51 protein-coding genes and 3 pseudogenes (2 of these 54 only partly in view) are annotated in these 56,830 nt (G+C 64.8%); 21 read left to right on the top strand and 33 right to left on the bottom strand.

Features of this window, described 5'->3' with window-relative positions; genetic code table 11:
• From O1A05_RS03925 to O1A05_RS03910, 4 genes and pseudogenes are all read left to right on the top strand, one after another.
• Positions 1-223, top strand: partial view of a VIT1/CCC1 transporter family protein gene (locus O1A05_RS03925; RefSeq protein WP_270106768.1) — the end only. Its footprint begins 506 nt before the window's first position; only the last 223 of its 729 coding nucleotides appear in the window; the start codon falls outside the window, past its left edge; it ends in the stop codon at positions 221-223.
• Positions 224-339: 116 nt separating this feature from the next.
• Positions 340-1,239, top strand: a pseudogene (locus O1A05_RS03920) (DUF6226 family protein).
• Positions 1,236-1,478 (top strand): DUF2568 domain-containing protein, encoded by a 243-nt coding sequence (locus tag O1A05_RS03915; RefSeq protein ID WP_270106767.1) that lies wholly within the window; start codon positions 1,236-1,238, stop codon positions 1,476-1,478. Before O1A05_RS03920 ends, O1A05_RS03915 begins: the two are co-directional and overlap by 4 nt.
• A 40-nt stretch (positions 1,479-1,518) precedes the next feature.
• The gene (locus O1A05_RS03910) at positions 1,519-1,989 is read left to right on the top strand and encodes an SRPBCC family protein (protein ID WP_270106766.1); all 471 of its coding nucleotides are present in this window, start codon (positions 1,519-1,521) and stop codon (positions 1,987-1,989) included.
• Positions 1,990-2,204: 215 nt separating this feature from the next.
• Here O1A05_RS03910 and O1A05_RS03905 read toward each other — a convergent pair whose 3' ends face one another.
• Together O1A05_RS03905 and O1A05_RS03900 are read right to left on the bottom strand one after the other, a co-directional pair.
• On the bottom strand, positions 2,205-3,491 hold the full coding sequence (locus O1A05_RS03905) for an MFS transporter (RefSeq protein WP_270106765.1): 1,287 nt from the start codon (positions 3,489-3,491) through the stop codon (positions 2,205-2,207).
• Positions 3,457-3,717 (bottom strand): hypothetical protein, encoded by a 261-nt coding sequence (locus tag O1A05_RS03900; RefSeq protein WP_270106764.1) that lies wholly within the window; start codon positions 3,715-3,717, stop codon positions 3,457-3,459. The genes O1A05_RS03905 and O1A05_RS03900 overlap by 35 nt, the downstream gene beginning before the upstream one ends.
• Before the next feature lie 158 nt (positions 3,718-3,875).
• On the opposite strand from O1A05_RS03900, the gene O1A05_RS03895 reads away from it, so the two are divergent.
• On the top strand, positions 3,876-4,808 hold the full coding sequence (locus O1A05_RS03895) for a LysR family transcriptional regulator (protein WP_270106763.1): 933 nt from the start codon (positions 3,876-3,878) through the stop codon (positions 4,806-4,808).
• Here O1A05_RS03895 and O1A05_RS03890 read toward each other — a convergent pair.
• Genes O1A05_RS03890 through O1A05_RS03875 form a run of 4 tightly spaced genes read right to left on the bottom strand, consistent with a single transcriptional unit; the run spans position 4,802 to position 7,650 of the window.
• A complete protein-coding gene (locus O1A05_RS03890; RefSeq protein WP_270106762.1) occupies positions 4,802-5,323 on the bottom strand; it encodes a MogA/MoaB family molybdenum cofactor biosynthesis protein in 522 nt (173 codons plus the stop codon). The two genes, O1A05_RS03895 and O1A05_RS03890, sit on opposite strands and share 7 nt — an antisense overlap.
• Positions 5,320-5,862, bottom strand: coding sequence for a cyclic pyranopterin monophosphate synthase MoaC (moaC, locus tag O1A05_RS03885; RefSeq protein WP_270106761.1), 543 nt, complete (start codon positions 5,860-5,862; stop codon positions 5,320-5,322). Before moaC ends, O1A05_RS03890 begins: the two co-directional genes overlap by 4 nt.
• The gene (locus O1A05_RS03880) at positions 5,855-7,309 is read right to left on the bottom strand and encodes a molybdopterin molybdotransferase MoeA (RefSeq protein WP_270106760.1); all 1,455 of its coding nucleotides are present in this window, start codon (positions 7,307-7,309) and stop codon (positions 5,855-5,857) included. The genes moaC and O1A05_RS03880 overlap by 8 nt, the downstream gene beginning before the upstream one ends.
• Positions 7,310-7,314: 5 nt before the next feature.
• Positions 7,315-7,650 (bottom strand): MoaD/ThiS family protein, encoded by a 336-nt coding sequence (locus O1A05_RS03875; protein ID WP_270106759.1) that lies wholly within the window; start codon positions 7,648-7,650, stop codon positions 7,315-7,317.
• Between the two features lie 33 nt (positions 7,651-7,683).
• On the opposite strand from O1A05_RS03875, the gene O1A05_RS03870 reads away from it, so the two are divergent.
• A complete protein-coding gene (locus O1A05_RS03870) occupies positions 7,684-8,988 on the top strand; it encodes a ThiF family adenylyltransferase (protein WP_270106758.1) in 1,305 nt (434 codons plus the stop codon).
• On the top strand, positions 8,981-9,403 hold the full coding sequence (locus O1A05_RS03865; protein ID WP_270106757.1) for a molybdenum cofactor biosynthesis protein MoaE: 423 nt from the start codon (positions 8,981-8,983) through the stop codon (positions 9,401-9,403). The genes O1A05_RS03870 and O1A05_RS03865 overlap by 8 nt, the downstream gene beginning before the upstream one ends.
• A gap of 40 nt (positions 9,404-9,443) precedes the next feature.
• Here O1A05_RS03865 and moaA read toward each other — a convergent pair whose 3' ends face one another.
• Genes moaA through O1A05_RS03840 form a run of 5 tightly spaced genes read right to left on the bottom strand, consistent with a single transcriptional unit; the run spans position 9,444 to position 13,596 of the window.
• Positions 9,444-10,523, bottom strand: a complete 1,080-nt coding sequence (moaA, locus tag O1A05_RS03860; protein ID WP_270106756.1) for a GTP 3',8-cyclase MoaA — start codon at positions 10,521-10,523, stop codon at positions 9,444-9,446.
• Between the two features lie 27 nt (positions 10,524-10,550).
• The gene (locus O1A05_RS03855) at positions 10,551-11,435 is read right to left on the bottom strand and encodes an ABC transporter ATP-binding protein (protein ID WP_270106755.1); all 885 of its coding nucleotides are present in this window, start codon (positions 11,433-11,435) and stop codon (positions 10,551-10,553) included.
• On the bottom strand, positions 11,428-12,309 hold the full coding sequence (locus tag O1A05_RS03850; protein ID WP_270106754.1) for an ABC transporter permease: 882 nt from the start codon (positions 12,307-12,309) through the stop codon (positions 11,428-11,430). The genes O1A05_RS03855 and O1A05_RS03850 overlap by 8 nt, the downstream gene beginning before the upstream one ends.
• Positions 12,310-12,328: 19 nt before the next feature.
• Positions 12,329-13,183, bottom strand: a complete 855-nt coding sequence (gene modA / locus O1A05_RS03845; RefSeq protein WP_270106753.1) for a molybdate ABC transporter substrate-binding protein — start codon at positions 13,181-13,183, stop codon at positions 12,329-12,331.
• Between the two features lie 20 nt (positions 13,184-13,203).
• Complete coding sequence (locus O1A05_RS03840) at positions 13,204-13,596, bottom strand: TOBE domain-containing protein (protein ID WP_270106752.1); 393 nt, start codon at positions 13,594-13,596, stop codon at positions 13,204-13,206.
• A gap of 238 nt (positions 13,597-13,834) precedes the next feature.
• Between O1A05_RS03840 and O1A05_RS03835 the strand changes: the two genes are divergently transcribed.
• On the top strand, positions 13,835-15,334 hold the full coding sequence (locus O1A05_RS03835; RefSeq protein ID WP_270106751.1) for an L-lactate MFS transporter: 1,500 nt from the start codon (positions 13,835-13,837) through the stop codon (positions 15,332-15,334).
• Between the two features lie 120 nt (positions 15,335-15,454).
• Positions 15,455-17,821 (top strand): FdhF/YdeP family oxidoreductase, encoded by a 2,367-nt coding sequence (locus O1A05_RS03830; RefSeq protein ID WP_270106750.1) that lies wholly within the window; start codon positions 15,455-15,457, stop codon positions 17,819-17,821.
• Between the two features lie 105 nt (positions 17,822-17,926).
• Here the strand turns inward: O1A05_RS03830 and O1A05_RS03825 are convergent, their stop codons facing one another.
• Together O1A05_RS03825 and fdhD are read right to left on the bottom strand one after the other, a co-directional pair.
• On the bottom strand, positions 17,927-19,654 hold the full coding sequence (locus O1A05_RS03825) for an HNH endonuclease signature motif containing protein (RefSeq protein WP_270106749.1): 1,728 nt from the start codon (positions 19,652-19,654) through the stop codon (positions 17,927-17,929).
• 825 nt (positions 19,655-20,479) lie between these two features.
• The gene (fdhD, locus tag O1A05_RS03820) at positions 20,480-21,325 is read right to left on the bottom strand and encodes a formate dehydrogenase accessory sulfurtransferase FdhD (RefSeq protein WP_270106748.1); all 846 of its coding nucleotides are present in this window, start codon (positions 21,323-21,325) and stop codon (positions 20,480-20,482) included.
• 127 nt (positions 21,326-21,452) lie between these two features.
• Here fdhD and O1A05_RS03815 point away from each other — a divergent pair, with 127 nt between their 5' ends.
• The 4 genes from O1A05_RS03815 (at position 21,453) to O1A05_RS03800 (ending at position 24,963) form a co-directional block, all read left to right on the top strand.
• Positions 21,453-22,730, top strand: coding sequence for a molybdopterin molybdotransferase MoeA (locus O1A05_RS03815; RefSeq protein WP_270106747.1), 1,278 nt, complete (start codon positions 21,453-21,455; stop codon positions 22,728-22,730).
• The gene (gene mobA, locus O1A05_RS03810) at positions 22,727-23,410 is read left to right on the top strand and encodes a molybdenum cofactor guanylyltransferase (RefSeq protein ID WP_270106746.1); all 684 of its coding nucleotides are present in this window, start codon (positions 22,727-22,729) and stop codon (positions 23,408-23,410) included. Before O1A05_RS03815 ends, mobA begins: the two co-directional genes overlap by 4 nt.
• Complete coding sequence (locus O1A05_RS03805) at positions 23,407-23,700, top strand: DUF6457 domain-containing protein (protein ID WP_270106745.1); 294 nt, start codon at positions 23,407-23,409, stop codon at positions 23,698-23,700. The genes mobA and O1A05_RS03805 overlap by 4 nt, the downstream gene beginning before the upstream one ends.
• A 168-nt stretch (positions 23,701-23,868) precedes the next feature.
• The gene (locus tag O1A05_RS03800) at positions 23,869-24,963 is read left to right on the top strand and encodes an intradiol ring-cleavage dioxygenase (RefSeq protein WP_270106744.1); all 1,095 of its coding nucleotides are present in this window, start codon (positions 23,869-23,871) and stop codon (positions 24,961-24,963) included.
• Between the two features lie 61 nt (positions 24,964-25,024).
• Here the strand turns inward: O1A05_RS03800 and O1A05_RS03795 are convergent, their stop codons facing one another.
• Genes O1A05_RS03795 through O1A05_RS03785 form a run of 3 tightly spaced genes read right to left on the bottom strand, consistent with a single transcriptional unit; the run spans position 25,025 to position 26,777 of the window.
• On the bottom strand, positions 25,025-25,639 hold the full coding sequence (locus O1A05_RS03795; protein WP_270106743.1) for a hypothetical protein: 615 nt from the start codon (positions 25,637-25,639) through the stop codon (positions 25,025-25,027).
• Positions 25,636-26,421: an ImmA/IrrE family metallo-endopeptidase gene (locus O1A05_RS03790; RefSeq protein ID WP_270106742.1), complete on the bottom strand. Its 786-nt coding sequence runs from the start codon at positions 26,419-26,421 to the stop codon at positions 25,636-25,638. Before O1A05_RS03790 ends, O1A05_RS03795 begins: the two co-directional genes overlap by 4 nt.
• Positions 26,422-26,450: 29 nt before the next feature.
• Positions 26,451-26,777 carry a helix-turn-helix domain-containing protein gene (locus O1A05_RS03785; protein WP_270106741.1) on the bottom strand — a complete coding sequence of 109 codons (327 nt, stop codon included), beginning with the start codon at positions 26,775-26,777 and terminating at the stop codon, positions 26,451-26,453.
• Positions 26,778-26,916: 139 nt separating this feature from the next.
• Here O1A05_RS03785 and O1A05_RS03780 point away from each other — a divergent pair, with 139 nt between their 5' ends.
• On the top strand, positions 26,917-28,209 hold the full coding sequence (locus tag O1A05_RS03780; RefSeq protein WP_270106740.1) for a DUF4434 domain-containing protein: 1,293 nt from the start codon (positions 26,917-26,919) through the stop codon (positions 28,207-28,209).
• A 140-nt stretch (positions 28,210-28,349) separates the two neighbouring features.
• Complete coding sequence (locus O1A05_RS03775; protein ID WP_270106739.1) at positions 28,350-28,898, top strand: YceI family protein; 549 nt, start codon at positions 28,350-28,352, stop codon at positions 28,896-28,898.
• An 87-nt stretch (positions 28,899-28,985) separates the two neighbouring features.
• Here O1A05_RS03775 and O1A05_RS03770 read toward each other — a convergent pair whose 3' ends face one another.
• On the bottom strand, positions 28,986-29,375 hold the full coding sequence (locus O1A05_RS03770; protein WP_270106738.1) for a hypothetical protein: 390 nt from the start codon (positions 29,373-29,375) through the stop codon (positions 28,986-28,988).
• 362 nt (positions 29,376-29,737) lie between these two features.
• Here O1A05_RS03770 and O1A05_RS03765 point away from each other — a divergent pair, with 362 nt between their 5' ends.
• Complete coding sequence (locus O1A05_RS03765; RefSeq protein ID WP_270106737.1) at positions 29,738-30,589, top strand: LysR substrate-binding domain-containing protein; 852 nt, start codon at positions 29,738-29,740, stop codon at positions 30,587-30,589.
• A gap of 2 nt (positions 30,590-30,591) precedes the next feature.
• On the opposite strand, the gene O1A05_RS03760 is transcribed toward O1A05_RS03765, so the two are convergent.
• The 3 genes from O1A05_RS03760 to O1A05_RS03750 form a co-directional block, all read right to left on the bottom strand.
• Entirely contained in the window at positions 30,592-31,482 is an 891-nt protein-coding gene (locus O1A05_RS03760) for a hypothetical protein (protein ID WP_270106736.1), read from the bottom strand.
• A gap of 24 nt (positions 31,483-31,506) precedes the next feature.
• Positions 31,507-32,772, bottom strand: coding sequence for a DUF3500 domain-containing protein (locus tag O1A05_RS03755; protein ID WP_270106735.1), 1,266 nt, complete (start codon positions 32,770-32,772; stop codon positions 31,507-31,509).
• 654 nt (positions 32,773-33,426) lie between these two features.
• The gene (locus O1A05_RS03750; RefSeq protein WP_270106734.1) at positions 33,427-34,065 is read right to left on the bottom strand and encodes a hypothetical protein; all 639 of its coding nucleotides are present in this window, start codon (positions 34,063-34,065) and stop codon (positions 33,427-33,429) included.
• Positions 34,066-34,336: 271 nt separating this feature from the next.
• Here O1A05_RS03750 and O1A05_RS15695 point away from each other — a divergent pair, with 271 nt between their 5' ends.
• Positions 34,337-34,606 (top strand): helix-turn-helix domain-containing protein, encoded by a 270-nt coding sequence (locus tag O1A05_RS15695; protein WP_442867662.1) that lies wholly within the window; start codon positions 34,337-34,339, stop codon positions 34,604-34,606.
• A 235-nt stretch (positions 34,607-34,841) separates the two neighbouring features.
• On the opposite strand, the pseudogene O1A05_RS15690 reads toward O1A05_RS15695, so the two are convergent.
• The 8 genes and pseudogenes from O1A05_RS15690 to O1A05_RS03710 all read right to left on the bottom strand — a co-directional run.
• Positions 34,842-36,077: pseudogene (locus tag O1A05_RS15690) on the bottom strand (IS1634 family transposase); the annotation flags it as partial.
• Entirely contained in the window at positions 36,074-37,063 is a 990-nt protein-coding gene (locus O1A05_RS03735; RefSeq protein ID WP_011113072.1) for an IS481-like element IS5564 family transposase, read from the bottom strand. The gene O1A05_RS03735 and the pseudogene O1A05_RS15690, both read right to left, overlap by 4 nt.
• On the bottom strand, positions 37,063-38,238 hold the full coding sequence (gene cmx, locus O1A05_RS03730; RefSeq protein ID WP_005297378.1) for a chloramphenicol efflux MFS transporter Cmx: 1,176 nt from the start codon (positions 38,236-38,238) through the stop codon (positions 37,063-37,065). The genes O1A05_RS03735 and cmx overlap by 1 nt, the downstream gene beginning before the upstream one ends.
• A gap of 21 nt (positions 38,239-38,259) precedes the next feature.
• Positions 38,260-38,313 (bottom strand): chloramphenicol resistance leader peptide, encoded by a 54-nt coding sequence (locus tag O1A05_RS15685; protein WP_011113070.1) that lies wholly within the window; start codon positions 38,311-38,313, stop codon positions 38,260-38,262.
• 115 nt (positions 38,314-38,428) lie between these two features.
• Positions 38,429-38,827 carry a hypothetical protein gene (locus O1A05_RS03725; RefSeq protein WP_270106731.1) on the bottom strand — a complete coding sequence of 133 codons (399 nt, stop codon included), beginning with the start codon at positions 38,825-38,827 and terminating at the stop codon, positions 38,429-38,431.
• 134 nt (positions 38,828-38,961) lie between these two features.
• A pseudogene (locus O1A05_RS03720) lies at positions 38,962-39,222 on the bottom strand (IS110 family transposase); the annotation flags it as partial.
• Between the two features lie 22 nt (positions 39,223-39,244).
• Entirely contained in the window at positions 39,245-40,615 is a 1,371-nt protein-coding gene (locus tag O1A05_RS03715; protein WP_442867661.1) for a uracil-xanthine permease family protein, read from the bottom strand.
• Positions 40,616-40,654: 39 nt separating this feature from the next.
• Positions 40,655-41,212, bottom strand: a complete 558-nt coding sequence (locus O1A05_RS03710) for a helix-turn-helix domain-containing protein (protein WP_270106730.1) — start codon at positions 41,210-41,212, stop codon at positions 40,655-40,657.
• Positions 41,213-41,307: 95 nt separating this feature from the next.
• Here O1A05_RS03710 and O1A05_RS03705 point away from each other — a divergent pair, with 95 nt between their 5' ends.
• Entirely contained in the window at positions 41,308-42,924 is a 1,617-nt protein-coding gene (locus O1A05_RS03705) for a bifunctional NAD(P)/FAD-dependent oxidoreductase/class I SAM-dependent methyltransferase (RefSeq protein ID WP_270106729.1), read from the top strand.
• Positions 42,925-42,984: 60 nt separating this feature from the next.
• On the opposite strand, the gene O1A05_RS03700 is transcribed toward O1A05_RS03705, so the two are convergent.
• Both O1A05_RS03700 and O1A05_RS03695 read right to left on the bottom strand, forming a co-directional pair.
• Positions 42,985-43,665, bottom strand: coding sequence for a hypothetical protein (locus O1A05_RS03700; protein WP_270106728.1), 681 nt, complete (start codon positions 43,663-43,665; stop codon positions 42,985-42,987).
• 83 nt (positions 43,666-43,748) lie between these two features.
• Complete coding sequence (locus O1A05_RS03695; RefSeq protein ID WP_270106727.1) at positions 43,749-44,132, bottom strand: hypothetical protein; 384 nt, start codon at positions 44,130-44,132, stop codon at positions 43,749-43,751.
• A gap of 252 nt (positions 44,133-44,384) precedes the next feature.
• Here O1A05_RS03695 and O1A05_RS03690 point away from each other — a divergent pair, with 252 nt between their 5' ends.
• From O1A05_RS03690 to O1A05_RS03680, 3 genes are all read left to right on the top strand, one after another.
• Entirely contained in the window at positions 44,385-46,130 is a 1,746-nt protein-coding gene (locus tag O1A05_RS03690; RefSeq protein WP_270106726.1) for a bifunctional 3'-5' exonuclease/DNA polymerase, read from the top strand.
• A gap of 611 nt (positions 46,131-46,741) precedes the next feature.
• A complete protein-coding gene (locus tag O1A05_RS03685) occupies positions 46,742-54,247 on the top strand; it encodes a DUF7507 domain-containing protein (RefSeq protein WP_270106725.1) in 7,506 nt (2,501 codons plus the stop codon).
• Positions 54,244-54,669 carry a hypothetical protein gene (locus O1A05_RS03680; RefSeq protein WP_270106724.1) on the top strand — a complete coding sequence of 142 codons (426 nt, stop codon included), beginning with the start codon at positions 54,244-54,246 and terminating at the stop codon, positions 54,667-54,669. Before O1A05_RS03685 ends, O1A05_RS03680 begins: the two co-directional genes overlap by 4 nt.
• A 119-nt stretch (positions 54,670-54,788) precedes the next feature.
• Here O1A05_RS03680 and O1A05_RS03675 read toward each other — a convergent pair whose 3' ends face one another.
• The 3 genes in view from O1A05_RS03675 to O1A05_RS03665 are tightly spaced (at most 55 nt apart) and all read right to left on the bottom strand, a layout consistent with a single transcriptional unit that may run on beyond the window.
• A complete protein-coding gene (locus tag O1A05_RS03675; RefSeq protein ID WP_270106723.1) occupies positions 54,789-55,271 on the bottom strand; it encodes a pyridoxamine 5'-phosphate oxidase family protein in 483 nt (160 codons plus the stop codon).
• A gap of 55 nt (positions 55,272-55,326) precedes the next feature.
• Positions 55,327-56,721: a cryptochrome/photolyase family protein gene (locus O1A05_RS03670; protein ID WP_270106722.1), complete on the bottom strand. Its 1,395-nt coding sequence runs from the start codon at positions 56,719-56,721 to the stop codon at positions 55,327-55,329.
• On the bottom strand, positions 56,718-56,830 hold the 3' end of the coding sequence (locus O1A05_RS03665) for an SDR family oxidoreductase (protein ID WP_270106721.1). It continues 1,462 nt past the right edge of the window; the window shows 113 of its 1,575 coding nt (coding positions 1,463-1,575); its start codon lies off the right edge, out of view — the gene reads right to left on this strand; it ends in the stop codon at positions 56,718-56,720. The genes O1A05_RS03670 and O1A05_RS03665 overlap by 4 nt, the downstream gene beginning before the upstream one ends.

Below are 56,830 nucleotides of genomic sequence, written 5' to 3'. Positions count from 1 at the left end.
AGCGCTGATCCCACTCATCATGATCTTGCTCCCCGTCGGCGGACACCGAGTTTGGATCGCAGCCATCGCAGTTGTGATCGGCCTCTTCCTCACCGGTTGGATCAGCGCTGCGCTCGGTGGCGCGCCGCGCGGTCGCGCAATTCTCCGGAACGTGGTCATGGGCTCAGCGACCATGATCGCCACATACGCCATTGGGGCACTCTTTGGCGTGGCCATCGGATAGGCCGCTTCTCGTGATCCGGCCCGCTTTCATGTGCTAACTCATGTGCTACCGACGCTGCTAGGTTGTGAATCGCGGTGCAGTTATCCACAGGTGGGCCTCGCAGAAACCGCGGAATCATGCGGCAGAACGCCGATTCACGATTTCGTGTGCGAGGGGGAACGGATCCGTTCAAGTCCCCCCTCGCGCACTATCTGAAATGGCCTCCGACCTGGATCATTGATCCTCAGGTCGGAGGCCATTCCTCTCTCGCGGCGCAGCGGCGAACCCGACGTTGTCGGTTGCATATGACAGGCTATGTTCGGCCGCGCATCGCATCGCCCACGTTCTATGACGTCGCGAGGGTAGTGGTCAAGGACGGCAAGCGCTGGGAGGATTTCGACGGTCAACCGCCGGAAGAGCGCCACGAGGTCGAGACACCTCTCGAACGCTTCGCGCCCTTGCACACGGTGGTTGAGGCGCTGATCGATCACCTGGCGAAAACCTACGACGTCAGTGTTGAAGAGGGTGCATCTGTTTGCGCGGACTTACGGAATCCCCCATCGCACGAGCACGTGGTGCGGGCGGTGCGGCTGACGCCGGCAGACCCGTTGTCTGCGCCGATCACGCTGGTGCTGACGGACTACCCCAGTGTGCTCGTGTAGGCCGGCCTGCTGGCCGATTTCGTTCATCCCAGGTGCGGCTGCGATGCCTGTGATGAGGAATGGGAATCGACGGCGGAACAGCTGGAGGCTCACGTGCTGGACGTGGTGGCCGGTGGACTGCGGAAATTCGTTTCACCACCGCGTCGGCCGAGAATTCGCTTCGAACGCGGCATGGGACTGGTCAAAGACATGGGCCAGACGGTCGGGTACCGCCTCGCATCATCCGATGGTGAGTGGTGGGAAGGCAGCGAGTATCCGGCCGAGGATGTTCCGAAACCGGAATGGACGCGGATCAGGCTGCGGCTTGACGACGTGGAGTCGGGGACCGACACGGGGGCCTGGCGTGCGTGGGCCCGGGCGGAGGAGCGAGCATGAGAGTTATCCGCGGCGCTGCGCTGTCGGTGCGGTTCGGGCTGGAGATGTGCCTGGTGGCCGCCATGGGCGTGATTGCCTGGGAGACGGCGTCGCCGGGGTGGAGGTGGCCGCTCGCGGCGCTGGCGATCGTGGTGGTGCTGGTGATCTGGGGGCTGTTCCTGTCACCGAAGGCCGCGGCGACGCTGTTCGTCGTCGTCTGGGCCGTGGATCGAGCAATCCTGGCCATCACCGCGCCGTGACCGTCACACTGAAGACCACCACCGACGAGGAGGCAGGATCATGACGACATCCGAAACATCACCTGACGACGCTCCCCAGTTCACGATCACCCGGATCTTCGACGCGCCCCGCGAGCTGGTCTGGCGAGCGTGGACCGACGAAGCGGACCTGGCAGCGTGGTTGCACCCGTTCGGCGTCTCCACCGACACCGTGGCGTTTGATGTGCGCGTGGGCGGCCGGTACCAGTACACGATGACGAACGACGAGACCGGAGAGCGGTTTCCCACCGGCGGAGAGTTCCTGGAGGTGGAGCCGATCGATCGGCTCGTCTTCACCTGGGGCGAGCCGGAAGCGCCCGTCGAAGGCGCCCCGGTCATCACGCTCACCCTCACTCCGCAGAGGGAGCGCACCGAGCTCATATTTCATCTGCGCGGATACGACGGCAGTCCCGGTGATGATTTTGTTTACGACGGCTGGGACGAAGCCCTCACCAACTTCGGTCGGCACCTGGCCGGCGAAATTCTGGGGTGAATGCGGGCGCGGAGCTACTCCTGCGCCAGCTGATAGACCGTAGTGCGGTCGCCGTGTTTGCCGACCATCTGTACCTGGCCCGTTCTCATGCTTCCTGGAGACGCGGCGCAGCCCGCCGGGGCTTTGCACGAAGAGGGCGTCCGAAGTGAGGCGTATCTGAATGCCTTTGCCCGCCCCGAGAGTATGTGGTCCCAGATCGCGGTGGATGATCGAGCCTAGTGACCGACGTCGTTGCGGCGCTGGGACCAGAGCAACACCGGAATGAGCGCCAGGGCGAGCACACCGCCTCCGAGGGAGAGCACCTGGTAGCTGGTCGCGGACATGACCATCCCCGACATCATGCCGCCGCCGGCACCGGCCAGGGCGACCAGGACGTCGATGGAGCCCTGCGTGCGCGGGCGGTTTTCCGGCACGGTGGCATCTACGACGAGCGCGGTGCCCGAGACGAGGCCGAGATTCCACCCCAACCCCAAGAGCACCAGGGCCAGGATGAGCAGACCGAGCGAGTCACCGGGGGCGGTGGCGGCGACGACGCCGGCGAGCAGGAGTGTGACCCCGCCCGCGATGGCCATCGGGACGCGGCCGAGCTGGTCCACCAGGATTCCGGTGACGAGCGAGGGCAACCACATGGCCCCGATATGCAGCCCGATCACCAGCCCGACGGCGGAGAGTTCGTGGTGGTGGGCTCGCATGTGAATCGGCGTCATCGTCATGATGGCGACCATGACCAGTTGTCCGAGCACCATCACGGCCGCACCCACGTAGGCCCCGATCTCGACGGTGGGAACCGGGGTATCAGGGTCGGGGGTGGTCGCCTGCGCTGCTTCATCGGCGGCGAGGCGACGGGCCAGCAGGAACGGGTCCGGACGCAGCAATGCGAGCAGCACCATGCCAGCGGCACCGTACGCCGCGGCGGCGAGCAGGAAGGGCCCGGCCAGGGCGGGGATCCCGAGGGCGTCGGCGAGGTGGCCGAGCGGGTCGATGAGGTTCGGCCCGACCACCGCGCCCAGGGTAGTGGCCACCATGGCCATGGAGGTGCCGAATCCGCGGCGGTGCGCCGGGGCCAGGTCAGCCCCGGCGTACCGGGCTTGCAGGTTGGTGGCGGTGCCGGCCCCGTATACGAACAGGGAGACGAACAGTAACGGGAGGCTGTCGAGGGCGGCGGCCAGCACGACGCCGAGGCCGCCGATCCCGCCGGCCAGGAAACCGAACCCCAGGCCCAGGCGCCGTCCGACCCGCTGGGTGGAGCGTCCCACCAGAAAGGCAGCCAGGGCGGAGCCGAGGGTGAACAGCCCGGTGGGGAGCCCGGAGAAGGCGTCGGAGCCGAGCATCTCCGCGGCCAACAGCGCGCCCACGGAGATGCCCGCCGCCAGCCCGGCGCCACCGAGCACCTGGCTGAGGATGACGACAGCCAGGGTGCGTCGGTGGACGCGGGCGACGTCGTGTGTGGAAAGCCGAACCTGGGGCTCAGACTCCAGCACGCTCGGGCGCCGTTTCGTCACGCACCAGCGCCACTGCGGCGTCGAATTCCGCCTCGATATCCTCATTGCGGGTGTAGGTGATGAGGGAGACGACGACGGCGGTGATCACCGCGAAGAGGAAGCCGGGCAGCAACTCGTAGAGATCGAAGATTCCGCCCTCGGCCTCGGCCAGCCAGCGGTGCACCAGGGCGATGGCGTCGGCGGCCAGGTCCTGGGGGCGAACGTCGGGTGATGCGGGGGTGTTCACTGTGGCGGGTCTCCGTCTCTGGTGGTGCCTGTGCGGTGGATCACTACTTCAGCCAGTGTGGGCGCCATCCACCATGAAGTAAAGCAACTGTTTGTGGTGAGTATCATGAAGAAAAACCGGATGATCTACGACGACGGACGCCGAGCCGAGGAGCCGCCATGCTGGACCTGAAACGCCTGCGCCTGCTGTGGGAGCTGCACCATCGCGGCACCGTGGCGGCGGTGGCGAAGGCGCTGAGCTACAGCCCCTCGGCGGTGTCGCAGCAGCTGGCGGTGCTGGAGAAGGAGGCCGGGGTGCCGTTGATGCGGCGCACCGGACGCACCCTCACCCTGACGGCGGCGGGCGAGGCACTGGTGGGCGAGACCGAGCAGCTGCTGGCCGGGCTGGAGCGCGCCGAATCGGCCCTGCATCGGGCCCGGGACGTGGTGGGTGGCACCCTGCGCGTGGCGGCTTTCCAGACGGCGATGATCGCCCTGATGCCGGGTGCACTGCGGCGGTTGCGGCGCGAATATCCGGAGCTGCGGGTGGAAGCCGTGCACTACGAACCGGGGGAGGCGCTGCAGGAAACGTGGGGGCGCGGGTTCGACGTCGTCGTAGCCGAGCAGTACCCGGGGCATTCCACTGAGCATTTTCCGGGGTTGAAGCGGCAGCTGCTGCTCAGCGACCCGATCCGGCTGGCGGTGCCCCCGCGCGGGGTGGGGGATGCTGCGTTCGACGACGCCGAGCGGTTGGAGGATCTGCGTGAGCTGCCGTGGGTGATGGAGCCGCAGGGAGCGGCCACCCGGCATTGGGCGGAACAGGCGTGCCGGCTGGCCGGATTTGAGCCCGATGTCCGCTACGAAACGGCGGATCTGCGGACCCACATCCGGTTCATCGAGACCGGGAATGCGGTGGCTTTGCTGCCGGGGCTGCTGCACCAGGGGGTGGCCGGTCGCGTACGGCTGATCGAGCTGGACGGGGAGCCGCGCCGCACCACTTTCACCGCGGCCCGGGCCTCGCACAGTGCCCACCCCGCGGTGGAAGCTGTGCGCGCAGCCCTGGCTGTTGAAGCCGCCGAGCTCACCCCGGAGCTGGGTCCCGAAGCTCAGTGATCCCCGCCGGCGCGCTGGGCGAGCAGGTGGGGCAGCAGCGGATCGAGTACGGCGAGGCCGTCGCGGACCCCGGACGGTGAGCCGGGCAGGGTGATCACGAAGGTGCTGCCAGCGAATCCGGCGACGCCACGGGTGAGCGCGGCCATCGGGGTGGTCGCGGTGCCGCGGGCCCGGATCTGCTCGATGATCCCGGGGAGGGTGACATCCAGCAGCGGAGTGACCTGCTCCGGGGTCTGATCGGTGGGGGAGACACCGGTGCCCCCGGTGGTGATGACGACGCGGGCGCCGTCGTCGAGTGCGTGTCGGAGGGCCTGGCCCACGGGTGCGCCGTCGGGAACCACCGTGGGCTGGTCCGGGACGGTGCGGAATCCGCGCTCGTGCAGCCAGGCGCGGATGACCGGACCAGTGGCGTCCTCGGCGGTGCCGGCGGCCGCGCGGGTGGAGGCGACGATGACGGCCGCTCGTGGTTGACCTGGCTGACTTTGCGGAGTGCCGGGGGCGTCGTCGTGGGTCATTCGACCGACCAATCGCCGGATTTGCCGCCGGATTTGGCGAGCACGCGGGTGTCGGTGATGACGGCGTGTTTATCCACGGCTTTGATCATGTCGTAGAGGGTGAGCGCGGCGACCGAGGCGGCGGTGAGGGCTTCCATTTCGACGCCGGTGGGGCCCTTGGTGGTGACGGTGGCGAGGATGCGGACGCTGGAGGTGCCGGAATCGGCGTCGTCGTTGGTGTTTTCAGGGTCAGTATCGAAGTCGATGGCGAGTTTGCTCAGCGGCAGCGGGTGGCACAGGGGGATGAGGTCGGAAGTGCGCTTGGCGGCCATGATGCCGGCGATACGGGCGGTACCGAGGGCCTCGCCCTTGGGGAGGTCGCCGGAGCCGATCAGCGCGACGACCTCGGGCGTGGTGGTGAGGACGGCTTGGGCGCGGGCCGTGCGCTGGGTGATGGCCTTGTGGGTGACGTCGACCATGTGGGCGCTGCCGTCGGTGCGGAGGTGGGTGAGTCGTGCGGGCTGATCTGGCTGGATGGGGGTGTCAGCGGGTTCAGTCATGGAGGCTCCAGGTGGTCACGGGGGTTCCGGCGGGCAGGTGGCTGACGCCGAGCGGGATCTCGGCGATGAGGTCGGCGGTGGCGAGGTTGTGCAGCAGGTGCGAACCCGGGGGGAGGCAGGTGACGGTGCCGTCGGTTTCGAGGACGGCGCGGCGCAGCTGCAGCTGGTGTTCCGGGGAGTCGACGTCGGTGGCGAGTGGGCGTTGGACGGTGGTGCGGCGGGCGGGGCGGCCAGCGAGTTCGCGCAGGGTGGGGACGAGGAAGAGCAGGGCGGAGAGCAAGGTGGAGACCGGGTTGCCGGGGAAGCACAGGGCGGGCAGGGTGCTGGCGCCGGGCAGCTGGAGCGCGCCGAGGCCCTGGGGGCCGCCGGGTTGCAGGGCGACGGAGACGAAGCGAGCGCCGAGCGGTTCGAAGGTGTCGCGGACGACCTCGAAAGCGCCGGCGCTGATGCCGCCGGAGGTGACGACGAGATCGGGTGCGGTGTGCTCGGTGACCAGGGCGAGCAGGGCCGCGGGGTCGTCGGGGCAGCGGGCGAGGGTGACCTCCGCGCCGGCGTCGCGCAGCAGGTGCACGAGCATGGGTCCGTTGGCGTCGTGGATGCGCCCGGGAGCGAGTGCGGTGATGTCCGGGGTATCGGGGGCGAGCTCGTCGCCGGTGGTGCACACCAGGATGCGCATCCGCGGACGGACCGGGACGGTGGTGATTCCGGAGGCGGCCAGCGCGCCGAGGTGTGCGGGGGACAGGCGGGTACCGGCGTCGAAGAGCGCCTGACCTGCGCGGATATCGGTGCCGCGGCGTCGGATGAAGGCGCCGGGTGCGGGGACCTCGGTGATGCCGATCTGGGCGGTACGGGCGGTATGGGCTGGTTCGGGTGCGGTGCCGGTGCCTTCCGTGCCTTCGGGCGATGTCGGCGCCTGGGTGTGCCGGGTCAGCGCGGGAAACCGGCCCGTCGTCGTGGCTTCCACGGGGACCACCGCGTCGGCCCCTGCCGGGATGGGCGCGCCGGTCATCACCGGGGAGGCGGTGCCCGGAATATGCGTAGCCGGGGGGTCGCCGGCGGCGGTGGCCAGGCCGAGTGGAAGGCTGGGAGCGTTCAGTGATGGGAAAAGGCTCGTCAGATCTTTCTCACGAGCCATATCCCAACACTGAATGTCGGAACGCGGCGCGGAAGCCGGTTCGGACGCCTCACCAGTCACACCAGTCACAGTAGTCTCAGTGTTCGGGACGGCCGCCGTCAGATCCGCAACCCGCACGGCGTACCCGTCCATCTGCGAGTTGTCGACGGGCGGCAGGTCGGCGGGTGCGGTGATGCTGCGCGCGCAGACCCGCCCGACGGCGGCGTCGAGCGGGATCAGCTGGGGTTCTGCTGCGTGCAACCGTGTCACGACGGGCGCGAGCAGCGCGGTGACCTCGGCAAGGTGGTCCTCGACGGTGCGGGGTTCAGTCACCGTGCTCATCCGCCGGCGAACGGGGGCAGCACGTCTACGGTCAGCGGCGTCCCGGAGGTCTCGTCAGCGGCGTCGGCGTCACCCCGATCGGCGCCGGTCAGCGCGCCCCGATCACGCCGCACCACGCCGTCCACCAGGAACGATCCGCTGCGCAACACCTTCGCCATGGGGGCGCCATACCGCTCGGTGAGCTCGGCGCGCAGCGCGGCCAGGGTGGGCTCGCCCAGCTCCAGGCGCTCCTGCGTCGTACCTGCAGCGTCGGCGGCGGCGGCGAAATAGCGCACGGTGAGCGCGGTCCTCGCCGGTGCGGTCGGGGGAGTCTCAACGGTGCGGGGTGCCATAGTCACATGCTAGCCCGCCCGTAGAATGGCCGCATGTCAGACATCTCCACCGACATCACCACCGGCGCACCCGCCCGCTTGCCCGCCCTCGTGGACCCGGTGCCCGCTCTCAGCGCGGAGCAGCGGGATCGCGCCGCCCGGCAGATCCGCCTGCCCGGTTTTGGTGAGGAAGCGCAGCGCCGTCTGGCCGCCGCCCGCGTGTTGGTCATCGGGGCGGGCGGCCTGGGGTCAGCCAGTGTCCCCTACCTGGTGGGCGCCGGGATCGGGACCATCGGTGTGGTGGACGACGACGTCGTGGAGCTGTCGAACCTGCACCGGCAGATCGCGCACGGCACCGATGACCTGGGGCGCGCGAAGGTGGATTCGCTGGCGGAAACGGCCGCGCGGCTCGACCCGGGCGTGCGGATCGTGACGCACCGGGAGCGGCTGACCTCGGTGAACGCCCTGGACGTGTTTGCCGACTATGACCTGGTGGTGGACGGCAGCGATAATTTCGCCACCCGCTACCTGAGCAACGACGCCGCACAGCTCACCGGCATCCCGCTGGTGTGGGGCTCGATTCTGCAGTTCCACGGGCAGGTGTCGGTGGCATGGCACGAACACGGCCCCGGTTTCCGCGACCTGTTCCCGGTGCCGCCCGCACCCGAGGACGTCCTGAGTTGCGGCGAGGGCGGGGTGCTGCCGGGGTTGTGCGGCACCATCGGATCGCTGCTGGCCACCGAGGTGATGAAGCTGGTGACTGGGGTCGGAGAGCCGCTGCTGGGGCGGGTGCTGGTGTACGACGCGCTCGCCGCCGGCACCCGTGAGATCACGTATCGGCGGGACCCGGAGGCGGTGGCGGTGACCGAGCTGATCGACTATGAGCTGTTCTGCGCTGGCGGCGCGACGGCGCCCGAGGGGGTGGATGCCGGGGCGTTTGCCCGTGAGTACTCGGGTGGATTCTCCGGTGGTGCTGGCGGAAGCGACGACGGCGGACCTGACCCAGCGCGTCCTGTGCTGATTGACGTCCGCACCGCCGAAGTACATGCTCAGCGCAGCATCCCCGGCGCCCGACTGCTCCCGCTGGATGCGCTCGACGCCGCGGCGGACCAGGGACCGGACGCGGTGCGAGGCCTGCCCGCGCTCGCGGATCTGGTGGCCGACGGCACCGGCCCCGACGTCGTCGTGCACTGTGAACGCGATCCGCGCTCGATCCGGGCGGCACGGATCTTACGCGAGGCCGGATTCGACCGGGTGCGATACCTGCGTGGCGGAATCCGCGCGCTGACCACCGCCGCCCCGGAGCTCGTGAAGAGTAACGAGACCAGTGAACACCACCGAGGAGAAACACGTGTCTGATCTACCCGCACCCCTGGCCCGCGTGGGCGAGGACCCCATTGACGAAGCGGCCGTGCGCGCGGCGGTGGAGGCCCCCGAGTGCGGCGCGCTGGTGCTGTTCCACGGGGTGATTCGCAATCATGACGGCGGGGAGTCCGTGCGCGCCCTTGACTACAGCGCACACCCGCAGGTGGGTCAGTTCATGGAGCGCATCGTGGCGGAAGAGCAGCAGCGCACCGGGGTGCGGCTGGCGGCCTGGCACCGGATCGGCCCGCTGACGGTGGGCGACGCCGCCTTGGTCGCGGCCGCGGCGTCGGCGCACCGGGGCGAGGCGTTCGCCGCCATCGAGCAGCTGGTGGAGCGGATCAAGCACGAGGTGCCGATTTGGAAGCGCCAGCACTTCGAGGCCGGAACCTCGGAGTGGGTCGGGCTCTGAATGCGGGGCCGGCGGCACTGACTGACCGCTGTGCTCCGGCTCAGCCTCCGATGTAGGACATCTCAATCCGCTTGCGGGTGGGGCTCAGCTCGGTGCGGTACTCGGAGTAGCGGTCGGTGCGCGCCTTCCACCGACCCTGCAGAGCAGCGGCGACGTCGTCGTCCGTAGAGTCAATCGCGCCAGACTCCCCGTGTTCGTTGCGCAGCAGGGCGCGCACGTCGAACCCCTCCGAGGCGAACAGGCAGGTGAACAGCTGGCCTTCTGCGGAAATTCGCGCCCGCGAGCAGTCCCCGCAGAACGGTTGCGTGACCGAGGAAATCACGCCGATCTCGCCCGCGCCGTCACGGTAACGCCACCGTTTCGCCGTCTCGCCGGGGTTCCGCGGCGGCACCGGATCCAGCGGGTGCACTGCGGAGATCCGCTCCACGATCTCGGCCGAGGGCACCACCTCATCGAGCACCCAGCCGTTCGAGGTGCCCACGTCCATGTACTCGATAAACCGCAGCACCTGACCCGTGCCCCGGAAATGCTCGGCCAGCGGGAGCAGCTCGTGATCGTTGGCGGAGCGCTTCACCACCGTGTTGATCTTGACGGGCCCCAGCCCGGCTTCCTCCGCGGCGGCGATGCCCTTCAGCACCCGTTCCACCGGGAATTTGACGTCGTTGAGCGCCATGAACTTCTCGTTGTTCAGCGAATCGAGCGACACCGTGACCCGGGTCAGTCCGGCCTCTTTCAGCGCCTGCGCCTTGACCGCCAGCGCGGATCCGTTGGTGGTCAGGGCCAGGTCCAGCGGCTCGCCGTCGAGGGTGCGCAGCTCGGCCAGCTGGGCGATGAGGTCTTCGATGCCGCGGCGCAGCAGGGGCTCACCGCCGGTCAGGCGCACTTTGCGCACACCGAGGCGGATGCCGATGCGCACCAGCCGGGTGATCTCCTCGAAACTGAGTAGCTCGTCGCGCTCGAGGAACTGATAGTCGCGCCCGAAGATCTCCTTGGGCATGCAGTACACGCAGCGGAAGTTGCACCGATCGGTCACGGAGATGCGCAGATCGGTCAGTGGTCGCCGGTGCTGGTCGACGACGCTGAGGTTCAGGCGGCGTGCATGCGCAGGAATTTCGGGCACACTTCAGGCTAACACCCGTGTTCAAGCTCAGGCCTGCGGGCGCCTAGGGCTGCGGGCCGCTCTCGGTGATCGGACGACGCGGAGGATCACCTCGGTTCCGGGTGGCAGGGTGTTGCGGTGATGAGGTGCGACGACGACGCCGCCATCAGCAGTAACGGTGCCCCGCACCTCGCGCCCGGACTCGGCCGGCCCGGGATCCGGTGCTACGGGTGCCCGGTCCACCACCTGTCCGCGGTCCAGGGCCAGCACCCGATCCGCCAGCGCATCCAGGTCGTCGCCGTCGTGCGTGACCATCAGCGCAGGCACCTGCAACCGGGCCAGCTCGTCGCGCACCAGCTCGCGCAGCCCGGCCGCACTGTCCATGTCGAGTGCGGCGAATGCCTCGTCGAGTAGCACCACCTCCGGGGTGTGGGCCAGGGCGCGGGCCAGGGCAACCCGCTGCTGCTGACCCCCCGACAGCTCCGACGCGCGCGCCCGATCCCGCCCGGGCAGCCCCACCCGCTCCAGCCACTCGGCGGCCAGGGCGCGGGCCGGCCGGCGTCGCATCCCGTGGGCGCGCAGCCCGAAACTGATGTTGTCCGCGGCGTCGAGATGCGGGAACAGCCGCGGTTTCTGCTCCACGTAGCCCACGCGACGGCGCCAGGCAGGCAGCGCAGCCAGCTCGCGCGCCCCCACCGCGATGGAGCCGGTGAGAGTGGTGCCAGCGCGCTCGTCCAGCGTCCCGGCCACGGCCGCCAGCAGCGTGGTCTTCCCCGCGCCATTCGGTCCGACGACGCCGAGGGTCTCCCCGGGCGCCACCGTCAGTGCGGCCCGCAGTCGGAACTCGCCGCGCCGCACCTCGAGGTCCGCCGTCAGTCCCGCACCTGACCCTGAATTTGGTCCACCGGCAGCGGGACGCCGCTTGTCAGACATGTTCACTCGATTCGGCGCTGTTTTTGTTTGAAACTCGACGTCCGGCACCAGCACCCGTCCCGGCACTAGCCCCGGTCCCGCGCCTTTCCCGGTCCGGCAGCCGAAGCACCAGGGTCACGAAGGAGATCGCGATGAGCAGCAGCGCCAGGGTGAGCGCGGTGTCCTGGCCGACGCCGGACCCGTTGAACGCGGTATAGATGGCCAGCGGGATGGTCTGGGTGACCCCCTCCGCATTGCCCGCAAACATCGCGGTCGCCCCGAACTCGCCCAGCGCCCTCGTGAAGCTCAGCACCGTCCCCGACACCAGCGCCGGCGCCAGTAGCGGCAGGGTCACCCGCCGCAGCACCGTGACCGGCCGGGCCCCCAGCCCTTCGGCCACGCGCCGGAAATCCGGGTCGGCGCTGCGCAGCGCGCCCTCCACCGAGATCACCAGAAACGGCAACGCCACGAACACCTGGGCCAACACGACGGCGAGGGTGGTGAACGGGATCCGCACCCCGGCCAACAGCAACACGTCGCCGAGCAGCCCGCCCCGGCCCAGCAGCATCAGCAGCGCGAGCCCGCCCACCAGCGGCGGCAGCACCAGCGGCATCAGCACCACCCCGCGCACCAGGGTCGCCGCCCAGCCGCGCAGGGTGGAGAGCTGTATGGCCAGCGGCACCCCGATCAGCACGCAGCACACTGTCGCGATCGACGCGGTGGCGAGCGAGAGCCCGAGGGCCCTCAGCGCGGTGGGGGTGGCTAGCACCGCAGGCACCTGCACCCAGTCCACGCGCAGCAGCAGCGCGATCAGCGGGAAGAGCAGGAACAACAGCCCGATCCCGGCCGGGATCCACAGCCACCGCGAAGTGCGCACCGCTGTCACCGTCGTCACTGTCTTTTCACCGTCCCGCTCACGGTGCGCCGAAGCCGAAGTCTTCCAGCACCTGCTGGCCCTCTTCGGAGAGCACGAAGTCCACGAAAGCCTGGGCGGCGTCCGGTGCGTCAGCGTCCTGGAGTACCGTGATCGGGTATCGGTTCGGGTTCTCGGCCGCGCCGTCGAGCGTCACCGCCTCCACCTCGCCGTCGGCAGTGGCCACATCGGTGCGGTACACCAGCCCCGCGTCGGCCTCCCCGTTGACCACCTTCGACAGCGCGGCGCTCACGTTCTGCTCCTCCGACGCTGGGGTCAACTCGACTCCGGCCGCGTCCAGCAGCGTCCGGGCAGCGTTGCCGCACGGCACCTCGGCCGCGCACATCACGGTGATCGGCGCGTCCGCCCCGTCCGTCCCGCCAGCCCCGTCCGCGAGATCGTCCAGCGACTCGATGCCCAGCGGATTCCCCTGCTCGACGGCGATCACCAGCTCGTTGGTGGCGAAGAGCACCGGGTCGTCCGCGGTCAGCTCGGCCGACACGGCGTCGTCCATGGTGGGCTCATCGGCGGAGGCGAACACATCGGCCGGGGCGCCGCCGGTGAGCTGGGTGACCAGGGTCGAGGAACCGTCGTAGACCGTGGGCGCGAAGGTGATGTCGGGGTGCTGCTCCGCGAAGGCGACGCTGAGTTCGTCGAAGGCGCTCTTCAGCGAGGCCGCGGCATACACCGTCAGCTCGCCGGAGATCTCCTTGGCGACCCCGGCATCATTCGACGACGACGCCGTGTCCGGCCCGCTGCCCGAGCCACCACCGCAGCCGGCGAGTAGCAGTCCGGCACCGAGCAGCCCGGCCAGCAGTGCAGAGCGTGAAGTGCGAGAGGTGCGCGTGAGAGTCATGATGGACCGTCCTTCGGCGCTCAGCGCGGGGTTTCGACGATGACGTGGGTCGACTTCACCAGCGCGGTGGCGCGGGATCCGACCTCCAGCTCCAGTTCCTCCACCGCTTCGCGGGTCATGATGGACACCAGTCGGTGCGGCCCGGAATGCATCTCCACCACCGCCATCACGCCGTCGACGTCGACCTTCGTGACGATCCCGGTGAAGGTGTTGCGCGCGCTGCGCCGCACTGGATCCTCGTCACCTCCGGTGGCCAGGTGCTTGACGTGTTCGGCCAGCGAGCGGCCGTCCACCACCTGCACCCCGGAGGCGTCGGTGCCCGTGGTGAGCTTGCCGTCGTTGACCCAGCGCCGCACGGTGTCGTCACTGACACCCAACAGGCGCGCCGCTTCTCGGATACGAAATTCTGTCACGAATCGAAGCGTATCACCGCGAATACGTTTCAAATAGGGCAGTGCAGACGTACCTGCGGAAAGTGACACCTCGGACACTTCGCTGCCTGTGGAGTTAGTTACATCACACGATGTAGTGTTTTCCCGTCAGCGCCTTCAGATGACGTCCAGTTGGGATCGATGTGGCATGAGATCCGAGCATTCACGCAGTTCAGACGCACCTTAGAGCAGTACCGTTCACACCTCACGAAAGAGTCACATGCGCATCCTCGATCGCGAAGCCATCATCGCGCCGCCGACGTTCAACCGCTGGCTGATGCCGGCCGCGGCGCTCGCTATTCACCTCTGCATCGGTCAGGTCTACGCGCTCAGCGTGTTCAAGACCCCGCTGATGGGTAATTTCGACGCCGGCGACGTCGCCATCGGCTGGGTGTTCTCCGTGGCGATCGCCATGCTGGGTATCTCCGCCGCGGTGGGCGGCACCTGGGTGGAACGTGCCGGACCCCGCAAGGCCATGGTCGTGGCGGGCGCGTTCTGGGTGGTCGGCTTCTTCGTGGCCACCCTGGGTATCTCCACCGGTCAGCTGTGGCTGCTGTATCTGGGCTACGGCGTGATCGGCGGTATCGGCCTGGGCATCGGTTACATCTCCCCGGTCTCCACCCTGATGAAGTGGTTCCCGGACCGCCCCGGCCTGGCCACCGGCTTGGCCATCATGGGCTTTGGTGGCGGCGCCCTGCTCGCCAGCCCCATGTCGAACTCGCTGATGGCGTTCTACGGTGGCGGTAGTGAACCCGATCAGCTGATCGCGGGTCTGACGCCGACCTTCCTGACCCTGGCCATCGTCTACGCCGTCGCCATCACCTTGGGCGCGATCGTGATCCGCCTTCCGCACCCGGACTGGAAGCCGACCGGCTGGGACCCGTCGAAGGCAGTCAAGAAGAAGCTGCAGACCTCCGGAAACGTTTCGGCGAAGATGTCGATCCGCACTCCGCAGTTCTGGTTGTTGTGGATCGTGCTGTTCACCAACGTGACGGCGGGTATCGGCATCCTCGAGAATGCCGCTCCGATGATCCAGAGTTTCTTCTCCGACGTCGACGCCGCCACCGCCGCCGGGTTCGTGGGCCTGCTGTCCATCGCGAACATGGCCGGGCGCTTCCTGTGGTCCAGCGTTTCCGACTTCATCGGCCGGCAGAACATCTACATCGTCTACCTGGGTGTGGGCATCGTGATGTACCTGGTGATCGCGCTGTTCGGTGCGCAGAGTCTGATCATCTTCCTCATTGCCACCATGGTGATCCTCTCCTTCTACGGCGGCGGGTTCGCCACCATCCCGGCGTACCTGAAGGACATGTTCGGCGTCTATCAGGTGGGCGCGATCCACGGTCGACTGCTCACCGCCTGGTCGGCGGCTGGTGTGGCCGGCCCGCTGATCGTCAACATGGTGATCGAGAACCGCAGGGCCGCCGGGGCCGAGGGTGCCGACGTCTACGTGCTCTCGCTCTACATCATGGTGGGCCTGCTCGCCGTCGGTTTGGTGGCGAACCTGCTGATGCGCCCGGTGAGGGAGAAGTTCTTCGCCTCCGAGGAGGAGGTCGAAGCCGCCAAGGTGCACGAGACCAACGGCAACGGTGGGGCGCAGCCGATCCACTCGACCGGCGGCATCTACAAAATCGTGGCGTACGCGCTGACCGGTGTCGTCGTCGTGGGTCTGATCTACGCACTGACCCAGGTGCTGATCAAGGCCGGAGCGTTCTTCTAGGCGAGAATGTGAGCTCAATCCCGTATCCTCGATATACGGAGCAATCTGAGGTAGATGACGCGCGTCACGCACCGCTGAGAGTGCGGAAGACGGCGCGGAGAGATCCTGAGGGGGTCGACCATGTCTGGTGTACGAGGACGGATCGTCGAATTCAACGATATCGACGAGAACGCCCTGGAAGTCTCGAAGCCGAAGGGTGCCGCTGCCGGGCTGAAAGCCGTGGAAGTGGCCCTGCAGCGTGCCGTGCGTCAGGGTGGGGTGAGCCGCACCGTCCGCTCGCTGTATCGGATCAATCAGCCCGACGGCGTCGACTGCCCCGGCTGTGCGTGGCCCGAGTCGATCACCGGCGACCGCAAGAAGATCGAGTTCTGCGAGAACGGCGCCAAGGCCCTGGCTGAGGAGAACACCACGCGTGTAGCCAGCCCGGAATGGTGGGCACAGTACTCGATCGCGGAGCTGGAGCAGAAGACCGAGTACTGGTTGGGTCAGTCCGGGCGCATCACGCACCCGATGATCATCCGCGAGGGCGAGACGCACTACCAGCCGATCACCTGGAACGAGGCGTTCACGACGATCGCCGAGCACGTTCACGCTACGACGCCGGACCGGTGCACCTTCTACACCTCGGGCCGCACGCCGAACGAGACGGCGTTCATGTACCAGTTGATCGCCCGCTCCCTGGGTACCAACAACCTGCCGGACTGCTCGAACATGTGCCACGAGTCTTCGGGTAGCGCACTGAATCCGACGATCGGCATCGGTAAGGGCACCGTGTCCCTGGAGGATCTGGAAAAGGCGGAGCTGATCTTCGTCGTCGGGCAGAACCCGGGCACCAACCACCCGCGCATGCTGGGCTCGCTGGCCGAATGTCGCAAGAACGGCGGCAAGGTGGTGGCGGTGAACCCGCTGCCGGAGGCCGGGCTGCTGCGTTTCAAGGACCCACAGACGCCGAAGGGCCTGCTGGCCGACGGCGAACGGACCTCGGACGAGTTCCTGCAGATCAAGGTCGGCGGTGACCTGGCGTTGCTTCAGGCGCTGGGCCACCTGCTGCTGCAGAAGGAAGCCGAAGCGCCGGGGACCATTGTGGACCGCGAGTTCGTGGAGTCCTCCACCCTCGGGTTCCAGGAGTACGCTGACGCGCGGGCCGAGCTGGATTGGGATGCCACTCTGGAGGCCACCGGCCTGGAGCGGTCGGAGATCGAGATGGCCGCCGACATGCTGGCGAATTCGAAGGCCACCATTTTCTGCTGGGCGCTGGGCATCACGCAGCAACCGCATTCGGTGGACACCATCAAGGAGATCATCAACCTGCTGCTGTTGCAGGGTAACTTCGGCAAACCGGGTGCCGGTGCCTGCCCGGTGCGCGGGCACTCGAACGTGCAGGGCGACCGGACTTTCGGTATTTGGGAAAAGCCCACCGAAGCGCTGCTGGAGCGGATCGACAAGGAATTCGGCATCACCTCCCCGCGTGAGCACGGCTACGATTCGACCGAGTCGATGGACGCCATGTACGACGGCAAGACCGACGTCTTCGTCTCCCTGGGTGGCAACCTGGCGATGGCGAATTCGGACACCGCGCACATGGAGGAGGGTCTGCGGCGCACCGGGCTGACGGTGCACATCTCGACCAAGCCGAACCGTTCGCACGTCACTCACGGCAAGACCTCTATCATTCTGCCGACCCTGGGCCGCACCGACCTGGACGATAAGCACCCGGGCGGGATGCAGTTCCTGTCCGTGGAGAACTCGATGTCGGTGATCAGCCGCACGCAGGGTCGCCTACAGCCGGTGTCCGACCACCTGCTGGCCGAGCCGGTGATTCTGGCGCGGATGGCGCGGGAGATTTTCGGTCCGGACCATATTGTGGACTGGAAGGCGATGGCGGATGACTACGATGTGATCCGCGACCACTGCTCGCGCGTGATTCCGGGCACCGAGGACTTCAACACCCGGGTACGCACGAAGTACGGTTTCGTGCTTCCGAACCCGCCGCGCGATCGGCGCAGCTTCGCCACCGCAGCCGGCAAGGCGCACTTCACGGTGAGCCCGTTGGAGTACCTGACGCCGCCTGAGGGGCACCTGGTGTTGCAGACGATGCGCTCTCATGATCAGTACAACACCACCTTCTATGGTCTCGATGACCGGTACCGCGGTATCAAGGGCGGTCGCCGGGTGATTCTCATCCACCCGGAGGACCTGAAGGAGACCGGCTTCGCGGATCGGACCCTGGTGGACGTCATTTCGGTGTTCAAGGGTGAAGAGCGACGCGCGGATCGGTTCCGTTTGGTGGCGTACCCGACGGCGCGGGGCTGTGTGGCTGCCTACTACCCGGAGGCGAACGCACTGGTGCACCGCGAGCTGGTGGCACGCGAGTCCAACACCCCGGGCTTCAAGGCGGTGATGGTGCGTTTCGAAGAGCGCGCCGAGGATCCGCAGGGCGCCAACGAATACGACCAAGAAGAATCCACGGTCGAAGCCGCGCTGTAAGACCCGCGATGTATGTAGGTCAGCTGTAGGTCGGTACAGAAAACTGGCACGGTAGGTCGGCACGACGAAACACATTTTCTCGCGTCGGCCTACTGTCGTGTTGGCTCACTCCCGCCTGGGTCGCCAGTAGGTGTTCCGCCTCGGTACTTGGCCGGGGTCGATGTAGGGTGGCGCGGTGAACCAGGGCACGTCATCGATGATGTGGATGGCCCAGTCGCCTCGGTCGGCTAACCGGTGATCGTGGTGGCATAGCAGTACCCCGTTGGCGGTGGAGGTGGGGCCGTGGTTGCGGGCTGGGTCGATGTGGTGGGCCTCGCACCACGGTGCCGGTGTGGTGCATCCTGGGGCGGCGCAACCGCCGTCGCGGGCGACGAGTGCTTTGCGTAGGTGTTTATCGAAGAATCGTTCACTGGTGCCGACATCTAACACTTGTCCTGCACCGCCTAGGACGACGGGCAGGATTTCGGCTTCGCAGAGGAGGTGTCTGATCGTGGTCGGGTTGATGGGCCCGGTGTAGGAGCCCTGGCTGAGTTGGAACCCTGGCAGGGTCCCATCAGCGAGCCAGGCTGGGTTGAAATTCTTGGGCGCGATCCCGCCCTGGTGCATCATGCGTAGCAGTAAGGGCAGATCGATGGTGACCAGCATCTGAGGCCGGGTGCCGCCTTGGTCGGGGAGTTTGTTGTGGGGGACTTTCAATCCTGCGGTGAGGACTCCGATGAGGGCGTCGTGGGCTTTCTGGTCCCGGGTGCGCTCATCCAGGCTCTCGGATGGGTTCCCGTCAGCATCGACCGCATGAGTTTCAGTGCCAGCTTCTGAGGTGCTGGTCGTGTTTTCGCTGTGGGAGCCAGGGGTGGCTCTGGGGTTGTTCATGGCGTGGACCAGGGTGGAGAGGAGCTCGTCGCCGGCTTGGTCGGTGGCGCATTGCCAGATGCTGAGCTTGCCCCGAGTGCCGATGCGACGTAGTCCCCGCTTCTTTTCGGCGATTTTGTCGTCGGGTGCTTGGCCGTCGGGATTGATCCGAGTGCTGGTGCGTTCTTTCCACCCGGCCGCATAGGCAGTGAAGGCGTTGTCATCAAACTCCCGGGCCTGGTCGACCAGGGTCTTCTCCCCCTCAGTGATCAGTTGCTCGACGTCGTGGGGGTCAGTGCTCACGGAACGGGCTTCTTCATCCACCGCGTTCAGGGCGTCGATGATGGCCTGGGTGGCTCGTGGGGTGATGTCTCCGTCGACGGCGGCGTCGTGGACTTCGGGCAGCGGGGGTTCGGTGGTGGGGCCCGCGGCGTCGGTGAGGCTGGCCAGGGTGGTATCGGGGTGGATGGCGTTTGCGGTGTGGATCCGACGTCGGGCGACCCCGAATCCGACCATGGTGTGGGACCGCAGGTAGTCGGCGGCGTTTTTGTGTACGACCCGTCCGGTGGGGAGCCCGAGGAGTTCGAGGCGTTGTTCGTGCAGGGGGAAGATCCGCCCGACAATCCCGGCCAACGCGGTTTCCACGTTCTCACACAGTCGGCCCAGGGTAGCGGCCTGGGTGATGATGGCGGGCAGGGACGAGGCCGGGTCATCGCAGACGATGGCGTCCTCATTGTTCTTGCCGCCGGTGGCGTAGTGGCCTTTCTCGTTGGGTAGGAATGAGGTGCCCCAGTCGTGGCGGGTGTCGGGTGTCTGCCGGTGGAACGGGGTGAACTCGTCGTGGGCATGGGCCGCAGAGACGCGCCGGCTCAGGGTGGTGAGGCCGTGTTCAAGCAGGGTGGTCAGGTCGGCGGTGGTGAGCTCGTCGAGGGATTCAAGGAGTTCAGGCAGGGCAGAGAGGGAAGGCGATGCGGTGGTGGTCATGGCCTGGCTCTCCCTTCCTGCGGTCTGAGTCCGTCGTATATCTGGGACGTGTGTTCTAGTTCATAGTCTAGTTGCGGCGGCGCTTGAAGGGAAGTGGTGATCGAGGTTGGGGATAAGTTGGGTAGACGAAAAATGGGGCCGCGGGATGGTGCGGGAGGCGGCTCCTCCACAGGGGTGCGAGACGTGTTGGGTACTACTCCTCTAGGCCTTCATCTCGACCAAGAGTGAAGAACAAGAGCCACGAGACGCTTATCTCGTCCTATCCATAGATCAGGATGGTGGTGTGAATACCACCCGGATCTCTTCTCGACGAAGAGGACGGACACCGCGGTAGGTCACCGACCCCCGCGGTCGACAAAGCGAGGTACACCTATGGAAAGTGCACGCGAAGGTGGCACCGGGATAACGACCAACATTGCTAATTTACTGAGGTCCGAGCGCCGAGGGCCCGGAGCGTGGGCACACGCCAATGCGGAGCGCTCCTGGGAATGCCCGGAATGCCAAGGGTTTGCCTGGATGGTCAAACACCGTTCCAGCGCTGGTCACTTCTCAGCGCATCACTCGACCGGTTGTGAAATCGCAGGGCGACAAGTGGACAGCTCACCGGGTGTCGTCGAACCCAGAAAGCGGCCCCATCTCATCGCAGAGGAAGGATATGTGGCTGGACTGGTCGATGGACGAACTGGACCCGCGTAATAGGGCCATGATGGGACGACACGTGATCGCCTATGGAATGACGCGACGGATGGCGAATGGGGGCGTTGGCATTACCCCGCTATTTTCAGGAGCAGTGAGCTTTCGTCCGGCAGCTCGTGAGCGGTGAATCTAGCCGGTGAAGGTGGAGTCGATGACGCGGTCGTCGCGGGTGTAGACCACCATGGAGGACCCGCGCAGGAAACCGACGATGGTGATGCCGGCGTCGTCAGCCAGATCCACCGCGAGCGACGACGGCGCGGACACGGCCGCCAGCATCGGAATGCCGGCCATCAGCGCCTTCTGGGTGAGCTCGAAGCTGGCCCGCCCGGACACCATCAGCACGTGGCCGCGCGCGGGAAGCAGTCCCTGCTGCAGCGCCCAGCCGACCACTTTGTCGACGGCGTTGTGGCGTCCGACGTCCTCGCGCAACACCAGCATCTCCCCGGTGGTGCCGTCGAAGAGGCCGGCCGCGTGCAGCCCGCCGGTGCGTTCAAACACCGCCTGCTGGTCGCGCAGCTTCTCCGGGAAGGTGGTGAGCAGCCCGGCTTCAATGACGAGCGGGTCGTGGCGGACCTCGAACTTCGACGTCGTCGCGACCGCATCGATGCTGGCCTTGCCGCACACCCCGCACGAGCTGGTGGTGTAGAAATTGCGCTCCACGGAGGGGTCGGGCGGGGCGACGCCGGGGGCCAGGGTCAGGTCGAGCACGTTGTAGGTGTTGACGTCGTCGACCACGGCGCCCGCGCAGTACCGGGCCGCGGCGAGCTCGCCGGCCGAGGAAATGACACCCTCGGAGACCAGGAACCCGGTGGCCAGTTCGACGTCGTGGCCGGGGGTGCGCATGGTGACGGCCAGCGGGGTGCCGCCGACGCGCAGCTCCAGCGGTTCCTCCCCGGAGAGGGAATCGGGGCGCTGGGTGCGCTTCTCTCCGACGGTGATGCGGGTGACGCGACGGCGGGCGGCGATGCGGGACATGGCACCAGTCTGCCCCGTTTGGGGCGCGAGTGCGAGATGGCGCGCCTGTCTGGTGGGGTGGGCGTGGGGACTGGATAGCATGGGGGCACCGGGTGCGAGGTCCGGGTGGACTTTTTCTAGGGGTGCGATGAACGACGACGGGCTGGTGTCGGCGGCGGCGTGGGGTGACTGGCTGCGCGCGCAGATCGCGACGACGGCGGTGGTCGAGCGTGCGGTGACGGAGGCGCACGGGCTGGTGCTCGCCGAGAATGCGGTGGCGCGGTACGACCTGCCGCTGTGGGCGAATTCGGCGATGGACGGGTACGCGGTGCGGGCGGCAGATCTGGGTGTCGGGGTAAGCCTGCGCGTGCTGGGCGAGGTGCCTGCCGGCAGCGGCGCGGATCCGGAGCTGCCGGTCGGGTGCGCGGTGCGGATCATGACGGGTGCTGCGGTGCCCACCGACGCCGACACCGTGATCCCGGTGGAGCGGACCCGCAGCGCTGACGGCGAGACCTGGGCCCGCGACACCGTGCAGATCTTGGAACCGGTGGCCGAGGGCGCGAACATCCGCCGTCCCGGGGAGGACACCCGCGCCGGCACCGTGCTGGCCGCCGCGGGCACCCGGCTCACTGCCGCGCGTCAGGCTGCCCTCGCCGCCGCCGGGGTGGAGCGCGTGCGCGTGCACGCCGCACCGCGGGTCGCCGTCGTCGTCACCGGGTCCGAACTGTGCGCCCCCGGGCAGGTGCCGCAGCGCGGGCAGATCCCGGAGTCGAACTCGGTGCTGATCGCCGGGCTGCTGCGTGAGGTGGGGCTTGAGCCGGTAGCGGTGCGACATTCGCGCGACGACGCGGCCGGGGTGCGCGCGCTGCTCGCCGAGCTGGCCCGCGGCATGGTGGACAGCTCGGGCTGCGACCTCATCCTCACCACCGGCGGCATCGGGCCGGGCACCCACGACGTGGTGCGCATCGCGCTGGAATCTGAGCCCGGGGTGCGCGGGGCCGAGGTAGCGGTGCGACCGGGGGCGCCACAGCGGGCCGGGCGGCTGACCGAAGGCCCGCTGGTGATCGCGTTGCCCGGCAACCCCGTGAGCGCGGCGGTGAGTTTCGAGCTGTTCGTGCGGCCGGTGTTGCTGGGGATGCAGGGTGCGGCGCGCACCGAGCGCCCGCGGGCGCAGGCGGTGGCCGGGGCGGACTGGCGCGGCAAAGTTGGTCGGCTCCAGGTGTTGCCCGTGCGGGTGGAAGACGCGGGTGAGGCCGGCAGGACGGTCGACGCCCCTCAACTGTGCTGCGTGCCGGCGGTGAATCCGCGCGGGGTGTCGCATGCGGTGGGTGGTCACGGTACCGCTGACGGCTACGCGTTGGTGGCCGAGGACCGCGGCGATGTGCGCGCCGGCGAGACCGTCCCCGTGATCCTGGTGGGGTCATGATGCTCGACGCCGTGATTCTCGCGGGCGGGCGCGGCAGCCGGCTCGGCGGTCTCGACAAGGCCACCCTGCGGATCGACGGCGAACGCCTGGTGGACCGCGCCGCGGCCGCCGCCCGCGGGGTCGGAGCCGGACGCGTCGTCGTCGTCGGGCCTGAACATACCCGCGCCCCGGGCAGTCTCGTGGTGCGCGAGAATCCGCCGTTCGCCGGACCCCTGGCGGCGCTGGCCACCGCGCTGCCGCACCTCGACGCGACCTGGACGCTGCTACTGTCCTGCGACCTCGAGCACCCCGACGCCGTGGGCGCCCTGTTGGCCGAGCAGTTGGCGGAGCACCTGGCGCCCACTCCCGATCCGGCATCCACTGCGCAAGACGGGTGGGTGCTGGTCGACGACGACGGCTATCCGCAGTGGCTAGCCGGCCTGTACCGCACCGCCGCTCTGCGCCGGGGTGTAGAGCAGCTGGGCGACGACGGCGACGGTGCAGACGCCGACAGCCGCCTGACCCACCTCGCCGACCTGCCGTTGCGCGCCCTGTTCCGCGCCGGAGACCTGCGCCTCACCAAGATCCCGGCCCCTGGGTCCCGCACCGCCGACATCGACCGGCCCGAAGACCTCACCCGCGCCCGCGCCATCCCTGACTCACAGCCTGACCCCGATCCCGAAGGAGACCCGACCCCATGAGCGCTTCGAACAGCAAGCACCTGCCCCCGTCCGCCCTGAACGACTGGCTGGCCGAGGTCGCCCCCGAGCTCGGCCTCGATCCGGAGGTGGTGCCAATCGGCAAGGTGCTGGACGTCGCCCGCGACGTCGCCCACGGGGTCGCCCGCCCGGCCGCCCCCCTCACCACGTTCCTCGTCGGCTTGGCGCTGGGGCAGAACCAGTCCCATGGCACCTCCGGAGAGGCGCCGGACTTCGACGAGCTGCAGGCCCGGGTCACCGCACTCGCAGAGAAGTGGGAGTACCAGGGCTAGCCGCCCAGATTTGTCGCTACCGGGCCACCTTGCGCGGGAACACGACGGCGATCAGGTCGGTGGATTGAGACTCACAGGTTCGGCATAGGAACCCCACAGTGCAGTGCTGAGCCGCGGCGGGATACTCATTCAGACACGTCATCCCGACCGTTATGAAAGGACCGCACCATGACCCCGCTCTTCCGCCCCCGCCGCAGTGCCGACCCGAGCCGCCGAGGCCAGCAGTACACCGCCTACCCGACCGCCTCAGAGCACGACGACGTCGAATCTGGCACGACGCCCACCACCGGCACGGGCATCCCCACCTTCGAGGGCCGCCCGCTGGACCGCCCGCACGAGGACATCGAGGATCAGGGCCTGGCCTTCGACCTGACGACGGCGATCTCCCGGCGCCGCGCCCTGGGCATCTTCGGGGTGGGCGCCGGCGCGCTGGCCCTGGCTGCCTGCGCCCCGACGTCGAGCTCGACCACCTCCTCCGCCTCCACCTCGGCTTCGGCTACCGCCTCCGCTTCCGCCTCGGCGTCGTCAGCGTCAGCCACCGACTTCACCGAGGAGATGCCCGGTGAAACCGCCGGCCCCTACCCGGGCGATGGCTCCAACGGGCAGGACGTTCTGGAGATCTCCGGCGTCGAGCGCTCCGACATCCGCTCCAGCATCGACGGCGGCGCCACCGCCGACGGCGTGAAAATGACCCTGACCATGAACATCGTGGACATGGTGAACAGCAACGGCCCCATGACCGGAGCTGCCGTGTACGTCTGGCACTGCGACGCCGTGGGCGAGTACTCGATGTACTCCGCCGGCCTGGAGAATGAGACCTATCTGCGCGGCGTCCAAGTGGTGGGCGACGACGGCACGGTCACCTTCACCACGATCTTCCCCGGATGCTATGCGGGGCGCTGGCCGCACATCCACTTCGAGGTGTTCCCAGACATCGACTCGATCACCGACGCCGGCAATGCGGTGCTGACCTCGCAGATCGCGCTACCTGAGGCGGAATCGGAAGCGGTCTACGCCGACTCCCGCTATACCGGCTCCGCGCAGAACCTCAGCGGCGTCACCCTGGAGACCGACAACGTGTTCTCCGATGGCTGGGACCTGCAGGTGCCCGAGGTCTCCGGGTCGGTGTCCTCCGGGTATACGGTGCGCATCGACGTCCCGATCGACACCTCCACCGAGCCCGAGGCTGGCGGAATGCCCGGTGACGGGGGCGGAGGCGAGATGGGCCAGGGCGGCCCCGGTGGCGCCCCGCCCAGCAACTGATCTGTGCTGTCAGCGTGACGTCGCGCCGGGCGGTCGCCTGCCGATCGTCCGGAGCGTCAGCTCACGTCCAGCAGGGGAGATCGAGCAGTCCCGTGGTCTCCAGGGGAGCAAGTCCGTCGTCCAGCTGACGGAGTTTCGCATAGACGGCGCGCAGGGCGGACTTATCCGGCAGAAAGTCCTTGCCGGCGGCGTTTCGGAGGACGGTCGTGGTGCTCACCAGTCGGATGCCTCCGCAGGCGGTGCCGGAGCGTTGCTTGCGTTGAAGTCGCTCGGCTTCGGCCATGGCCAGTCGTCGTCCTCCGCTGTCATCGATCAAGACCAGCACGTCGTCCCCACGTTCGGCGGCGACGACAGCATGGGCCACGACCATGATTTCACCGAGGTCTTTGCTGGTGCGCATGCGGTCGTGGAAGGGGATCCCGGTGATGCGGCTGACGGCGGTGGAGAGTTCTGTGGTGGGGTTGTCTCGGAGGATCTCGAGGTAACGGGACGGAATTTTTCTGAGGACGCGCTCGGCCGCGGTGAATCGCTGATCTTGACCGGATTTTCGGATGATCTCTTGTTCCACGACTTCGGGAATCGAGAGTGGGCCGACAGTCCCGAAGAGCAGGCGCTCTTTATTGATCGAGAAGAAATTAAGGCCTGGGCCAGCATCCATGATGGGCCGTTGCCTCATGCGTCCTCACCATCATCCTCCAGGCCCGTGAGGTCGACGGTCACGGTGGGCAGGTCCTCAACCTCGAAGTCGGCCTCGGCTGGAGATCTGGGTGCCAGCCCGACCTCATACAGCTCTTTGACGACCTGCTCTTCGCTGACGCCGCGCAGGGTGGCGATGGTCTGCGCGCTCACCACACCGGCGGCGTAACCGGCGTTCGCCCGTGCCACCAGGGATTGTGGGGCACGGAGCCGCTGTGAGTCTTCCTGGAGGGAGCGGTACTGGTCCTGCCAGCCGAAACGCGTCGCCAGCTCCGGGGTGTAGAGATCTTTCCATTCCGAAACGGTGTCGGGAGAGATGTAGCTGGCGTCTCTCATCGCAATGGCGGCGATGGCTGGGGATACGAGGAACCGCTGGACCACATCGGAAAGGGTGGATTCCGTTGCTTTCGCTACGACGCCCAGAAATTCTCTCAACCCTTCTTGGGGAACCAGCAGATGTCGAGCGAAGGCGTCGGCGCGCTTTTCCGCCGGGGAGCGTTCCGCTAGATCCTGGGCGTGATCTCCGAATATCAGGTGAGCCAGTTCGTGAGCCAGCGTGCTGCGCTGCCGCATCGGATGTGGCGTGCGAGCTACTCCGATGAAGACCCGGTCCCGAACGGGATCCCGCATGGTGAGGCCGTGTTCATCGGGTTCCGCGTCCAGCACGGCAACATCGTGTCCCGTCGATTGCTCGATCAGTGCGACGAGGTCGCCGAGTGGTTGGACTCCGAGCCGGTGTTCCTCGCGGAATTGTTCGGCCATTTCACGTGCTTGCTGTTCCGACGTCCCCCTCATGGTGCAGGAATGGCCTGGTCGTCGAGATAGGCATCGAGTTCCATAAAGTGCAGCAGCCGCTGCCGCATCGTGTCCATGCCCGATCCGTTGGTCGCCCGCGCGACGCACTCCACGCGTTCTGAGACGCCCGTCCCGGTGAGCTGGGCGACCGTGCATCCGGTGGCGTCCGCGATCAGGATGATCTCGGGCAGCTTCGCCTCGCGGGCGCCGGCCAGAATCCGGTTCAGGGTGGGCTGCGAGATTCCGGTCTTCTCGGCCAGGGCACGCTGGGAGAGTGTGCTGTGCTCGAGCGCGCTGTTGATGGCGGCGGTGATGCTGCTCATGAGGCACCTCGTGAATCACTTTGCTGTGGGTGATTCAGAGTACCACGCTGGCGGGTGTTGTGCATCTCACGCACTCGGCGGCGCGACCGGGCCGCCTCAGAACTGTCCCCGGCCGTCGTCGTCGTGATGAACTGGAGGCATGCCTGCTTCCCCGCCCGCTCGGTCCCGTTCTCTGCGCACCGGGGTGGCGTTCGCCGCCATCATCCTCGCCGTGGTGTTTTTGGGCTGGATGGCCATCGTGCTGGCCACGGGCGACGACGACGGCGGGAACCAGAGCGAGAATCAAGAGCAAAGCCAGGCGGTTGAGCCCACCCGAACCGGACCCACGGCAGGTCCCAGCCCTTCCGAACCGCCCCCCGTGTGCCGGGTGGACGCGCGTTTCGTGGCCGGATTCATGTCGCCCCAGAACAGTGACGAGTCCACCGCGGAGCGCCTCGAGCTGATGAACACCGACGCCGTCACCTTCGGCGGCTGGGTGCGCCCCACGGAGCGGGACGAGTACCCCGAGCGGGTGCGCAACGCCGTGGATGACCTCGAAGGCACGCACGACGTCTACCGCTACACCGTGGAGATGAGCTGGGAAGGCACCGATCTGCTCGACGACGACGCCATCATCCACGAGGGCGACACCGAATACGGGATCGTCGAGCTTGAGAACGCCGTAGTCATCACCTCCAGCGCCGACGGCAACGACCCGTTCCACTCCCTGTTGCGCACCGCCCCCGAACTGGACGCGCAGGGCTACATCGGCTTGCCCGTGCCGCAGATGCGCACCGAGGGTGACACCTGGCTGCCGGACAACAGCTACGCCGACGTCGTCGACGGGTTCAACGAGTACTTCGTGCGGGCCTACCAGGAGCGCGGCGCCGACGGGTACTACCTGGCCATGGAGATGCCGCTGACCGACGCCGACCACTGGAACCCGGTCACCGACTACTACGGTCGCCAGGTGGAGATCATCGACGACGTCGACGCCGGCGCCCCCGTGCTGATCGCCCCCTACCTCGAGGGCCGCGCCGATGCCGCCACCCTGACCCCGGACACGGCTGCCGCCGGCTACCAGAAGCTGCTGAACCTGGGCGGGGAGTCCGAAATCTTCGTCGCCCCGCAGGACGGCCTCGGTGTGGGCACCACCGCCTTGGAGGCGGATGACTCCGCGGAGCACGAATACACCACCGAGGAGTACTTCGCCGCACTGCACGACGTCGACGCCGAGCACCTTTACGTCACCATTGAGGCGATGACCCCCGGCGGAGGCGATTCCGAGTCGCGGGAGGACTCCACACGCGATCGGGTGGAGGAGCAACTGGCAGCTGTAGACGCCTACGTACAGGGGGCCATAGGCTACCAATGGGCCGGCCAGAACAGTATTGCGGAGCTGCCACATCTCGGCCGCGGAGCCTGTGCGGCCGGGGTCGGCGAGCTGCCCTGATGCTGGCCCTGAAGCAGGCTCGAAAAATTTCTGAAAAATTCTCTACCGATGGGGAATAGACCCCCGCGAGCAGTGGTTATGCTCGGTGTTCTTACAAAATTGAAATACCCCCCCCGACGTTCTTCAAGGAGGACATCATCATGGCTCAGCTGACCGCAGGCACCTGGAACCTCGACAACTCCCACTCCGAGGTGAACTTCATTGTTCGTCACGCCGGCATCTCCAAGGTGCGCGGCTCGTTCAACACCGTGAGCGGCACGGCCGTGGTGGGCGAGAACTTCTCGGACTCGAAGATCGACGTCACCATCGACCTGGCCTCGATCAACACCCGCGACGAGAACCGCGACGGTCACCTGAAGTCCGCTGACTTCTTCGACGTCGAGAACCACCCGCACATGACCTTCGTCTCCACCGAGATCAAGGACGTCGACGGCGACGAGTTCACCCTCGTGGGCGACCTGCAGATCCTCGGCAACACCCGCCAGGTGGAGCTCAAGGGCGAGTTCGGCGGCGAGACCGTCGATCCCTTCGGCCTGACCCGCGCCGGTTTCGAGGCCAAGGGCGAGATCTCCCGCAAGGAGTTCGGTCTGACCTGGAACGCAGCCCTGGAGACCGGTGGCGTGCTCGTGGGAGACAAGGTGAAGATCGAGATCGACGCTTCCTTCGTTCTCTCCGGCGACGACGCCTGATTCAGGCTCGCACCCTGATCTAGCGTCACCTGACGCGCGAGCGGGTGCGGTCGAGACATGTTCTCGGCCGCGCCCGCTGCTGTATGTTCAGCTCGCGAGTGCTCGCGCTTTGATGGCGGCCAGGTCCCGTTCTAGGCGCTCAATTGCGGATTGTAGGTTGTCGCCTGTGTGGCTGGTGAGGCCATCGGCGATAAAGCCGCGGGCAATGGTCGAGACTGGCACTCCACTCTCTGCGGCCAGCTTTTGCAGCGCATCGAGCGTCTCCGCGGGGATGCGCACCGTCAGCATGGACGAAGGGCCGCGGTTCGGCTTCGTCCACTCGCCTTCAGTAACGCGGTCCCGATACTCGTCGGTGTCGGCGTTCAGTTCAGCGCGGATCGCGTCTCGCGCCTCACCTGGGATTCGATTATTCATCGTCTCGCCTTCCTTCGTAGAGCTTGCGATGGGCGTCGTTTGCCGGCCAGGCGTTGCCGCCATATAACCGACCTTCGTGTCTCACGACGATGACTACCAGCACTTCCCCGCGCGTTGGACTCCACCCGACGTAGCGGTCGGATTTTCCGGAGTGACTCGCTGGATCGGGGGAGCGTAGCAACGCGTTCTCGTCATTAATGGCCTCTTCAGCCTCATTCGGTGCGACTCGATGACGCTCCCACATGTGAGCGACAGCCATCGGGTCCCACTGAATTCTGACCATGCATTAATTGTATTACGAGCGTCATACAGTTGGAAGAGTTGAGGGTGCGTCTTGTTTCAAAGTGCTCTTCGCCGTTCTCGGGTTGGTTCCTGTCTCCCTGGGGGGTGCTGGAGCCGTCGGGTGAGGCGATTAGGCTGGATGCATGACTGATGCGTCCGGAACTGCCCACGACACCGTTGCCGAGACGCTGTTCATCGTCACCGTCCCCGGGGCCACGCCCTCGAAATGGGTGGAGCGGTTCACGTCCCGGCATCGCGCCGTGCAGCTGGTGAACCAGGATGAGGCGGCGCAGATCGCGCACCTGAGACCGGCAGCCGAAGGCGAGCTACCGCGCGGGATTCCGCAGCTGGGCTACGTGCGCTGGCGGCTGGACGCGTCGTCGTCGGAGGTACTCGCTGCGGCCGGAATCGAGCCCGAGCAGGTGCACGTGGTGACCCTGTACCAGGAGCAGCCGGTGGTGTGCGTGGGGCGCGATCACGTGCTGGCGGCGTGGGATTCTGACGTCGATGGACCGTTGCCTGCCGCGGAGTTGGAGGCGCTCGACGACGCCCAGGTGGACCCGCGGGATTTCGCCCCGGTAGTGGCACCCGAGGCCGACCCGCTGGATGTGCCCGAGCAGCCCGGGGCGGGGGAGCGGATGGCGCTGGAGATCGTGGCCTCCGGTGCCGGGTACACCGTGCTGCCCGCCTCGGTGGCGCGGATGTTCGGCCGCCGCGATCTGGTGACGCTGCCCCTGGAGCCGAGTGCGGCGCACCCTGGTTGGCAGGTGGCCCTGGCCTGGCGGCGGGATCTGGATTCGGAGCTGGTACAGGACTTTATCGGGGTGGCCCGCGGGCGGCGTCCGTCGTCGTCGCGCAGCTCCGCGGTGCCCGAGCAGAGGCAACAAAAGCAGGAAAAGCCATCAAAGAAGCAGCCCGCACCGAAAACCGGCAAAAAGGGTGCGAAGGGCGCGAAGACCACCGCGAAGAAGGGCACTCGGGGTCGGCGGCGCTGAGCCTACTTTTCGAACCCAGCGAGGGCGGAATCCAACTCGGCCTTCAGGATGCGAGGCAGTGGGGGCACATGACCGGCGGGGCCATCATAGAAGCGGAACCGCACGCGATCTTGGTTCGGCCCGTGGTGGATCACTTGCTGGAACGGCTGATAGTGATCCGCCATGTGTCGATCGTCGTTCGAGTTCTGTACATAGTGGACCCGGTTGGGCTGTGCGTCGCGGTAACGCGTCACGGCGGAGAGCCTGGCGCCCAACGGAGCCGACCAGTCTTCCCCGGGGTCCAACTGGTCGAGCGGAACATCGGGCTGAAGATGAGGCATGACTCGACGGAGGTAATTGCGCTGTGGACTCAGGCCCGGAACGCTCTTGGTGCGATACTTCGATACGGCCGTCTGCGCATTGAACGGCATCGCTATACTTCCGGGGATGTAGGTGGCGATCTGTAGGGACGCCAGCCCTCCGCCGGAAGATCCGGTGATGATGATCCGCTGAGCTCCGATCGTCTGCGCGGTGCGGGCGATCCAGTCGGCAATCACCGGGTAGAGGTCGAGCTCCTTCCACCCGGTGTACCAGGCCAGCTCCAGCGAGGGGTGCAACCAGAGGCAGGGGTCGGAGAAGTACAAGGTGCTGTAGTCGGTCTCACGCAGGGTACGCATCCACTCGAAGCGCGGTAGGGTCTTGACCTTGCGATCGGTGGAGCCGTGCAGAACCACCACCAGCACGTCTGATGACTTGTTGATCAGCAACGCATCCATGAACGTCTTCTTCGGCAGGTCTGCACGGTACTTCGACACCCCGGGTTGATCCCAGGGGGTGAAGTGCGTGACATCCTCGACGGTCGTCAGCGGGACATCGTGGTGGGTCTGCACGTGATGGAGTGGGACGACAGTCATAGGTAGCATCGTCCCACAGTGCCGCTAGAAGCTGGGGCCGACCTCGCCGTCGCCACCGGCACCGTCGCCGGCGGGGCCTCCGCTCATGCCGGAGGCGGCCTGCTGCGTAACGGAGCCACCGTAATCGTTCGTGGGGTCACGGTAGATGGTGTGCACGTGGCCCCATCCGGAGGTGGTCACGCCGTCAACGTCGGCCCCGGCCGATCCCTGCTGTGCCTGGAACGCCAGATACACGTTCGGCCCGGAGATGGAGAAGGAGATGCCCTCGCCGGTGCTCATGTCGTAGGTGGTCTCCCCGGACCAGGCGATCACGGTGTCGTCGAGCGTTGCTTCGATCTCCGCGAGAGCGGCTTCGTTGGACTCATCATCCGCGGCCATGCCGGCCCAGTTCGCGATGAGCTCCAGCAGGGCTTCGCGTTGTTCTTCGGTGAGATCGCTACCGCTCAGCCCTGCACCGGTGGTGAAGTCGCAGGTGTCGCCCGGTGAGCACATGGTGACGTCGCCCGAGGTCAGGGTCTCCTGCTGGTCGGTGGTGAGCGAGTCGTAGAACGCAAAGGCATCGGTATAGATCTCGTCGAAGGGCTGGACCTCTTCGCCGTCGTCGTTGGTATACACCGCGGGCTGGACACCCAGGTGGGTGGGCGCGAAGGTGAGGGTCTCTTCGGCGCCGTTGAGGTCGGCATTGACTCCGAGGTGGTGGCCGCCAAACTGCAGTGACCAGGCCTTGGTATCGGAGGGGTCCCCGAAGAGCGCGATGTAGTACTGGCCGAGCGAATCCTCGGTGGTGGAGCTGTACTCGTTGAGGTACGCGTCGCCGCCCATGATGCCCTCCACGGTGGCGTAGGCTTCCTCGCTGAGCAGGGTTTCGAGCACGGCCAGGGCTGCTTGCTGCTGTTCCTCGGTGAGGTCGGCGAGGTTGAGCCCGGCACGGTCCACGAAGGTCACCGGGAAGTTGGTCCACGACGTCGTCTTCGTCTCGTCGTCGTAGTCGTAGAGCACCGCCTCCTGCTGCTCCTCGTTCAGGGTGGCGAGGAACGCTTTGGCCGCCGCGGCGGTGTCGGAAATGGTCTCAGCGGTGCTGCCGGAGGTGGTGGATTCCGACGTCGTGCCGGTGGTGCTGGTGGCGGTGGTGGAGACGGTCTCGACGTCGGCGGCGCTGGTGGCGGCGGCGCAGCCGGCCAGCGCGAGTCCGCCGGCCAGCACCAGGGAGGTGGCGGCGAGTCGGGCGCGGGCGAACCAGGGGCGACGGGTGCTGGTGGCGGGGGGCTGGGTGCCTGTCGTGTCGATCATGACATTGACCGTAAGGACCAAGTCTGTTGCCAGCTCAGGTCGACCCTATGTCGTAGCTGTGACTCGGACTGTCCGTCGGCGGAGCGACAGATCACTGACACCGCGATTGTCCTGGTTGGAAGGCTCGGTTCGGTGATCCTGAATGGTCTCGTGCCCACCTGCCGCGCGCACCCGGCAATGGGTCATCAAGCGCGCGCTATCGAAGCACCAAGCCGCAGTCCGAGGTGGCATCGATCGGCGCACCTACCAGCGACGCTCTGCCCGGAAATCTTGACGCCCGACTCCGACGGTTAACCGAACGGCATCGAGACTAATCGGCACGCGTCGCCCCAGTAGTTCAGAATTTCAGCTCGCGGTTCTGGGGTTTGTCGTTGCAGTATGAGCAGGCTCAGTTCTGCTTGGTTGCTCGCTGTTCCTCGAGCGCGACGACCAGCCGTGAAGCGGCAAGCCCAACGAAGCCGCAAGCGCCCAACGCCGACGTTGAGAACAGAACAAGCGCCTCCGTGGATTCTGCTAGTTCAGCTAGAGCCGTCTCCGAAAGACGACCTCGGAAAGCATCAAAAATAATGAACCAGACGCCGAGACCAGCGAGGGCGCCAAGTGCCCCCGCCAGCCGCGCGTATATAGACTTCATCACGAACCAAATCTATCCCATCAACGGTAGGAGAACGTTGACTTCACCGTGCAGGCTGCGGCCTTGCCAGCGTTCCTATCCTTGGCGCTGTGCCAAACCTGGAATGTCCGAGCGGTCGATACGCTTTCGCCGCGTTGAGACCACGTCACACTTGACCGAATTACCTGCCCCTTGGACAGTTTCGGGCACTTACCGCCGCTCCCGGTGAGGGCGCTCTTCACTTCGGATGCAACCGTCCACCCGAGTAGAGCCGCGCCGGCGAAACGGATGATCCGAGTCTGCGGAACAAACGTAAGGACGGCTCCGGGAACGTGGACAGAGATCGCCCCGGCTACGGCTTCCGCCCCTGATACAGTGCGAGTGTTCGTGAATGTCCCAGGTTTGACGAGTCGAGTGTAACTTAATGTTTTTACTCCGCGAACACCAGTGATCTCAAGATTCACCATGTGCAGAGCACCCTTTGTCGATACGTAAAGAGTGTGCTTGCCCTTCTTCGTGGAGAACTTCTTCGAATCGAGCGAGCCGCCGCGTTTCGTTTCTTTGTAAAATGCCTTTGCCGATGGGACTGCTGCCAATGGCAGCTCTTTAGCGTTCGTGTATACCACCTTTATGCGCTTGCCGGCCGAATCTGCAGTTACGCTGTTGATCGTGGTCTGCACGGTGTATTTGTCTGCCGCCGTAGCCGGGGCTGGTGCCGCTACAATGAATGTGGCAATGAGAGCTGTCGTAACTAGCATGCTTACCCACTGCCGAAGCGAGCGCCGCTGAGGTCTATTGTTCTGCTGTTTTGCTTGCACCGCTGTTCTCATTTTTCTCTCAGAGTCACCCCAGCGATGAGCTGGCTGCACAAGACTCTCTCAGGCTGTGTCAAGCATCGACAAGAACATCTATGTTTGATTCTCGAACTTCTGATGCCACAAAAGGATAACGATGGAAGATGAAAGGGTCGCGGCCGATGTGGCGAACGCCCTGAGCAGACACGTCAGGATTTGGCGTGCTGAGCGCGGATATTCGCAGGAAACACTGGCGATAAAAGCGCGGCTATCAACACCGACATACCGACGCATTGAATGCGCTGAGCGAGACAACCCGGCGAACCCCACTCTTCATACTATGGTGACGCTCCTCTCTGCTCTCGGCACGGCTGATTTTGTGATGAAGAGCCTAATATCAGCTCTCGATCACGCTCGTCCCGAGTGAGCCAAAAATCTACCAGGTGCAAATTCTTTGGTGTAAGTATCGTCCAAGAGATTCTGGCCTTGCCCGCACGTTGTGGACGCGTTTTAAGTCCATCAAGCCGTTACCTGAAGTCCTTCTATCTCACTAGCTGACCGTTGGCACCGAAGCGATACTTCGTATTCCACCGGCGGAGCGTTCCGATCGAGGATTGCAAACGACGACGGTTATAGGGCTCTTCGCCTGAGTCGTGCCACTTTTAGTGCCCCGTATTTTGGCTGAGCTGCTCAAGGATGGCTTGGGCGTCCACTGGGATGGTCGGAGCCGCGGCGAGTTTTTGGCCATTGATATCAATCGTGACCGTGCGCAACGGTCGTAGTACTTGAACAAGCTTCTTGATACTGACCCCAGTCACGGCTTGTAGGTAACGAGCCACGGCCAGCGCGCAGAACACGATCGTCAAGTGCGCCTCGATCGAATCACGCTGATGATGGAACATCGGCCGGGCCCGGATATCACTCTTGGCCAACCGGAACGACTTCTCGACCTGCCAGAGATCGTGATAGGCGGCGACGACAGCTTCACCATCCAAGACGTGTGGGCTGATATTCGTCACGTACCCCTTCAAACCCAACAACTGTCTGGCTCGCTCGACCAGTGCCCAGTCCACTCCGGGTTTCTTGCCGGTGAGATTCACGAACCGGTCCTTACGCACCGCCCGTGTCCCCGAGTCAACTTTCTCGGCCTTCTCGACCTGCTAATTCAACGTGTAGTTATCGCGCTTCTCGCGTTTGAACGAGTAGTGATACACCTCCCGGCGATCCCTGGCATGAGCACCGGTACCCATAGAACGCGATGATTCTAGGACCTGCCCGTCGGCGAAGTAGGTGCCATACCGCTCGAAATGCGCTGCCAGGTCATACGGTGCTTTCGCGATCTTGGAACCAACAATGGACGAGAACCCTGCATCCTCCAAGGCGTTGAGGTTGCCCGCTGAGAGCATCCCGGCATCAGCGACGACCACCAGGTCCTTGACCTGATGCCGTTCTTGGAAGGACCGCAGCACCGGGACCAAGGTCAGGGTTTCTGCCTTGTTGCCTTCGAAGCAGTGAATCTCCAGCGGGAACCCATCGCGATCCACCAATAACCCGACGACGATCTGTGGATCGACTCGACGTTCTTTGCTCATCCCGACTTTACGGAGTTCGTCTTCGTCGGCAGCTTCAAAATATAGCGTCGTGACGTCGTAGAGCACCACAGACAAACTGGTGCTTCCTGCGGTTGTCAGTGCGTGTGCGTAGGCTGCCCTGCTAAACCCATCCCTCCAATCTTGGCTGATGGATTCGGCCAGGCTGCGCCAGATCGTGCGCAACGACGGAGCATGGACGCCCAGTTCTTCCAAGACGCGGATCGTGTCAGCCTTCGAGGTCGGCTCCACGAGCCGGGCGAGTACCAGCTTCTGGAACACCGTGTTCCGTGCAATGGTGAATCCTAGGTGTGATGTCCAGGGACGTTGTTGAGTCGGTCGAAGGGTACGCCGCCAATCGCAGAGTGGTGTCGGTGGTGGTTGTAGAAGTGGAGCCAGCCGGGCAGCGCCAGGCGTCGTTCGGCCTCTGAACCGTAAAACCTGGCATAGGCCCAGCCGTCCCCGAGCGTGCGGTGGAATCGCTCGATCTTCCCGTTCGTCTGCGGCCGGTAGGGGCGTGTCCGCTTGTGTCGGATGCCGAGCCGAGCGCAGAAGTCCCTCCATGCGTGGGATCTGTATGCCGACCCGTTGTCGGATAGGACTCGCTCGACGGTCACGCCTCGTTCGGCGAACCAGGCCACGGCGCGTTCGAGAACTCCCACCGCTGTGCTCGCCTGCTCATCCGACCAGATTTCTGCGTATGCGACGCGGGAGTGGTCATCGATGACTGTGTGAACGAACGCCGTCCCGGTGCGCGGCTTGTGATCTTTTCCTCGTGGTAATCCCGGAGTCGCGAGCTTGTTCCGTGCGCCTTGCTGCCGACCTACGTAACGATGTCCACCGCCGTCGGGGATGTTGCCGAACTTCGTGACATCGACATGAATCAACGATCCCGGATGAGGATGCTCATATCGCCGCAATGGCTCGCCAGTGACACGATCGATATGCGAGAGGCGGTTCACGCGGCAACGGACGAGGACCGCGTGAACAGTCGACGTCGAGAGACCAAGTCGCGCAGCGATCTGGGCTGGCCCCAGTCGAAGCCGCCAGCGCAGGTTGATGATCTTCTTCTTGACATGCTCGGGCGTCCTGCCTGGGATCCGGTGCGGCTTGCTGGAGCGATCCTGCATCCCAAACTCACCCTCTTCCCGGTAGCGGCCTGCCCATTTCCGGGCAGTGATCGGGGAGACCATGAACATCTTTGCGGCGATCGTGGCCGGATAGCCGTCTTCGACAATCAGCCGAGCTAACCGGAGACGGGCACGAGGAGTGAGAAGAGCGTTCGGATGGGTCATCAATTGGCCTCCGCCGCGGTCTTCGTAAGCGCGCGTCTGGTGAGAAGCATGATGACGAGAGCGATCGCTGTCAGCACCGAAGCGACCCAAACCGGCGCGAGCAGCCCCAGCCCGGTCGCGAGCCCGAGCGCACCAAGCACGGGCCCCGCTGCAGCTCCGATATTCAATGCTGCGGTTGCGTACGAACCGCCCATCGTTGGCGCACCCGATGCTGCATACAGCACACGCGTGATCAGAGTACTGCCGACGCCGAACGACAGGAATCCCTGAACGAGGACGAGGACGATAAGCGCAACGGGATGAGATGCGACCACTGCCAACACGATCCAGCCTGTCAGCAATAGCGGTCCGCCGACTGCGAGCACGAGGCCAGGTCGTTGATCTGATAGTCGTCCTGCGATCGTGACGCCAAGGAACGATCCGATGCCGAACATCACCAGCGCGACGGACACCCACGCTTCGGCCAAGCCCGCGGTCTCGGTCACGATGGGTGCCAGGAAGGTGAATGCCGCAAAGGTCCCTCCGTTGATCAGCGCTCCGAGTGCCATGGCCAGGATGAGCCGCGGCGTCGCCAACTGGCTGAGCTCGACACGGAGCCTTGGTGAGGTCGCGCTAGTCTCGCTCCGACCAACATTGTTCGTGACGCCACGAATGACTCCAACGGCCGCGGGAATACAGAGGATGGCGATCGCCCAGAACGTCGTTCGCCAGCCCAGCGCTGTGCCGAGCAGTGCCCCGGCGGGGACGCCCACGACGGTTGCGATCGTCGTGCCGGAGAGCAGGATCGACAGTGCACGCCCCTTCTGGTTCGCTGGCACGAGGGTAGTGGCCGTGCTCAGTGCTACGGCGAGGAATCCTGCGTTTGCGAGAGCGCTGAGCACCCGGGTGATGAGCAGGAGAGAGAACACTGGTGTCATCGCTCCGATGACGTGGCTTCCCGCGAACACGAGAAGGCAAACGATCAATGTGAGCCGCGGTGGCCAACGGCGAGCGAATGCCGCCATCACTGGCGCGCCGACGACCATACCGACTGCGAATGCGGAGGTCAGCAGGCCCGCAGTGCCGACCGAGACGTCAAGTTCGGTCGCGATCGCGGGGAGCAATCCCGCGAGCATGAATTCTGAAGTGCCCATGACGAAGACCGCCAGGGCAAGCATGTAAAGGGCAAAAGGCATCGAGTACTCCGAGGTGTGAGATCAAGAAATGGTTCTTCTTGTCACCACGGCCAGCGCCCCGGGTACGCCAGACATACGCCCACACAGATCGTGGGCGTCGTAACTAGTGGTTCAAGGGGCTGGCGGTGTGACCGACAACCCCTGACCTGTCTGATTCGGGACTCGACATGCCCCAAACTCTAACATGCCTTCAATGGCAAGCGGTCTGGACAGATACTTCTTGAATCGGCACGGTGTCATTACGGGCGGGGGCCAGAACAACGTCCCTGGACATCACACCTAGGTGCTCATACGCGTCTTCCAGCACGTTCCACAGCAGCTTGGCCGAGGAACCCGTCACCCTCGGCCCGATGGGTGTAACGCTGTGCTGAGATTCTGTTTGGCTCTGGGGGTCAGGGATTTCGAAGTCGAGTTCTTGTTGATCACCGGCGATCTTGGTTTTCGCCACGTGCACGAGGGCGGTGATCTCGGTTTCGGTATGGCCGGAACCGATGTGCTCGATAATCGTGCGCACTCCGCGGTGTTTCTGCGCGATCTGGACCGCGATCGCCCCTGAAGCGGTCTTCATTTTCCGCACGAACAAGCCCACCAGAACAGTCTAGAACCCGCCGATTAGTGCCCCAACTCCTCAACCCCATCACCGGAATATCAACGATCAGACCCGTGAAATCATCCCTCCACCGGAAAAGTGGCACGACTCAGGTTATAGGGCTCTTGGCATTTGATTTCGTACCCCTGAGCGGTGACAGCACCGGTAAGCGCGGCCCCGTAGGTGGCTGCCCCCTTCGATCACCCAAAGTGGGTCGGCATTGCCGCCAGTACGACGGCCCGCCCAAAAGAGTGCGCGCCTGATGCCCGCGATTGCGGCCGGGAACTCGCGGGTATCGAGCAGCTCGCCGGTCGTGGCGATGATGGTGTAGACGTGGTTGCGGGCGTGGTATCGAAGCCGACGACAAGCGAGCGTGAATGTGCGACGATAGTCATGGCGGTCGTAGGTGTGACTCGGTCAGCCGAGTTTGCCGGGCTCGGTGGCCGAGTAGCTCTCCTCGTCGTTCTCGGATACGGGCTCGGATCCGCGCAACCGGGCAATCAGCGTCATCACGTGGTACACGATCACCGTGGCGGCGGTGCCCAGGGCGATGCCGCCGAATTCGGCGCCACCCACCACGATGGTCGGATCAGCGATCGCGATGATCAGGCCCGAGCCGGCGGTCATCAGGAAGATGGTGTTGGAAAAGTCCACGCGGTTCTGTACCCAGATGCGGGCGCCCATGATGCCGATCATGCCGTAGAGAATGATGCCGGCACCGGCGGCTACCCCGGGAGGAATGGTGGCGATCAGCGCACCGAACTTCGGGAAGAAGGCCAGCGCAATCGCTGTCAGCCCGGCCACCCAGTAGGCCGCGGTCGAGTACACACGCGAGGACGCCATCACCCCGATGTTCTCGGCGTAGGTGGTGTTTCCGACGCCGCCGCCCAGCCCGGAAAGCGTGGTGGCCAGGCCGTCGGCCATCAGGGCGCGCCCGTAGGAGGGTGTCAGGTCACGCCGGGTCATCAGGCCCACGGTGCGCACGTGCCCAATATTCTCCGCCACCAGCACGAACACCACCGGCAAGAACAGGAACGCCACGTTGAAGTGGAACTCGGGGGTCTGGAACGGCGGCAGCCCGAGGACGTCGGCCTTACCGATCGATTCAAAGACCACCTGCCCCTGCGCCAGGGCCACCAGGTAGCCGACCACGATGCCCACCAGAATGGAGAGCCGGCCGAGCAGTCCCTTGAAGAGGACAGCAGCCAGCACGATGGCGCCCATGGTGGAGAACGTGGTCAGGGTGAGTTCCTGCATCCCCACGGTGGTCGCGGAGGCCAGGTTCAGCCCGATCAGGGCCACGATGGTGCCCATCACCACCGGCGGCATCAGTGCGTGAATCCACCCGGTACCCACCATTTGCACGACGACGCCGACGAGGAACAGCGCCACCCCGGCCATCAGCACGCCACCCAGCGCCCCGGCCATGCCGTGCTGCGAGGTGGCCGCGGTGATCGGGGCGATGAACGCGAAGGAGGAGCCCAGGTAGCTGGGCACCTTGCCCTGGGTGAGCAGCAGGAACAGCAGGGTGCCCACACCCGAGAAGAACAGGGCTGCGGCCGGCGGGAATCCGGTGAAGGCCGGGACCAGTACGGTGGCGCCGAACATGGCCATCACGTGCTGGATGCCCACACCGATGGTGTTCGGCCAGGCCAGGCGCTCGTTGGGTGCGACGACTTCGGAGGGGCGGATATGCCAGCCGTCGCCGTGGACCGTCCACTTCAGGCCGAGCTTGTCGAGCACGGAGCGGGAATCGGAACCGGTGGATGCGGAGTGAGTGGAAGACACGTTGGATAGTGTAGAGGATCGCCCCGGACTGACTCGGCCTCATTCGGTGCCATCGTGACGATGCACGGTGTGCCCTTCCTGGTCGAACACCATGAGCACTTCCGCGGGTCCGCCGTCCGCCACGAACGCATGCGGGGTCATGGTGGAGAACTCGGCGGCCTCGCCCGCCTCGACGACGACGACCCGCTCCCCGAGGAAGAGGCGGATCCTGCCCTCCATCACAAAGAACCAGTCGTGACCGGGGTGCACCCGCTGCTCCGGGACCACGCCGGTGGGCTCGATCCGGACCTTGAGTGCCCTCATGTTGCCGGTCGCCTTCGACAGCATCCACGTGGTGCGCGAGCCTTCCTGGCTGGGCAGAGGGCGGATGACGACGTCGTCGTCGGTGTCATCCTCCAGCAGGGTCTCGACATCGGTGCGCAGGGCCCGGGCCAGCGGTAGCAGCACGTCCAGACTGATGGAGCGCTTGCCGGTCTCGATGCGGCTGATCGTCGAGGGGCTGAGGTGGGCACGCTCGGCCAGCTCATCGAGCGACAGGGACTGGGCGCGGCGCAGGCTGCGCAGTCGGGTGCGCACGACCTGTTCAATCTCGGACATGGTGCTCCCTCATCTACCTGGTGCCTGCCTCACCCGCGTCTTGCGAATACTGCAAGAGTGTATGCGGTTTGTGCGATGAGCGCTAGTCTCGAGTCATGACCTCCCAGCACCAGCATTCCCCTGACCAGCATGCGACTCCGCCCGTCCTCACCCGTCACGCCGACGTCGCCATCATCGGTGGCTCCGCTGCCGGGCTGGCCGCCGCACTGCAGCTCTCCCGCCAACGGCGGTCCGTTATCGTCGTTGACGCCGGGCAACCGCGCAATGCACCGGCCGCAGCCATGCACAGCTACCTCGGCCACGAAGGGCGCTCCCCGCGCGAGTTCCTGAGCATCGCCCGCGAGGAGGTGCGTTCCTACGGGGCGGAAATCCTCACCGGGCGGGCGGTCAATGTCACCCGCGACAACGAGGGCTTCCGCATCGAGCTGACCGGCGGGCACCTGCTGCGCGCCCGTCGCGTCATCGCCGCCACCGGACTGACCGACGAGCTCCCCGACATCCCTGGCCTCGCCGAGCACTGGGGAACCTCCGTCATTCACTGCCCCTTCTGTCACGGATACGAGGCGCGCGAGCAGCGTATCGTGGCCCTGGTGACCTCGCCCGCGGGCCTGCACGCCGTGCCCCTGCTGCGCCAGCTCACCGAGCAGCTCACCGTGGTGGTGCACACGGGTGTCCCTGCCGACGATCCGCAGCTGGCGACGCTCACCGCGGCCGGGGTGCGGGTGGTCGTTGCCCCCGTCGAGCGGATTCTCGACGACGAGGCCGGGCAACTGCGCGCACTGCGGTTGACCGACGGCGTCGAGGTGCTCGCTGACACGATTCTCGTCGGCACCCGCTTGCACGCTCAGGTCGCACCCTTCGCCGGGCTCGGCCTCACCGCCAGCGACCACCCCACCGGCGTAGCCAGCTACGTCGAGGCAGACCCCATGACGGGCGCGACGGAGGTACCGGGAATCTATGCCGCCGGCACACTCGCTGAGCCGATGCTGCAGGTGCTGCCCACCGCAGCTGCCGGGTCACGGGTCGGGGCGATGGTCAGCTTCGACCTGGCCCAGGAGGATCTCGCGGCGGCCGCGCGCCCGGTGGCCCACGGCGCCGACTGGGAGGGTCGCTATTCCGGGGAACGCCAGTGGAGCGGCAACCCGAACGGCTCCCTCGTCGCCGAGGCGCAGCATCTCACACCGGGCACCGCGCTCGACATCGGCGCCGGAGAGGGCGGCGATGCCCTCTGGCTCGCAGAACACGGATGGCAGGTGACGGCGAACGACATCTCCGCCAACGCCCTCGACCGGATCCGCGCGGAATCTCAGCGACGCTCGCTGCCGGTGGAGACCCTGCAGGCTGACGCCAACGCGGCCAATCCCTTCGCCGGGAACCGGTATGACCTGGTGACCGCTGCCTACGCTTCGATACCGCGCACCCCGGACGCCCGCGCCATAGCGAACCTCCTCGGCGCGGTGGCACCCGGCGGGCGACTGCTGATCATCAACCACGACGCCGCCGACCTGCGGGACGTGCAGGCTCATGCGGATCCGGAGACCACTCGGGCGTTCGATCATGAGGCATTCGTGAGCACCGAGGACATCGCGGAGGCGCTGTCGGCTGCGCCGGAGTGGGAAATCGAGGTCAACGAACGCCGGGAGCGCCCCGCTGGAGCCGTCTCTACCCACCACGTCCACGACGTCGTCCTGCGTGCCCGCCGGGTGAGCTGAAGGTTGACCCCTCCGTCGCCGTTTTCCTACTCAAGGTTCAGTAGGAACCGTGCTGGAGGTTTAGTGGCAGCGGGCGCCATAGAGGCCGAGCACGTATTTCATGTCGACATCGGTCTTGAGGATCTTATGTTCCTCGGTGACTTCCACCGGATCATTGCCCAAGCCGTCGTCGGTTCGACGCATCCAGAACGCCCAGCATGCCCCGCCCCCGAGTTTTGAATGGAACTTCACCCCGGCCGGGTAGGAGCCGTCATCTACGATTTGGGTGCGGATCCACTCAGCGATCACGCTAGTAACTTCTCGGTTCTCCCCTGTCAGTGTGCTGAGCGTAAGGAGGTCGACGCCGTAAGTGCTTCGGAGATTCGGTCCCAAGGCGGCGCTCACCGCTGCCAGACTTTCCATCGCGGTCAGATCCACCCATGGAGCAGGGCTTGAGATCTTGAGTTGGTAGACCAGGTGGTCATCGCGCCACCCTGCAGGCACCGACCCGGGTGTCATGTGCCCGTTTCGACTCCAGTCGTTTCTCACCTCGTCCCACGCATCCTGCCAAGACATCCCAAAGTGGCGGGCAACGAAGTCGACCGCTGAGCGGAAGTCTGATGAAGCGCGGGCGAGGGACAAGGTTTCCGCATAGGCGATCTGTTTACTATCAGCTAGATAGATGGTTCGGCCGGGAGTGTCGAACCTGGACCAGTGCGAGCGGACTTCACTGGGATCAGCGCTTCGTTCGAGCGGGTTCAAGGGGCCGTAAGAGACCTTGGCGATCCGGTATCCGGTCCGTGGGCCATCCACTAGTGCCAGGCCCGTGTTGGTGCAGACCCGCATCAACCAGCGAAGCGATCTTCAGTCATCGCCTGAGCCGCTGACATGACATCTCTTGAGCGGTCCTGGCTGATGGCCTCAACGGGGGAGATTTCACCCAGCCACGGATTCGCGCTAATGAACCAAAGCCTGGCCACATGTTCGCCCTCGGCCTCGACCACATGTGTCCAGGCGCGGTGGGCGAGCATAATTCGGGCCACTGACTCGTCCTTCGGCTCAGGTCCGCCCAATTTCGCCCAGCCGTAGCTGACCTTCTTATCCTTGTTGCCAGCCAAGGCCGCTACTAGCGTGGCGCCGAGTGCCTTGTTGAGTCGGCGGACGACCTCCCTGATGCCCAGCCGGGCGGTCCCGGCATGGGCTGTACCGACGTCGATTGAAGTTGCCATCAGTCACATCTCCTTAGAATTTCGTGCCACCCTAGGTACCCGGATGCTTACTTCTATGCTACCTAAAATCGACAAAAAATCTACTACTAATGGACAAGGCTCCAGGAAAGCTCTCGTGTCATGACTGCGCCGCAGTTGTGAGAGCCGGTGTTTCTCCGTCGCACGCCGGGGCGTCGTTCGATTCGTCCGGCGGCGTTCTGATGGTGGACTTCAGTGAACAGTCTGGACCAGGTCGAAACGTAGACTGGGTTCATGCCGAGCTCCGACGACCCGACACCGCGGTGGTGTGTGCTCGGGACGAGCGCCGGCGGGCGGGTGTGCCTGGTGCGGCTGAGTTTCGACGGCGTGGAGCTCGGGCGCGACGACGTCGAGCGTGCCCAGCTGCCCGAGCTGGTACTGAAACTCGAGACCGAGATCACGGGACTGCGCTGGGTGTTCAGCGATGCCCCGCACTGGTACCCGCGGCTGGTGGCCGCCGGCATCACCCTCAGCCGGTGCCATGACCTGCGCCTGTGCCACGCGATTCTGCGCGACGCCGCATGCGTCATCGAGCGCTCCGAGCTGGCCGCCGACACCCGGTGGGATGCCGGGCCCAGCGACATCGCCGGCCCCGAACTGGTCACCGCTCTGTTTGATTACGACGCCGGACCCAGCGCACACACCGTCCCGCACGACCTCGACTCCGCCCTGGAGGAGTTCCGCCGGCAGCGGGCCGCGGTGGCATCAAGCAGCCGGCCCGGCGCGCTGCACCTGCTGCTGGCCGCCGAGTCCGCCGGGGCGCTCGCCGCCGTGGAGATGAGCGCGGCCGGCACCCCGTGGGACGTCGTCGAGCATCAGCGGATCCTCACCGAGGCGCTCGGACCCAGACCAGCGGCAGGGCACAAACCCGCGAAGATGCTCGAGCTGGCCGAGCAGGTGCGCGCAGCCCTGAACGCTCCGCAACTGAACATCGATTCGCCCACCCAGCTGCTGCGCGCCCTGCACCGGGCCGGGCTCAGCGTGGACTCCACCTCCAAATGGGAGCTCGAGGAGCAAGAGCACCCGGTCATCGAACCGCTGCTGGAATACAAGAAGCTGGCCCGGTTGCTCTCGGCTAACGGCTGGGCCTGGCTCGACGAATGGGTGCGCGAGGGGCGGTACCACCCGGTGTATCTGCCCGGCGGAGTGGTCACCGGGCGCTGGGCGGCCGCCGGTGGCGGAGCCCTGCAGCTACCCCGGCTGTTGCGTCCCGCGCTGCGCGCCGACCCCGGCTGGGTGCTCGTCTCCGCCGATGTTGCCCAGCTGGAGCCGCGGGTGCTGGCTGCCATGGCTGGCGACCGCGCCTTGGCCCAGGCCGCCTGGGGCCGCGATCTGTACTCGGGCATCGTCGAGCAGAACATCGTGCCCACCCGTCAGGATGCGAAAATCGGCATGCTCGGCGCGCTCTACGGCGGCACCACCGGTGTCTCCGGCACCGTCGTCCCACAGCTGCGCCGCGTGTTCCCCGCCGCCATGCGTGTGGTCGATGAAGCAGCGCGCACCGGTGAGAACGGCGGCATCGTCTCCACCTGGTGGGGACGATCCTCCCCGCCCCCGAGCCCCGGCTGGCAACGGCTCCAAGAGCGGGCCTCCGACGTCGAGGCCGGCCCGTCCGATGAGCGCGCCGCCCGCACCGCGGCCCGCACCCAAGGCCGGTTCACCCGCAACTTCGTGGTGCAGGGCACCGCCGCGGAGTGGGCGCTCTCCTGGATCGCCGACCTGCGGCTGCGCCTGGCCCAGCTGCCACCCGTCACCGACGTGCCGCACGCCACCGCCTCAGGTCCCGCCTTCCAGCACCGCTCGCACCTGGTGTTCTTCCTGCACGACGAGGTCATCGTCCACGCCCCGGCCAGCCAGGCGGACACCGTGGCCGAGGCGGTCCGGGAGTCCGCCGCCGCAGCGGGCCGGCTGCTGTTTGGTGGCGCTCCCGTTGACTTCCCGCTCGACGTGCAGATCGCCGAACGGGCGGTCAAGGAATGATCAATTTGACGTCGCAGCCGACGGCCGGCCGTGTGCGACAATCTCGCGCGGATCGGCGCACGTGGAGCGCAACAGACTCCGACACATGAACTTCAGGTAACTTTTCTGTCATTTTCTTTCCTGGGTGCTCCCTGGCCTTCGGCCCTGTGTAGGCTGTGTGAGGACTTGCTCATCGAGCGGTAGCGCTGCGAATTTTCCGATTCGGGGGCGTGAAACCGTATGACACAGGGAGACGCATGACGCTTCGCGGGCGAAAATCACGATCGCTGAAAAAAGCCCTAGCTGCCTTCGCAACGGCAGCAGTCGTGGCTTCCGGTCTGGTCGTGGCTGATGCGACGGTAAGTGCGCCTCCCGCTCTCGCCGCTCCACTCCTGCATTGCGACGGTTCAGGAATCTATACTCAAAATGCCGGTGGTCAGGTCCGTGAGTTCATAGCCACTGACGGCGAGTTCACTCCTACAGGAGAATTTCAGGTCACAGGTCAGCAGAACAATGGGCTGGGTGTTTCCGGGGATGGCCGATACCTTTACTCTATTCAGAACGGCACTGCTGGAGCGACTAAGCAGTTATCGATCCATGATCGTCTTACCGAACGGACCCAGACTCGCAACTTGGGCGATGCGAACGCGCCGGCCAGCCTCATCCGAGGAGCGGTAAACCCGACGAACGGCCTCTATTACTATGGCGGTTCCGGAAGTCCCGCCTACCTGGGGGTATACAATCCGAACACTCAGTCGGCATACCGGGTAGGCAATATCCCAGGCATTGGTAATCAGAATGGCGATTTCGCCTTCACGGCCGACGGGCAACTCATCGTCGTGGCTAACGCGAACGTCTACGCTGTAGACGGGGCGGTGCCAAGCACGCCGGGCAATCAAACCTTGAATTTAGGCGATCCGATCGCCCAGCTTCCTGCTGGCACTCTTGGCAACGGAATCGCATTCGGTAACTCGGGCAATATCTTCGTCTCGACCTCGTCCCAACTGATCGAGATTGACCTGGCCACAGGCCAGACGGTCAATACCTACAGCAACCCGAATACGGCGTCTGGATTCACCGATCTGGCGAGCTGTGGTTTCCCGAATACCGTCCAGCTCGAAAAGGACATCGATGCCGAGCGGTTCGCGCCGGGTGACCAATTCGAGCTCGTCGTCGACGCTCCCAGCCGTGGTAATTCCGGCGCTCGACTCGGCGCAGTAACGACGTCCGGCAATCAGACTGGACGCCAATCATCATTCGCTGGCCCATACATCACCGCTAACGGTGAAGTGTTGAATCTTAGCGAGGTCGGTGCAGGCAGCACTGACCTGGGCTACTACAACTCCGATCTCGTTTGCTACGACGCGGCCGCAGGCAACGCCCCGGTCGACGTTCGCGGCGAGGCCCCGAACTGGTCCATTGACCAACCTGACCGTCTCGTGGGATCGACCGTCGTTTGTACCGTGACAAACACCTCGCTGGGGAAATCTCTCGAACTCAACAAGGTGTCCGACCCGGTGTCAGGGACTGCCGTCAACGCGGGAGATGAAATTACCTACACGGTGACAGCAGAGAACACCGGCGCAGTCGCCATGGACTTCGACGTGACAGATGACCTGTCGGATGTGCTGGCCCACGGCACCATTACTGACGAAGGATATTCCGCCAGCATTATCAACGCGACCGGCGACACAACACCTGCCGAAAATCAGCCGACGGTCGATGGGTCTCAGCAGCTGATTTGGGGCGGCAATCTTGGTGTGGGTGAGGCGGTCACCATAACGTATACGGTGGTGGTGAGTAGCGACGCCGCCGGCCAGATCCTGAATAACGCAGCCAACGCCTCGGCAACACCTCCGAATGGTGGCACCCCTCCCACCGACCCCGCCGAGGTCACGACAAACCACCCCGTGAATGTTCCCGGGTTCGAACTCAACAAATCGGTTTCCCCGGAGTCAGGTGCCGCGGTCAACCCTGGTGACACACTTGAATACAGCATCGAGGCCTCTAACACCGGTGGAACTCCGCTGACAGATGTTGAAGTCAATGACGACCTCAACGAGCTCCTCGAGCTCGGCAGCGTCGATGAAGGCAGCATCACGGCAACCATCAATGGTCAGCCTGCAGAGCCTGAAGCCATTCTCGAAGACGGCTTGCTGAGCTGGACAGGCACCCTAGCCACAGACGAAACCCTCACCATCACCTTTGAATTCACAGTCGGTGCTAACGCTTCAGGCGAGACGCTGGCTAACTCGGCATCAGGTACGGCGACTCCTCCCGGCGGAGAGACCATCACGCCCCCCGATGTCGTCGTGGAAAACCCTGTCAACTCGCCCGGTTTCGAACTCGAAAAGAACGCAAACCCGCCAAGCGGTGAGCGAGTGAACCCCGGTTCGGAGATCACATACACCGTGACTGGCTCGAACACGGGCCAAACTCCACTGACCAATGTCGACGTGGTTGACGATCTCACCGGAGTGCTCGAGCACGCCGAATTGATCGACGGCCCGACCGCAACCATCGATGGTGTCGAAGTTGATGGCCTGACCTTCGAGGACGGGGTCGCTAACTGGAGCGGTAGCCTGGCCTCAGGCGAAGAACTCGTGCTCAGCTACACGGTCCGGGTCAACGACGACGCTCAGAACCAGACGCTCACCAACACCGCCAGTGGTTCCGCAACGCCTCCCGGAGGCGGCGACCCGATCGACCCTGTGGATCCGGACAACCCGCCGACGACCGAGCACGTGGTCAATGACCCACAGATCGAGCTCGTCAAGAGCGGTGAGCTGAGCATCGACAGTGAGAACGTGTCCCTCGGTGATGTGATCGACTACGAGTTCTTCGCGACGAACACGGGCAACGTGACTCTGAGCGATGTGGTCATTACTGATCCGTTGGATGGTTTGAGTGACCTCTCGTATTCCTGGCCTGGTGAGGTGGGAGTGTTGGCTCCGGGTGAGTCGGTCACGGCCACGGCCACATTGGTGTTGACTCAGGAGCACATCGATAACGGTCTTGTGCACAATACGGCCACGGCGGAAGGGACGCCGCCGCCGGTCTACAATCCTGAAGATCCGGGGACACCGACTCCGCAGGATCCGGTAACCGAAGACTCGACCGTGGTCACGCCACTTGACCCCGCACCATCGATCGATCTGACGAAGTCCAGCCAGTTCACGGATGTCAACGAGTATCCGTCCGCCGGAGACACCGTTGAATACACGCTGATCGCGACGAATGACGGAAACGTGACGCTCACAGGAGTGTCCATCACCGATGGGCTTCCGGGCTTGGAAGACGTTTCCTACAACTGGGAGAACGCGACAGAGGAAGGTGTTCTCGCCCCCGGTGAGACCGTGGTGCTGACCGGTACGTACACGCTGACTCAGCAGGACATCAACGCTGGTGCGGTGCTTAACGTGGGCTCCACCGAGGGCACACCTCCGAACGTGAAGGATCCTGAGGATCCAGAAGGCCCGGGTGTTCCGGCTGCTCCCGTGAACGATGAGGACCCCGAGACCGTCCTCGTTGATCGAGATCCGAGCCTCTCTCTGGAGAAGCGCATTGCTGATGACCAGGAATTCGCTGAGGCTGGCGATACGGTTGTCTACGAGTTCGTCGTGACGAACGACGGAACCACGAGCCTTTCCAATATCAGCATCTCTGATGACCTTCTCGGGACCGATGCTCAGTACACCTATTACTGGGACGAGAGCACTGCAGAAGTCGCGGGCACCCTCGAACCGGGTGACTCGGTTCGGGCAACCGCTGAGTACATGTTGACTCAGGCTGATTTGGACCTAGGCTGGGTGCGTAACATCGCGACCGCCGAGGGAACTCCGCCACCGACATTTGATCCTCAAGATCCTGAGAACCCGGTTCCGAGCGATCCGGTGGAGGCTCCGCCGGCTGAGGAAGTGACTGTGTTGCCTCCGGTTCCTGGTTTGGAGTTGGAGAAGTCTTCTGAGCTTGTTGGTGATGTTGCTGTTGGTGAGTCGGTGCAGTATTCGTTTACTGCGACGAACTCGGGCAACGTGACGCTCACGGGTGTGTCGATTACTGATCCGATGGTGGGTCTGAGTGAGCTGTCGTATTCCTGGCCTGGTGAGGTTGGGGTGTTGGCTCCGGGTGAGTCGGTGACTGCCTCGGCCACGTACGTTCTGACTCAGGCTGATGTGGATGCTGGTGTGGTGGTGAATGCTGCTACTGCTGAGGGCACTCCTCCGCCGAGTGTTGATCCGTCTGATCCTGAGAATCCGGTGCCGAGTGATCCGGTGGAGACGCCTCCGGCTGAGGAAGTGACTGTGTTGCCTCCGGTTCCGGGAATCTCGTTGGAGAAGTCGAGCGAGCTTGATGGTGATGTTGTTGCTGGTGAGTCGGTGACGTATTCCTTCGAAGCGATGAACACGGGCAACGTGACGCTGACTGGTGTGAGCATTTCTGATCCGTTGGATGGTTTGAGTGAGCTTGTGTATTCCTGGCCTGGTGAGGTTGGGGTGTTGGCTCCGGGTGAGTCGGTCACGGCCACTGCCTCCTTGGAGTTGACTCAGGAGCTCATCAATAGCGGTTGGGTTGAGAATGAGGCGTTGGCTTCGGGTGTTCCGCCGCTGACGTATAACCCGGAGGATCCAGAGAATCCGATTCAGCCTGATCCAGTGACTGATGATTCCACGGTGATCACTGAGCTGGAGTCGGATCCATCGATTGAGGTGGTGAAGTCTGGTGCTCTTGCTGGGCAGGCTGCTGCTGGTGAGTCGGTGGAGTACACCTTCACGATCACGAACATGGGGAACGTCACTCTGAGTGATGTAGTGCTGCAGGATCCTTTGCTGAGTGATGATCTCGTCGCTATTGATGAAGATGCTTGGCCTGGTGCTGTTGGTGTGTTGAATCCGGGTGAGTCTGTGGAGGCGTCTGCTTTCTACGAGCTGACTCAGGCTGATGTGGATGCCGGTTCGGTGGTCAACCTGGCTGCTGTTGAAGGTACGCCTCCGCCGGTGACTGATCCTTCAGATCCGGGGAACCCGGTGCCGAGTGATCCGGTCAATGATGAGGATCCGGCTACCGTCGTGGTTCCTTCGGGGCCTGCGTTGCAGTTGCAAAAGTCCAGTGATCTGGTTGCTGATGTTGTTGCTGGTGAGTCGGTGACGTATTCCTTTGAAGCGACGAACACGGGCAACGTGACGTTGTCTGAGGTGAGCATCTCTGATCCTCTTGAGGGTCTGAGTGAGTTGTCGTATTCCTGGCCTGGTGAGGTTGGGGTGTTGGCTCCTGGTGAGTCGGTGACTGCTTCGGCCACGTACGTTCTGACTCAGGCTGATGTGGATCGTGGTTGGGTTCAGAATGTTGCTACTGCTGGTGGTACGCCTCCGAATCCGGAGGATCCGCCGGTGGAGGCTCCGCCGGCTGAGGAAGTGACTGTGTTGCCTCCGGTTCCTGGTTTGGAGTTGGAGAAGTCTTCTGAGCTTGTTGGTGATGTTGCTGTTGGTGAGTCGGTGCAGTATTCGTTTACTGCGACGAACTCGGGCAACGTGACGCTCACGGGTGTGTCGATTACTGATCCGATGGTGGGTCTGAGTGAGCTGTCGTATTCCTGGCCTGGTGAGGTTGGGGTGTTGGCTCCGGGTGAGTCGGTGACTGCCTCGGCCACGTACGTTCTGACTCAGGCTGATGTGGATGCTGGTGTGGTGGTGAATGCTGCTACTGCTGAGGGCACTCCTCCGCCGAGTGTTGATCCGTCTGATCCTGAGAATCCGGTGCCGAGTGATCCGGTGGAGACGCCTCCGGCTGAGGAAGTGACTGTGTTGCCTCCGGTTCCGGGAATCTCGTTGGAGAAGTCGAGCGAGCTTGATGGTGATGTTGTTGCTGGTGAGTCGGTGACGTATTCCTTCGAAGCGATGAACACGGGCAACGTGACGCTGACTGGTGTGAGCATTTCTGATCCGTTGGATGGTTTGAGTGAGCTTGTGTATTCCTGGCCTGGTGAGGTTGGGGTGTTGGCTCCGGGTGAGTCGGTCACGGCCACTGCCTCCTTGGAGTTGACTCAGGAGCTCATCAATAGCGGTTGGGTTGAGAATGAGGCGTTGGCTTCGGGTGTTCCGCCGCTGACGTATAACCCGGAGGATCCAGAGAATCCGATTCAGCCTGATCCAGTGACTGATGATTCCACGGTGATCACTGAGCTGGAGTCGGATCCATCGATTGAGGTGGTGAAGTCTGGTGCTCTTGCTGGGCAGGCTGCTGCTGGTGAGTCGGTGGAGTACACCTTCACGATCACGAACATGGGGAACGTCACTCTGAGTGATGTAGTGCTGCAGGATCCTTTGCTGAGTGATGATCTCGTCGCTATTGATGAAGATGCTTGGCCTGGTGCTGTTGGTGTGTTGAATCCGGGTGAGTCTGTGGAGGCGTCTGCTTTCTACGAGCTGACTCAGGCTGATGTGGATGCCGGTTCGGTGGTCAACCTGGCTGCTGTTGAAGGTACGCCTCCGCCGGTGATTGATCCTTCAGATCCGGGGAACCCGGTGCCGAGTGATCCGGTCAATGATGAAGATCCGGCTACTGTTGTGATTCCTTCGGGGCCTGCGTTGCAGTTGCAGAAGTCTAGTGATCTTGTTGGTGATGTTGTTGCTGGTGAGTCGGTGACGTATTCCTTCGAAGCGACGAACACGGGCAACGTGACTCTGAGCGATGTGGTCATTACTGATCCGTTGGATGGTTTGAGTGAGCTCTCGTATTCCTGGCCTGGTGAGGTGGGGGTGTTGGCTCCGGGTGAGTCGGTGACTGCCTCGGCCACGTATGTTCTTACTCAGGCTGATGTGGATCGTGGTTGGGTCCAGAATGTTGCTACTGCTGGTGGTACGCCTCCGAACCCGGAGGATCCGCCGGTGGAGGCTCCGCCGGCTGAGGAAGTGACTGTGTTGCCTCCGGTTCCTGGTTTAGAGTTGGATAAGTCTTCTGAGCTTGTTGGTGATGTTGCTGTTGGTGAGTCGGTGCAGTATTCGTTTACTGCGACGAACTCGGGCAATGTGACGCTCACGGGTGTGTCGATCACTGATCCGATGGTGGGTTTGAGTGAGCTCTCGTATTCCTGGCCTGGTGAGGTGGGGGTGTTGGCTCCGGGTGAGTCGGTGACTGCCTCGGCCACGTACGTTCTGACTCAGGCTGATGTGGATGCCGGTGTGGTGGTGAATGCTGCTACTGCTGAGGGCACTCCTCCGCCGAGTGTTGATCCTTCTGATCCTGAGAATCCGGTTCCGAGTGATCCGGTGGAGACGCCTCCGGTTGAGGAAGTGACTGTGTTGCCTCCGGTTCCGGGGATCTCGTTGGAGAAGTCGAGCGAGCTTGTTGGTGATGTTGTTGCTGGTGAGTCGGTGACGTATTCCTTCGAAGCGACGAACACGGGCAACGTGACTCTGAGCGATGTGGTCATTACTGATCCGATGGTGGGTTTGAGTGAGCTCTCGTATTCCTGGCCTGGTGAGGTGGGGGTGTTGGCTCCTGGTGAGTCGGTGACTGCCTCGGCCACGTACGTTCTGACTCAGGCTGATGTGGATGCAGGAGAAGTGGCGAACACTGCCTGGGCCACAGGCACGCCGCCTGTGGACCCTCAGCATCCCGGGGAGCCCGTTTCTCCGCTGCCTCCTGTGGATAGCACCGTGACTGTGCCCTTGGTAGCGAACCCGTCGATCGACCTGGAGAAAACTGGGGAGTTCGAGGGGGCGGCTAAGGTCGGAAACTCGGTGACCTTCAACTTCACGGGAACGAACACCGGGAACGTGACTCTCACGGATGTGAAGATCGACGATGAGTTGGAAGGGCTGGGAGATCTGGAATACAACTGGCCCTCGGAGCCTGGAGTCCTGACTCCGGGTGAGTCGGTGGAGGCGTCTGCTTCCTATAGGCTGACGCAGGCTGATGCCGACTCCGGCGAGGTTCACAACATTGCGACCATCTGGGCTCAGGATCCCTCAGGGATCCCGGTGTCCGATGACGATTCCGTGACGATGAAACTGGGCGCACTGGCAGTGACCGGATCGTCGGGCATGATCATCGCTCTGGTCCTGGGTTCGATGCTCCTGTTGCTTGGTGCGATGCTGATCCTGATGAGAAACTTCCGACGAAAGGAATCCGTATGAGATTCACCCGAATCTTGACTGTTGCAGTAGCGGCCGCGGCAGCCACAACCCTGGTGGCTTGCAGCGGTGGCGACGACGTCAACGATGCTGCAGCGAACACGGACGCCGGCGAACAGAAGGTCATTGAAATGCCGGACCAGCCTGGCTCCGTGGAAGGTTACGTTGGAGCAGCAGACGACGCGGAACTCGTGACATGTGATCCGCAGGGTAGCGCCCTAGAAGTGGAAGGTACCGTGACTAATCCTGAGTCAGATGACCAGGACTACCGCGTGTATATCTCCGCTATGGAAGGTGGCGAGACCATGGGCATCGTCCAGGTGGATGTCTCAAACGTGGCGACTGGCGAGACTGCTGAGTGGTCAACCGAGATGGCGTTGACCGGAGACGACCTTGAATGCGTGCTTCGCGTGGAGCGGTTCTAGGGAGCTTGATTCTCGCTCGCTGTCGTGGAGTTCGTAGTGAGGGCTCTGCCGAGATCAACCGTGATCTTGGCAGAGCCCTCGTGCTCCCCACCTGTCAGGCGGAAGCTTCTCACGGCTGCTTAGAGTTCGACGGTGCCGCTGGTGCCGTCCGGTTTCTTGCCGGTGATCTTGGCGCCGATCAGCTTCAGTGTCGATCCCACGGCGCCACCGGGCACGCCCCAGAACTGTGCTGAATCGCCGGTGACCTTCAGCAAGGTCACGTTGGGATCCTGGCGGCCCTGCTCGAAGTAGGCGCCCGCCTGCTCGGTCCAGAGTTCGTCGATCTTCGCCTGGTCGTCGACGAATTCTGCGGTGCCGGCTAGCGACAGCCACGAACCAGCTTCTGCGAATGCAAGGTTCACCTGCGGGTTCGCCCGGATCGCCTGGGATTGATCGCTGTCTCGGCTAATGATGAACCACACCTCGGCTTCATCAGTAACCTGCTGAGGAGTCATCGGGTGCGAGACGATCTTCCCCTCGCGGGTGGCGGTCGACAACATCACGAAACGCTCTGAGCGCATCACGTCGAGCACGGTCTCGCGATTCAGGGTCTGTTCGGACATCAGAGTCTCCTTTGTTGAGGGGCGAACGTCGTGCTCACGCTACACACGCCGGAGATCAACCGGAACCTCCGCGGAGCTGCTGATATTCAGCCAGCGCCTGCTGCCGCGAGGCTCGAAGATCGACCAGGGGATCGGGGTAGTCCTCCGAGCCGAATTCCGGCACCCACCGCCGGACGTACACGTCGTCCGGATCGAATCGTTCGCGCTGGCGTTCGGGGTTGAAGATGCGAAAGAACGGGGCGGCGTCCGCGCCGGAGCCGGCCACCCATTGCCAATTGGCAGGGTTGGACGCGGCATCGGCGTCCACGAGCGTGTCCCAGAACCACGCTTCGCCCTCGCGCCAGTGGATCCCGAGGTTCTTCACCAGCAGGCTGGCCGCGGCCATGCGGACCCGATTGTGCATGTGTCCGGTCTGCCAGAGTTCTCGCATGCCCGCATCGACGAAGGGAAAGCCGGTCTCACCTGCGGACCAGGCACGAAAGACATCCGGTTCTTGAGCCTGAGTCCGCCACGGATAGGCGTCGAACTGAGCGCGGAGATTCTTCTTCGGAAGGTCAGGGAAGTGGTACAGCAAGTGCCAACAGAACTCGCGCCACCCGAGCTCATTGCGGAAGGTCGACGCGCTGGGTTCGTGATCGAGGTCGGCGGACGCCACCCACGCGGAGAGCGGACTCATCTGTCCGAAGCGCAAGTACGGAGACAAGAGTGATGTGCCCTGCACGCTGGGCACATCACGGGCCCGGGTGTAGATATCCCCTTCCTGCTGGACGAACTCTCTCAGCCGCTGTTGACCACCCTCCTCCGTAGGGGTCCAGTGATCACGCAAGCCGCCCGCCCAGTCGGGCCGGGTGGGGAGAAGGTCGAGGTCGTCGACGGCGCCGAGGCTGACGCCCGCCCCTGCCAGGCTGGACTGCACACTGGAATACTCGGCCATCGGCTGCGGAATGGGCAGCAGCTCGCGCAGGGGCCGGTCGCTGAGGTTCTGATAGAACGGGGTGAAAACGCGGTAGGGCCCACCTCCTCCGGTACTGATGGTCCAGGGTTCCTGTAAGAGTGACCCGGGAAAACTGTGGGCTGTGAACCCCCGTTCGCGGAGGTCCTCCTTCACGCCGGCATCGGTTTCGCGCTCGGGGCCGCCATAGCGTCGCGTCCACACCACGCCGGTGCTGTTGGTCGCCTGCGCCACCTTAGGGACCTGCTGAGCAGCGGTACCGCGACGGATCAGTAGGGGAATCCCCAGGTCACGTAGCCGGTCTGCCAGCGATGAGTGTGCGTGGTGTAGCCACCAGCGAGCGGCACCGCCCAGAGGGCGGATGCCCGGGGTCTCGTCATCCAGGACATAGAGGCCGACGACATCCCCGTCATCGCCGGCGGCGTGCACAGCGAAGGTCAGCGCTGGATGGTCTTCGACGCGCAGATCGTCTCTGAACCACAACAGGGTGCGTGTCATGATCGTTCCTCACCTGCCGGGGGTCTGGCGTCGTGATGGGACGTTGCTGCGGCGGTGGCGACGATGCGCTCCAGCATGGTGGGGAAGATGAACCGATGGAACGGCGCCA

It is taken from the genome of Citricoccus sp. NR2 (genome assembly GCF_027594385.1).
Lineage (GTDB): Bacteria > Actinomycetota > Actinomycetes > Actinomycetales > Micrococcaceae > CmP2.
The sequence above is the reverse complement of the archived record's forward strand: the minus strand, read 5'-3'. Positions and strand labels throughout refer to the sequence as shown.

Excerpts from the sequence above, each read along its gene's own strand:
- O1A05_RS03915 (WP_270106767.1), top strand. The coding sequence starts at position 1,236 with ATGAGAGTTATCCGCGGCGCTGCGCTGTCGGTGCGGTTCGGGCTGGAG.
- O1A05_RS03910 (WP_270106766.1), top strand. The coding sequence starts at position 1,519 with ATGACGACATCCGAAACATCACCTGACGACGCTCCCCAGTTCACGATC.
- O1A05_RS03895 (WP_270106763.1), top strand. The coding sequence starts at position 3,876 with ATGCTGGACCTGAAACGCCTGCGCCTGCTGTGGGAGCTGCACCATCGC.
- O1A05_RS03890 (WP_270106762.1), bottom strand. The coding sequence starts at position 5,323 with ATGACCCACGACGACGCCCCCGGCACTCCGCAAAGTCAGCCAGGTCAA.
- moaC (WP_270106761.1), bottom strand. The coding sequence starts at position 5,862 with ATGACTGAACCCGCTGACACCCCCATCCAGCCAGATCAGCCCGCACGA.
- O1A05_RS03875 (WP_270106759.1), bottom strand. The coding sequence starts at position 7,650 with ATGGCACCCCGCACCGTTGAGACTCCCCCGACCGCACCGGCGAGGACC.
- O1A05_RS03870 (WP_270106758.1), top strand. The coding sequence starts at position 7,684 with ATGTCAGACATCTCCACCGACATCACCACCGGCGCACCCGCCCGCTTG.
- O1A05_RS03855 (WP_270106755.1), bottom strand. The coding sequence starts at position 11,435 with ATGTCTGACAAGCGGCGTCCCGCTGCCGGTGGACCAAATTCAGGGTCA.
- modA (WP_270106753.1), bottom strand. The coding sequence starts at position 13,183 with ATGACTCTCACGCGCACCTCTCGCACTTCACGCTCTGCACTGCTGGCC.
- O1A05_RS03835 (WP_270106751.1), top strand. The coding sequence starts at position 13,835 with ATGCGCATCCTCGATCGCGAAGCCATCATCGCGCCGCCGACGTTCAAC.
- O1A05_RS03830 (WP_270106750.1), top strand. The coding sequence starts at position 15,455 with ATGTCTGGTGTACGAGGACGGATCGTCGAATTCAACGATATCGACGAG.
- O1A05_RS03825 (WP_270106749.1), bottom strand. The coding sequence starts at position 19,654 with ATGACCACCACCGCATCGCCTTCCCTCTCTGCCCTGCCTGAACTCCTT.
- fdhD (WP_270106748.1), bottom strand. The coding sequence starts at position 21,325 with ATGTCCCGCATCGCCGCCCGCCGTCGCGTCACCCGCATCACCGTCGGA.
- O1A05_RS03815 (WP_270106747.1), top strand. The coding sequence starts at position 21,453 with ATGAACGACGACGGGCTGGTGTCGGCGGCGGCGTGGGGTGACTGGCTG.
- mobA (WP_270106746.1), top strand. The coding sequence starts at position 22,727 with ATGATGCTCGACGCCGTGATTCTCGCGGGCGGGCGCGGCAGCCGGCTC.
- O1A05_RS03805 (WP_270106745.1), top strand. The coding sequence starts at position 23,407 with ATGAGCGCTTCGAACAGCAAGCACCTGCCCCCGTCCGCCCTGAACGAC.
- O1A05_RS03800 (WP_270106744.1), top strand. The coding sequence starts at position 23,869 with ATGACCCCGCTCTTCCGCCCCCGCCGCAGTGCCGACCCGAGCCGCCGA.
- O1A05_RS03795 (WP_270106743.1), bottom strand. The coding sequence starts at position 25,639 with ATGAGGCAACGGCCCATCATGGATGCTGGCCCAGGCCTTAATTTCTTC.
- O1A05_RS03790 (WP_270106742.1), bottom strand. The coding sequence starts at position 26,421 with ATGGCCGAACAATTCCGCGAGGAACACCGGCTCGGAGTCCAACCACTC.
- O1A05_RS03785 (WP_270106741.1), bottom strand. The coding sequence starts at position 26,777 with ATGAGCAGCATCACCGCCGCCATCAACAGCGCGCTCGAGCACAGCACA.
- O1A05_RS03780 (WP_270106740.1), top strand. The coding sequence starts at position 26,917 with ATGCCTGCTTCCCCGCCCGCTCGGTCCCGTTCTCTGCGCACCGGGGTG.
- O1A05_RS03775 (WP_270106739.1), top strand. The coding sequence starts at position 28,350 with ATGGCTCAGCTGACCGCAGGCACCTGGAACCTCGACAACTCCCACTCC.
- O1A05_RS03770 (WP_270106738.1), bottom strand. The coding sequence starts at position 29,375 with ATGGCGGCAACGCCTGGCCGGCAAACGACGCCCATCGCAAGCTCTACG.
- O1A05_RS03765 (WP_270106737.1), top strand. The coding sequence starts at position 29,738 with ATGACTGATGCGTCCGGAACTGCCCACGACACCGTTGCCGAGACGCTG.
- O1A05_RS03760 (WP_270106736.1), bottom strand. The coding sequence starts at position 31,482 with ATGACTGTCGTCCCACTCCATCACGTGCAGACCCACCACGATGTCCCG.
- O1A05_RS03755 (WP_270106735.1), bottom strand. The coding sequence starts at position 32,772 with ATGATCGACACGACAGGCACCCAGCCCCCCGCCACCAGCACCCGTCGC.
- O1A05_RS15695 (WP_442867662.1), top strand. The coding sequence starts at position 34,337 with ATGGAAGATGAAAGGGTCGCGGCCGATGTGGCGAACGCCCTGAGCAGA.
- O1A05_RS03735 (WP_011113072.1), bottom strand. The coding sequence starts at position 37,063 with ATGACCCATCCGAACGCTCTTCTCACTCCTCGTGCCCGTCTCCGGTTA.
- cmx (WP_005297378.1), bottom strand. The coding sequence starts at position 38,238 with ATGCCTTTTGCCCTTTACATGCTTGCCCTGGCGGTCTTCGTCATGGGC.
- O1A05_RS03710 (WP_270106730.1), bottom strand. The coding sequence starts at position 41,212 with ATGTCCGAGATTGAACAGGTCGTGCGCACCCGACTGCGCAGCCTGCGC.
- O1A05_RS03705 (WP_270106729.1), top strand. The coding sequence starts at position 41,308 with ATGACCTCCCAGCACCAGCATTCCCCTGACCAGCATGCGACTCCGCCC.
- O1A05_RS03695 (WP_270106727.1), bottom strand. The coding sequence starts at position 44,132 with ATGGCAACTTCAATCGACGTCGGTACAGCCCATGCCGGGACCGCCCGG.
- O1A05_RS03690 (WP_270106726.1), top strand. The coding sequence starts at position 44,385 with ATGCCGAGCTCCGACGACCCGACACCGCGGTGGTGTGTGCTCGGGACG.
- O1A05_RS03680 (WP_270106724.1), top strand. The coding sequence starts at position 54,244 with ATGAGATTCACCCGAATCTTGACTGTTGCAGTAGCGGCCGCGGCAGCC.
- O1A05_RS03675 (WP_270106723.1), bottom strand. The coding sequence starts at position 55,271 with ATGTCCGAACAGACCCTGAATCGCGAGACCGTGCTCGACGTGATGCGC.
- O1A05_RS03670 (WP_270106722.1), bottom strand. The coding sequence starts at position 56,721 with ATGACACGCACCCTGTTGTGGTTCAGAGACGATCTGCGCGTCGAAGAC.